The sequence below is a fragment of the Opitutus sp. sgz309028 genome (assembly GCF_059821195.1).
The window spans coordinates 1,075,001-1,131,431 of sequence record NZ_JCAMRR010000001.1 but is presented as its reverse complement, the minus strand read 5'-3'; the positions used below and the strand labels follow the sequence as shown (position 1 = coordinate 1,131,431).

Below are 56,431 nucleotides of genomic sequence, written 5' to 3'. Positions count from 1 at the left end.
GAACGTTGCGCGCCGTTTGCAGCGCGGGGCTCCCACGTCGGGAAGGCAAAACCGCGCGGTTCAAATGTAAGCACAGAGGTCAGGTTGCGGGTGCGCGGGGAGCGAACGACGGTGCCGCTTCCGACGCGCCCCAAGTCCGGGTCGCGTGTTTCCCCACCCCTCCTATGAAGATGAAGCAAACCACCTTCTTTCGTGGCCTCCTTGGGTCGATGGCGATTTTGGCGCTGAGCGTCGGCGTGTCATTGAGCGCGCATCCGTCCGGCGGACCTTACGGGCCGATTCAGCAGCGTTATGAACTGCCGTCGGCGAAACGTATTTATTACGTGGCGCCGGACGGCGTCGCGAACGCGAGCGGCGCGTCACTCGAGCAACCGACGTCGCTGGCGGCGGCGATCGAGCGCGTCGAGACGGGCGACGCCATTGTGCTGCGCGGCGGCACGTATCGCGTCGGCGGCCTGCAGTTGAACCAGGGCATCACGCTGCAGCCTTACGCGGACGAGCGTCCGATCCTGAAAGGCACGGAGGTCGCGAGCAACTGGACGGCGCAGCGCAACGGCCTCTGGCGCACGTCGTGGAAGAAGCTGTTTCCCGCCAAGCCCGCCGAGTGGTGGCGGCGCGAGCGGCACGCGCGCGAGACGCCGCTGCATCTGTTCGACAACGACATGGTGTTCCTCGACGGCGAACCGCTGCAGGCCGTCGGCATGGAACGCGACGTCGACGCGAAGTCCTACTACATCGATTACGAGACCGGCACGGTCTACCTCGGCACGGATCCGACGAATCGCATCGTCGAAATCACCGCGCACGACAGCGCGCTCGTGCGCACGATCGGGGAGGTGCACGGCAAGAAAAACGATCGCCGCGGTCCAGTGATTCGGGGGCTCACGTTCACGCAATACGCGTATCGCGCGCTCGAAGTAGAAGGCACGGAGCCGGAGAAACTGGCCGATCCGGCGACGTTCGGAAAGGAAGTCGTCGGCACCGTGCTCGAGCACGTGACGATCTCGCATTGCTCGCGCGTGGCGGGCTATTTCCGCGGCGACAAACTCGTGATCCGAAACTGCCTGGTTTCCGACACCGGCACGGAAGGCATTTACGTGATCGATTCGGCCGACGTGCTGCTCGAGAAGAACATCGTCACGCGCACCAACAGCGCCGAGCAGATCACCGGCTATTACGCGTCGGCGGTGAAGATCTTCAACCAGTCGTATCGCGTCACCTGCCGTGACAACCTCATCATCAACAATCCCTACGCGAGCGGGATCTGGTATGACGTCGGCAACGTCGACGGCGTGTTCGTCGACAACTGGATCGAGCGCACGAACGACGGCTTCTTCTTCGAAATCTCGAAGGGCGCGACCTGCGTCGGGAATGTTTTCGTGAACTGCAACAAGGGCGTGCGCATCCTCAACAGCTCGGACGTGAAGATCTACAACAACACGTTCTTCAACAGCGTCGCTTCGTTCGAGCGCTCCGAGCGCAGCGCGGTCGGCGATCATTTCGGCTGGCACCCGAGCACTGGACCCGACGTCACGGAGCGCCACGGGCACGTGTTCGTGAACAATCTGCTTGCGGCCGACGAGACGTTCAAAGGTCCGCTGCTGCAGTTCGAACAAACGGAAGCCGTGCGCGACCGGTTGAAGGAGCCGCAGGTGGCGACGCTCGATGCCAACGTCTACGTGCGTCGCGCCGGTCTGGTCCCGCAACCGCTGATTGCGTGGAGCCCGGTCGCGAACGAACGCGGCATGATCGCGGCGAAGTCGCTGGCGGAGTTTCGTCAGACGGCCTCGCAGTTCGAGGCGAAGGGGCAGGAGTTCGCGGATTATCGCGGCCCGCTTTTCCGCGGCGTGGAACTGGGCAACTTCGAGTTGCTGGCGGCGTTTCCTGCGGCGAAATCCGCGGCCGCCGTGCCGGAAGCCGTGCAGAAACTGCTGGGCGGCCAGCCGGCTTATCCGGGCGCGTATGCGCCGTTGAAGTGATCGCGCCGCCGATTCGGCCGTTGACGCGTCGGACGCGTCCGGCCGGGATCGGCGGATGGCGCGCAGCGTTGTTTTGAGGTCGCAGCCCCGCTGCGGGCGCTGCCAGTTGCCGCACCGCTGGTGCGTGTGTGCGGGCGTGCGCGCGATTGCGACGCCGCTGCAGGTGGACATTCTGATGCATCACCGCGAGCAGTGGCGGCCGAGCTCCACGGGCCATTTGGTGCAGCGCACCATCGTCGGCGCGCGCACGCACATCTGGCGGCGCGAGCGGGGCATGACGGCCGACGAGGTGCGCGTCGCCGGCCGGGAGTTGTGGATCTTGCAGCCGAATGGGGCGCCGATGCCGCCGGCGATCGCGCCGGAGACGGTGCAAGTGCTCTTGATCGACGGCGCGTGGAAGGAAGCGTCGACGATGGCGCGAGAGATCCGCGCCTGGGGCCGGCCCGTGCGGCTGGCGATGACCGGAGAGAGCCGCTATTGGCTGCGTTCGCAGCAGGACGGCGGCCGGTTTTCGACGGTGGAATCGCTGATTTTCCTGTTGCGCACGCTTGGGCAGCCCGAGGCGGCGGAGGCGCTGCAGTTGCAGTTGGAGTTGCACGTTTACGCCGGGCTGCGGGCCCGAGGCAGCAAGACGCTCGCGGAGGAATTTCTGGCCACGTCGTCGATCGCCACGGTATTTCCCGAACTGGTTGCGCAGCTGAACGTGTCGCGTCCCCGGGTCGATTGAGCGGCCGCTCCCGACGACGAAAATCGCGCCCCGGCATCCGATTTTGCCATTTGCCAACCCCCGGCCGAAGGCTAGCGTTCTCCCCCTTTCATGTTGTCGTTTCTTCTAAAACGGTTTTCCGGCCGGCACTATCGCAAGTTCCTCGAGTCGTGCCGCCCCTTGGTCGCGCGCATCAACGAACTCGAGAAATCCTACCAGTCCCTCACGGACGAGCAGCTCCGAGCCAAGACCGACGAGTTTCGCGCCCGCATCGCCGCCGCGGCGGACAAGCGCGCGACGCTGAACGAGATCCTTCCGGAGGCGTTCGCCACGGTGAAGAACGCGGCGCGCCGCCTCGTCGGCCGCCAGATCGTCGTGTGCGACCACGAGTTGACGTGGGACATGGTGCATTTCGACGTGCAGCTGATCGGCGGCATCGCGCTGCATCAGGGCAAGATCTCCGAAATGGCGACCGGCGAAGGCAAGACGCTCGTCGCGACGCTTCCGCTTTATCTCAACGCCCTCACGGCTCGGAACACGCAGCTCGTGACGGTCAACGATTACCTCGCCCGCCGCGACTCCGAGTGGATGGGTTATCTTTATAACTTCCTCGGCGTCTCGGTGGGCTGCATCCAGCAGCAGATGCCGCCGGACGTGCGCCGCGAGATGTATGGCCGCGACATCACCTACGGCACCGCGAGCGAGTTCGGCTTCGATTACCTGCGCGACAACGGCATGGCCACGCGCAAGGAGGACCAGGTACAGCGCGACTACTGGTATTGCATCGTGGACGAAATCGACTCGATCCTCGTCGACGAAGCGCGCACGCCGCTGATCATTTCCGGCCCCGCGCCGATCGAGCGCGAGCAGCCCTTCACGCGGTTGTTGCCGTCGGTCAATGCGGTGGTCAACGACCAGATCCGGCTCTGCAACAAGATCGTCACCGAGGCGAAGGAGATGCTCGAGCGCAAGGACCTCTCGCCCGACGACAAGCAGACCGCCGCCCGCAAGATGCTCCAGGTCAAGATGGGGCATCCGAAGAACAAGCAGCTGCTCCGCCTGATGGAGACGCCCGAGTGGCGCAAGCTGCTCGACAAGGTCGAGACGGAGATGAACTCCGACCTGAACAAGGACGAGCTCTACCGCCTGAAGGAGGAACTGTTCTTCGTCATCGACGAGCGCCAGCACCAGGCCGACCTCACCGAGATCGGCCGGACGAAGCTCCGCCCCGACAATCCGGACGCGTTCGTGCTGCCCGATCTCGCCACCGAGTTCAGCGAGCTCGACAAGCACGCCGAGATCACCCCCGAGCAGCGCGAGGCGCAGAAGCTCGCCTCGCAGCAGCACTACGCGGAGGTGTCCGAGGACATCCACGCCATCTCCCAGCTCCTGCGCGCCTACAGCCTTTACGAGCGCGATGTCGAATACGTCGTGCAGGAAGGCAAGGTCATGATCGTCGACGAAAACACCGGTCGCGTCATGCCCGGTCGCCGCTGGTCCGACGGCCTGCACCAGGCGGTCGAGGCGAAGGAGGGCGTCACGATCGAGCGCGAGACCCGCACCTACGCGACGATCACCATCCAGAATTACTTCCGCATGTATGAGAAGCTCGCCGGCATGACGGGCACGGCGGAGACGGAAGCGACCGAGTTCAACGACATCTACAAGCTCGCGGTGCAGGTCATCCCGACCAACAAGCCCTGCATCCGCATCGACAAGAACGATTCCATTTTCAAAACGCGCCGCGACAAATACGCCGCCGTCGTGAAGGAAATCGAGGAGGCCAACAAGCGCGGCCAGCCCGTGCTCGTCGGCACGGTCTCGGTCGAATCGTCCGAGGTGCTTTCGCGCATGCTGAAGCGCGCGGGCATCGTGCACACGGTCCTCAACGCGAAGTTCCACGCGCAGGAAGCCGACATCGTCGCGCGCGCGGGCCAACGCGGCGCGGTCACGATCGCGACCAATATGGCCGGCCGCGGCACCGACATCAAACTGGGCGAAGGCGTGCGCGATCTCGGCGGCCTTTACGTCGTCGGCACGGAGCGCCACGAATCCCGCCGCATCGACCGCCAGCTCCGCGGCCGTTGCTCGCGTCAGGGCGATCCCGGTCGGACGAAGTTTTTCCTTTCGCTCGAGGACGACCTCATGCGCCTCTTCCTCCAGGGCAATCTCGCGTCGCGCCTGATGGAAGGCTCGATGCAGGAAGGCGAGGAGCTCGAACATCCCTGGCTCAACCGCTCGATCGAGAGTGCGCAGAAAAAGGTCGAGCAGCAGAATTATTCGATTCGCAAACGCCTGCTCCAATACGACGACGTCCTCAACCAGCAGCGCGAGGTGATTTACGGGATTCGCAATGCGGCGATCCACGCCGAGCGGCCGAAAGACATCATCTTCGAGCAGATCGAAGAGGAGTTGATTCAACGGCTCGAGAATGCCGGCGCCGGCGACCGCAGCGGAAGCAACCAGACCGCGATCGAAAGCTTCGTCGGCTGGGTTAACGCCCATTTCCCGATCAGCCTGCGGATCGAGGAGATCAAGGACGGCGATGTGGCGGAGCTGGCCAAGACGCTGATCGAGCGCATCAAAAAGGCCTACGCGATCAAGGAGTCGGTCGAGATTCCGGAGGCGCTCGGCGCGCTCGAGCGTTACGTCGTCATCAACGCGATCGACCACCACTGGCAGGAACACCTCACGGAGATGGAAGATCTCCGCAAGAGCATCGGCCTGCGCAGCTACGGCCAGAAGGACCCGCTCGTCGAATACAAGAGCGAAGCCTACAAGTATTTTGAGGAGCTGATGAACAACGTCCGGCTGCAGATTTGCACCGGGCTGTTCCGCAGCGCGTCGAATCTCGAGTCGTTCGAAAACATGCTCGCGCTCCTCAGCCGCAACGCGCGCGCGGTCGGTCCCGCGGATCTGCCCGCTCCGGGCACGCCGGGCGTGGCGCCCGTTTCCGCTCGTCCGGCAGCGGTGGCGGATCGCGATGCCGCGGTGGCCACCGCGCCCGACGAGGAGATCCAGCTGCCCAAGGTGACGATCCGCCGCGAGGTGCCGAAAGTCGGCCGCAATGATCCCTGCCCGTGCGGCAGCGGCAAGAAGTTCAAGCAATGTCACGGGCGGTGAGCGCTCGCGGACGACGCTGCCCGCCAGCCGGCTTCCACGCTTCGTGAGCGACGCTTCCCAGCCCGACTTCGTCGATCCCTACGCGCCGAAACCGTCGCTCTTCGAGCGGTTCGGTCACCGGCTCGTGGCCGTGGTCGTGTTTGTCGCCACGGTCGTGCTGACGATCGTTTCATTTCCGCCGTATCGCACACCGGAGTTCGCGTATGCGATGCTCGTGCCCGGCATCTTCTGGGCGTATCGGCGCCCGTCGCTGAAGCTCTACGCGTGGACGATGCTCGGCGCGCAAGCCGTGGCGTGGACCATCATGCTCGGCTGGTTGCATCACGTCACCTGGGGCGGACTTCTGCTGCTCGGACCGGTCGTCGGCGCGTGGGTGGGCGTGTGGTTTCTCGCGGCGTGGTGGACGATGCCGCGGATGCTGGGGCGGCAGGCGTTCACGCGGCTGGCGGCGATGCTCGCGCTCGCGGGGTTGTGGGTGCTGATCGAGTGGACGCGCACCTGGGTGCTCAGCGGTTTTCCGTGGTTGCCGTTATCCGTCAGCCAGTGGGAGCGCGCGAGCATTCTGCAGATCGCGTCCTACACCGGCGCGTGGGGCATCTCGTTCGTGCTGGTGGCGATGAACATCGGTTTTTCGGCGATGGCGCACAGCCTGTTCATGGAAGGCCAGGGTGGTTTGAATTTCCGCCGGCCGGAGTTTCTCCTCGCGCTGTTCATGCTCCTCGGCTGCGTCAGCGTGCAGATCCAGGAAATGTTCAACCGCCGCCGCTACATCGTGCCGCTCGGCCGCGTGGCGTTCGTGCAGCCCTATATTCCGCAATCGGTGAAATGGGACCCGGCGAAAGGGCCCGGCATTCTGGAGGTGTTGCGGCAGACGACGCTCGCCGCGGCACAGTCACAGCCCGATCTGATTCTCTGGCCGGAGGCGAGCACGCCGTGGGCGGTGAAGGGCGATGACAACGCGCGCGCGTTCGTGACGCAGCTCACGCAGCAAGCCGGCGCGCCGCTCTTGCTCGGTTCGATCGCGGTGGAGAACTTCGGAGAGGAAAACGAGCAGTGGTTCAACGCCGCCTTCGCCGTCGATCCGATCGCCGGCGTGCAGCACAATTATTACGCGAAGCGGCATCTGGTGCCGTTCGGCGAATACGTGCCGCTGCGGCCCATCCTCGGCTGGCTCAAGAAATTCGTGCCGGTCGGCGACGATTTTCAGGCCGGCGCGGACGCGTCGCCGTTGATCCTTTCGTTGCACCAGGGGCCCGTCACCGTCGGGCCGCTGATTTGTTACGAGGATATTTTCCCGAATCTCGCGCGGCAGAGCGTGCGCGACGGCGCGGAGTTTCTCGCCGTGCTCACCAACAACGCGTGGTATGGCGAAGGGGGGGCGGCGAGCCAGCATGCCGCGCATTCCGTGCTGCGTGCTGTCGAGACGCGGCGGCCCGTCCTGCGCGACGGCAACGGCGGCTGGAGCGGCTGGATCGACGAGTTTGGCGGGATTCGCAGCGTCGTCGTGAACAAGGCGGGCAGCGTGTATTTTCGCGGCACCAAGACGGTGGATATTACTCGCGACGCCCGCTGGATCGGGCACCAGACGTTTTATGTCCGCTACGGCGATTGGTTCGTGGCCGCGAGCGCGGCGATGGTGCTGCTCGGCTGGAGCGCACTCGTCGTCGGCGCGCCGCGAAAAGCGCGGAGCCGCGACTAAGACAGAGTGGCGATCGGGAGGATCGTCGCTACCGGCCAGTTTGGCGACACCACGACTGTAAAACCGCGTGCGCGGCGGCGATCTCCGGCGGGATCGGTTCGGCCGCGATCCAGCCGCGCGCGGGATAGGTCGTGATCCGATCCAATTCGCCCAACAGGTGCGGCAGGAAAGCGATACCTTTCCTTTCGTGCAGCGCGTATTCGCGATCGAAATCCACGGCCGGCAGGGAACGAAACGCGGTCACCCCCGGCTGTCGCTGCTGCAATGTGAGCTTCGCCCGGCGCAAGCGCGACGGCGCCGCAACCATCAGCGCCGTCCGAAGACCGGCGCCGAACGCCAACGGCGGATGCTGCGACGCGAGCAGCGCGGCGGTGAATGCGATGTTCTCGGCGGTGTTGGTAGAGCGATTCTCGACGATCACGCGATCGCGCGGAATCGCGGGATGCGCCGCGAACAGCGCGTCGCGCCAGGCGTCGGCTTCCGGACGTCCGAGATCGGCCGTGCCGGCGCCAAAGCCGCCGGTGAAAACGATCCAGCCAACGCGATCCGCGGTGAACAGCGCCCCGCAATACTCTGCCAGCGTCAAATCGAACGTGCCAAAGCCCAGCACCGCATCCACGGGCGTCGCCGGCAGCGGATCGGTCGCGGAGAGATACGCGAACACGGCGCGCGCCGCGGCGAGCGTCTCGGGCGCGGCGTTATTCACCGATGATTTTGACGAGAACCCGTTTCCGCCGCAGGCCGTCGAACTCACCGTAAAAAATCTGCTCCCACGGTCCGAGGTCGAGCCGGCCTTCCGTCACGGCCACGACGACCTCGCGGCCCATGAGGGTGCGCTTCAGGTGCGCGTCGGCATTGTCCTCGCCGGTGCGGTTGTGTTGATAACTTGAATACGGCTGCTCCGGCGCGAGCTTTTCAAGCCAGCGTTCGAAATCGGCGTGCAGCCCGGATTCGTCGTCGTTGATGAAGACGCTGGCGGTGATGTGCATCGCGTTGACGAGGCAGAGCCCCTCGCGGATCCCGCTCTCACGCAGGCAGCTTTCCACCTGGGGCGTGATGTTCGTGAGCGCGCGGCGGCGGGGAAGTTCGAACCAGAGTTCCTGACGATGGGATTTCATGGCGGGCAGCGGGAATCGAAGGCGGGTGTCAGTTCATTTCCCAGACGGCGGCGTTGAGCAGCGTGGCAAAGCTGACCCACAGCACGTAGGGGCTCCAGAGCAGCGCCGCGAGCCGGTCACGATTCCGGAAATAGACGAGCAGCCGGATGAGGATCAGCCAGAGCACGATGCTGTCGATCAAGGCCGCGCCCGGACGCTGCAGTCCGAAAAACAGGATGGACCAGAGCGCATTGAGCGCGAGCTGTGCTCCGTAAAGACGAAAGGTGTGCCGGCTTTCGACCGGCGAGCCGGCCTGCCAGACGCGCCAGACGGCGATCGCCATCAGCGCGTAAAGCGTGGTCCAGACAGGACCGAAGAGCCAGTTCGGTGGCGTCCAGGCCGGTTTCTGCAACGTCGGATACCAAGTGGCGACGCTCGTCGACGTCGCGAACGCGCCGATGGCTGCGGCGAGAAACGTGACCAGCAGAATGAGGGCGAGAGGCAGCCAGCGCGACGATTTCATACCGTCACACGAGAGCCGTCGCGCGACGCGGGCGCAATCGCGTTACGGCGAAACGTGGTTGCTGGACGTGTCCCTCGAAATCCGGGGCGGCCGAAACGGCCGCCCCGAGTGGGGTCGTCTGGCGAAACTACGGATTGAGCCGGCTGTTGCTTGCGAGCGCGCCGCCGCTGGCCGCCTTGGTCATCGACTCGGCGACCGTGACCGCCCGCGCATAAGCTTCGTAGTTGGCGGCGACCTGCGCTTGGGCGGCGGCGGCTTCTTCCGGCGAAGCTTTGCTGGCCGCGACGATGCTGTTGCGCAGCGCCACCTCGCAGATGCGCACCTGTTGAAATGCATCGTCGAAGGGGCGGCGGTCGATCGGCTCCGGCTTCTCTTGTTGCACGATGTAGCGCATGTGCGCGACGGAGCGCGAAGCGATGTCGATGCGCGCTTGGGTTTGCGCGAGGATGGCCTGAAGGCGACTGTAGTCGGCGTTGCGGATCTCGATGGCGACGGGAGTGTGAACCGGGTCGCCCAATTCGATCCGCTGCGCGGACGCGGTCGGCGTCGGATCGAAGGACTGCGTGGAGAGCGTCGGCGCGGCGGCTTCGGATGGCGCTGTAAAAGAGGCAGAGGTTGAAGACACCGACGTCGACGAGCTCCTGGCGGCTGGCGTCGGCAGCAGCGTGAGAGACGCCGAGGCAGGAGTCTCCGCGGGCGCCGGTGGCGGCACGGCTGAAACCGTGGGCGCGGGCGCGGCGGTCGGCATCGGAGCGGAGGTCGCCACGCTCGAAGTTGCGGCCGGGGCCGGGGTGGGGATGGCTTTCAGCTGGCTGCTGACGGGCGCGGCCGGGGGCGGAGCGGGCGTGCCGATAACCGGCGCGGCCGCCAAGGGAACAGGCGCCGGAACCGCGACGGGCGTGGGCGGCGGCGCGACCGGAACCGCGGCCACTTGGCTGGCGACCGTTGCGGCGGCTGCGGCGCGATCCGCGGATTTCGCCGCGACGTTTGCCGTCTCGGTGGCGGCTTGCGCGGACTCGGCGGAAGCCGCCGCGGTCTTCGCGGTCGTGGCGGCAACCTGGTTGGCCGTCTCACTCGCTTGTGCGGCTGAGTTGGCGGTCTGGCTGGAGTTCGCGGCTACCTGATTAGCGATCTGACTCGAGGCCTGCGACGCGATGTCGGCGCGCGTGGACGCCTGTGCGGCGGTCGCGGCAGCTTGCGTGGCGGTGCTGGCGGCGGCATCGGCCACGTCGGCGGCGCGACTGGCGCTCTCGGCCGCAGAGCTCGTTTGCTCGGCGACGGCGGAGGCCGCTTTGGCGGCGTTCGCGGCGGCCGTGCTCGCGGTATCCGCCGTTTTCGCCGCGACCTTGCTGGCGGTGTCGGCTGCTTGCTTGGCGGCCGCTGTGGCGGACTCGGCGGCGTTCCCGGCCGTGTCGGCGACGGTCGAGGCCAGACTCGAAGCGGCCTCGGCCGCCTTGCCTGCCGAGTCGGCGGCCTGCGCGGCGGAACGGGTGGCGGTTTCAGCGGCGTTGGCTGCGTTCGAGGCGGAAGAGGCGGCAGTGTCGACCGTGTTCGAGACAACATTTGACGCTGCATTCGCAACGGTGCTGGCGGTGTTCGAGGCGGCGTTTGACGCTACATTGGCGGCGTTGCTGGCGGCAGTCGACGCCGTCTCGGCTGCCTTTGAAGCGGCCCCCGCAGCATTGTTCGCGGCATTGCTGGCCGTATCGGCGGCATTGGTCGCAGCGTTCGAAGCGGTCTCCGCGGCCTTGGCTGCGGCGCCTGCGGCATTGGTGGCCGCATTGCTGGCAGTCTCGGCAGCTTGGGATGCAGCGCCGGCGGCGTTCGATGCGGCGTTGCTGGCCGTTTCGGCAGCGTTGGAAGCGACGTTCGAAGCCGTGTTGGCCGCGTTACTGGCGGCGTTCGAAGCAGCGTTGGAGGCCGCGTTCGCAGCGTTGCTGGCTGCATTGGAGGCAGCGTTCGACGCGGCGTTGGCGGCATTGCTGGCAGCGTTCGAGGCGGTTTCCGCGGCCTTGGCTGCAGCGCCTGCGGCATTGGTGGCCGCATTGCTGGCAGTCTCGGCAGCTTGGGAGGCAGCGCCGGCGGCGTTCGATGCGGCGTTGCTGGCCGTTTCGGCAGCGTTGGAAGCGACGTTCGAAGCCGTGTTGGCTGCGTTACTGGCCGCGTTCGATGCCGCGTTAGAGGCCGCGTTCGCGGCGTTGCTGGCTGCATTGGAGGCAGCATTCGACGCGGCGTTGGCGGCATTGCTCGCAGCGTTCGAAGCGGTTTCCGCGGCCTTGGCTGCAGCGCCCGCGGCATTGGCGGCCGCATTGCTGGCGGTCTCGGCAGCTTGGGACGCAGCACCAGCGGCATTTGTAGCAGCGTTGCTGGCCGTTTCGGCAGCGTTGGAGGCGACGTTCGAAGCCGTGTTGGCTGCGTTCGAAGCAGCGTTGGAGGCCGCGTTCGCGGCGTTGCTGGCTGCATTGGAGGCTGCATTCGACGCGGCATTGGCGGCATTGCTCGCAGCGTTCGAAGCGGTTTCCGCGGCCTTGGCTGCGGCGCCTGCGGCATTGGTGGCCGCATTGCTGGCGGTCTCGGCAGCTTGGGAGGCAGCGCCGGCGGCGTTCGCCGCGGCATTGCTGGCCGTTTCAGCGGCGTTGGAGGCGACGTTCGACGCCGTGTTGGCTGCGTTGCTGGCGGCGTTCGAAGCAGCGTTGGCGGCATTGCTCGCAGCGTTCGAAGCGGTTTCCGCGGCCTTGGCTGCGGCGCCTGCGGCATTGGTGGCCGCATTGCTGGCGGTCTCGGCAGCTTGGGACGCAGCGCCGGCGGCGTTCGATGCGGCGTTGCTGGCCGTTTCAGCGGCGTTGGAAGCGACGTTCGAAGCCGTGTTGGCTGCGTTACTGGCGGCGTTCGACGCCGCGTTGGAGGCTGCGTTGGCGGCGTTGCTGGCTGCGTTGGAGGCAGCATTCGACGCGGCGTTGGCGGCATTGCTCGCCGCGTTCGAGGCGGTTTCCGCGGCCTTGGCTGCGGCGCCTGCGGCATTGGCGGCCGCATTGCTGGCGGTCTCGGCAGCTTGGGACGCAGCGCCGGCGGCGTTTGCCGCGGCATTGCTGGCCGTTTCCGCTGCGTTGGAAGCGACGTTCGAAGCCGTGTTGGCTGCGTTACTGGCGGCGTTCGAAGCCGCGTTGGAGGCCGCATTCGCGGCGTTGCTGGCTGCATTGGAGGCTGCATTCGACGCGGCGTTGGCGGCATTGCTCGCAGCGTTCGAAGCGGTTTCCGCGGCCTTGGCTGCAGCGCCTGCGGCATTGGTGGCCGCATTGCTGGCAGTCTCGGCAGCTTGGGAGGCAGCGCCGGCGGCGTTCGATGCGGCGTTGCTGGCCGTTTCGGCAGCGCTGGAAGCGACGTTCGAAGCCGTGTTGGCTGCGTTGCTGGCGGCGTTCGAAGCCGCGTTGGAGGCCGCGTTTGCGGCGTTGCTCGCCGCATTGGAGGCAGCATTCGACGCGGCGTTGGCGGCATTGCTCGCAGCGTTGGAGGCGGTTTCCGCGGCCTTCGAAGCAGCGCCGGCCGCATTCGAGGCGGCGTTGGTCGCTGTTTCGGCCGCGCTGGAAGCAGCACCCGCTGCATTCGCCGCGGCGTTGCTGGCCGTTTCAGCGGCGTTGGAAACGACGTTCGAAGCCGTATTGGCCGCGTTGCTGGCAGCGTTCGACGCCGCATTCGCTGCAGTTGAGGCAGCGTCCGCGGCGTTGGTCGCTGCGTTAGCAGCGGTGTCGGCCGCTTTTGCGGCTGCTTTCGCTGCCTGTTCGGCTGCTTTGGCGGCAGACTTGGCTGCCTGTTCGGCCGCTTTTGCCGCCGACTTCGCCGCCTGTTCCGCAGCTTTGGCAGCGTTCTTGGAGGCCTGTTCGGCCGCCTTGCTCGCGTTGTTGGCGGCGTTTTTGGCCTGATCGGCGACGTTTGCCGCAGTGTTGCCAAGACCGCCCGCTTGCGCGGGAGGCAGGCCGGGCGCGAGGAGCGAAGCGAGGGCGACGAGGGAGAGGTGGCGGGAGGTTTGTTTTTTCACGGCGGGCCAGTTGAGGACCGCCGGTAGACCGCGCCGATTTGCCGCTGGCTAACTGGGATTTTCCCTAAGGTTCTGCGCTCAGCGGAACGCCTGCAGGATGCCGTCCAATCCGGCGACGATCGCGCGGGGGCCGTCACTCGCCGGAGCTCCCGAAAAGCCATGAAGATAACGATCTTTCCGCGGCTCCGTCCGGAAGCGCCAAAGGATCCGTCCCGTCCGTTTGTCGAGCGCCGTTAGAGACCCCTCCGGGGCGGGATTCGGGGAATAGTCGGAGGTGCCGGCGGAACTCGCGTAAATCGTCTCGCCCACGATGAGCGGCGCGGCCCAAGCCCAGCCGTTGACGTCGGTTGACCATCGCGTCGCACCCGTGCTCGCGTCGAGCGCACGCACGGTGCGGTTGTCGGACGATCCCACGTAGAGTATCCGATTTTCCACCACAGGCGGCGATTCAACCCAGGAAAACCATTGAAACCGGCGCCACACAGCTTGGCCGTCGTCGGCGCGCAATGCGTGGATGAAAGCGGAGCGCGAGCCGACGATGACGAGATCCTCGGCGAGCACGGGCGCGGAGTTGATCACACCGCCGGTGTCGAACTGCCAGGCGAGCGCGCCATCTGCGCGGTTCAGCGCATAAACGTGTCCATCGTGCGACGCGAACACCACGCGGCCCGGCAGCAGCAGCGCATCGGCGCGGATCTTGCCGCGCGTCGGAAAACGCCAGTGCGAGGCTCCGGTTTTCGCATCGATGGCGTGGCATGCCCCGTCGGCGGAGCCGATGTAGAGCACGCTATCGGCGAGCACGGGCGCGGGCGCGCGATAGTCGAAATCGGCGGAGTTTCCGGCGGGGAGCCCGCGCGGCACTTCGCGGCCGCCGAGGTCGGTTCGCCAGCGTTCCCGGCCATCTTTGATCTCGAGGGCGTGCAAGACGCCGTCGTCGCTCACGAGGTAAATGCCGTCGGGCCCGATCGCGGCGGCCCCGTAGATCGCGGCGCCGAGGTCAACCTTCCACACCGGAGCGCCGGTGTCGGCGCGGACGGCGTGAAGCACGCCGGCTTCGTCACCGGCGTAGGCGATGCCTTCGCGAACCACCGGTGTGGCCCAGAAAGGTTGTCCGCCGACGTAAGTCCATTCTGGCGCCGGGGCGGTCGGTGCCGGCGGCGGAGGCGGTGGAACGGGCAGGGTGTCGGCGCGCTGAAGCTCGAATGAAAGCTGGCTCGGTGCAAAGGTGCCGCTAAGCGTGTCGCCGGCAGCCGTTAGGTCGAAGCCTTGCGCGGTGTAGTGGCCGTCCTTGGACGCGAGCGGGGCGAGGGTTGCACCGACGATGTGGCCGGCGGGCAGGTTGAAACGTGCGATCAGCTCGTTCTTTTCGTTCCGGTTTATCTCGAGGCCGAAGTCGGCGGCATCCGCGCCGTGGCGCAGCACGCCCGTCCATTTTCCTTCGATCGGCTCGGGCGCGGCGGTCAGCAGCGACGCCAGAGCGGCGAAGCCGAAAACGCAGCGGCGGCGAAGGGAGAAGGGGCGCGACATGGCGGCGACAAACGGAAGCATTTGTCGCGCAACACCGCGGCGGACGCAATCCCTTCAAGGCCCGGCCTTTTTTCGGCCGCCGCGAGGCACAATTTTCGATGGTCGCGCTCTCCGGCATGGGTTTGTTTGGCGCCATGAACCTCTCTCGAATGCTTCGGATAGTTCTCTGGCGAATGGGCCTGGGTGCGTTGGTCGCGACCTGCGCCTGGACAGCAACGACCGCGGCGCCGGCGGCATTGCGCTTCGACGCGACACGGCTGGAGCGGCTCGATCGCGTGATCCAGGAGCACGTCGATGAGCGGAAGATTCCCGGGGGCGTGATGTTGATTTTGCGGGAAGGAAAAACCGCGCACCTGAAAACGTTTGGGCAACGCGATCTCGAGGCGGGCAAGCCGATGACGCAGGACACGATCTTCCGCATCGCATCGATGAGCAAGGCAGTGACGACGGTCGCGGTGATGATGCTCTACGAGGAGGGCCGTTTCCTGCTGAAGGATCCGGTCTCCAAATACATCCCGGCTTTTGCGAACTCCGTCGTCGAGATGCCGCCGCCCGCGGACGCGCCGGCGGGCACGAAGTATGTGACCGTCAAAGCCAACCGCCCGATCCAGATCCGCGATCTGCTGACGCACACCGCCGGTCTGACCTACGGCACTGCCAATCTCGCGGCGGAGGAATACAAGCAGGCGAAGCTGCAGGGCTGGTATTTCGCCGATCGCGACGAGACCATCGGCGAAGCGATCAACCGGCTCGCGACGTTGCCGCTCGCCGCGCAGCCAGGCGAGTCATGGCAATATGGATACTCGACTGACGTCCTCGGTTACCTGGTGGAGGTCGTGTCCGGCCAGCCGCTGGACAAGTTTGTCGAGGAGCGCATCTGCCGCCCGCTCGGGATGAAGGACACGAGCTTCTTCCTGCCGCCGGAAAAGCTGGATCGTTTTGCCAATGTTTACGGACTTGAGGGCGGAAAGCTCGTGCTCAACGAAGCGGCGGCGACGAGCGATTACGTGCAGGGCCCGCGGAAATGTTTCTCCGGCGGCGCGGGACTGCTTTCGACCGCGGTGGATTACGGCCGCTTTCTGCAGATGCTGCTGAACGGCGGCGAACTCGACGGCGTGCGTTTGCTGAGCCCGAAGACCGTGGAGCTGATGCACGCGAATCACACGGGCGACAAATATCGCCGCGACACCGCCGGTTTCGGTCTCGGTTTTTGGGTCAACACGGATCCCGGTTTTTACGGGGAGCTCGGCAGCGAGGGCGCGTATGGCTGGGGCAGCGCGTATTATCCGCAGTATCTCGTCGACCCGAAGGAGAAGATGGTGGCGCTGTTCATGACGCAGCTGCGCCCCGCGGGAAATCTCAACCTGAACCAGTTGTTCAAGGTCCTGACATATCAGGCCCTGGTGGAGTGAGCGGGGCGGATTTCACGGTCCGCGCGAGCGTTTGAAACAAAAAGCGGCGGCCGCTCGGGCCGCCGCTTTGCTTTTCGGCGTAAATGAGGCGCCGCTAGAACTTATACGTAGCCAAACCGCCGATACCGAAATTCGGACTCGCGTCATTGAAGCCGGCGATCCCGTAGGCGAGAAGATTCCAGCGGTCGTTGGGGTTCTTGGCGACAAAGCCGATGAGGTTGCTGCCCGGGGATGCCCCATCGACGATCCGGCTCTGCCAGTCGTAAGCCGCGCCGAACACGAGTCCGCTCGGCAGCGCATAGGCGGCCCCGGCGGTGACGAAGACGCCGTCCTTGAGCGGGGATTCCTCGCTGTTGCCCATGAAGCGATAGCCGAGCGTGGTAAACGCCGTGACGCTGCCGAAGGTTTGGCTGAAATCCGCCTGCAGGTAAGTGTCGGTTTTACCGGTGCCGAGGCCGCGGTCTTCGTTGGCGGTGGGCAATTTCACGCGGGCGGTGAAGTCGACGTTCAATTCGCCCGGTGTCCGTTTCGCGTGATAAGTGACGCCGACGGAGGTGTCGCCCAATCCGGATTCGGTGGCCGAGGTCGGACGCGCCGGACCCGGCGCGGGCGTGGTGCCCGTGGCAACATTCGCGGGACCCTTGATGGTCAGATACGAAAAGCCCGCCTTCAGCGTCCACCGGTCGAGATCGTAAGTGAGGTTGAGCGGAATCGACCACAGTTCCGTGTCCTGCGTAAATCCATAGTCGCCGGTGCTGTAGTTGAAGCCTGAGCCGACCTTGAACGTGCCGGCGGGCTGCTCGGCGACGGCGACGTCCTGGGCGGAGGCGAGGCTGAAGGAAGTGGCGAAACAAAGGGCGGCAAGCAGGGTGGAGGACGGGTGTAATCTCATGAGCAGGGGCGGCGGATGTTGGGTCGCAAACCGTTCGACGTCCGGGGACGTCGTCGGGCCGGCGCCAGCGACAGCGAAATCGCCTACGGGTTCACCGGCGGCTCGGAATCGTCCGGCACGGCGGCGGATTCAACGGTGGCCACGGCTTGGGCGTAAGCGGCGTAGCTCAGGGCGAGTTGCGTGCGGGCGTCCTCGGTCACTTTTTCTCCGGACGCACGCACATCCCGCACGCGGGAAAGCAGGTCCTCTTCGCGCACGCGCAACTGATCGTAAGCGGCGGCGAAGCGGGCACGCGCGTCGTCCTTCAGTTCGCGGCCGGCGCGGCGCGCGGCCTCGAGACTGTAGGTGGTCGTCTTGATGTCGGCTTCAATCTGCACCAGCACGGCGGAAAGTTCTTCGATGGTCGCGGCGCGGATTTGCCGGGAGGTTTTTTCGCAATCGAGAGAGTCGGCTACGCGGCTGACCGGCGCGGGCGCGGCGGCGGTTTGCAGACGCGGTGCAGGAGTTTGGCCGTAACCGGAGAACGCAAAGGCGATGGCAACAACAAGCCAGCGGGAATGGGGGAAAAAGCGCATGGTGAGCCCTGGGGCTCCCCCTTTGAAACCCGGGCGCGGGCAGAGTTCGCCAACGCGGTAAATCGCCCGATCGACTGCTTGGGGAGATATTCTACCGTAGTGGCAGGGCCAACACCACGCCATCGACGCCGGCGGCCACGAGACGATCGCCGGCGAGCGCGAGCGAATTGGTGTAGCCCGAGAACTCGGCCCCGTCTGCCACCGGTGCAACGAAGCGCCATTTCCATTCCCCCGTCGCGCGATCGAGCGCTACGATCCCGCCGCGGTGCTGGATCACCGTGCCGGCGAGGTGCTGGCCCGCGGTCGCGGCGAATACCGTGTCGGCGGTCACGATCGGCGTGCCCCAGGAAAGTCCAAGCACATCCGCGGCCCAGCGCGCGGCGCCGGTCTGCGCATCCAACGCACTGATACGCCGGAAATCGGAGCCGCCGATGTAGAGCGTCCCGTCCGCGAGCCGGGGCGTCGATTCGACCCAGGAAAACCAGAACGAGCGGCGCCACGCCGTTTCGCCGCGCGGCGTGAGCGCGTAGAGCATGTAGTCGCGACAACCGAGGACCACGCGATCGCCGGCGACCACCGGCGCCGACACGAGCGTGCCGCCGAGCTTCACGCGGGAACTTTCGCGACGCGTGCGCCGGTTCAGCGTGACGACGCTGCCGTCGAAGCACGCGACGACGAGATCGTTGCCCCGCACGGCGACGGGCGCATAGACGCGGGCTTTGAGATCGTGGCGCCAGAGGATGCGCGCGCGATCGGCGCGCACCGCATACAAGCCGCCGTCCGTAGAGCCGACGTAAAGGATGCCGCGGTCGTCGAGCACCGGCTTGGTGGCGCGGTGATTGAAGGTTTCGTTCGAAGGCGGGGCCGCTCCGGCGAGCGTCGCGTCATGCAACGGCACGCGCCAGCGCAACGTGCCCCGCGCGCGATCGACACAGACGAGATCGCACCGCTCGTCGACCAGGTAAACGGCGTCGGCGGTGACCAGCGGTTCGCCGTAGAGCGGATGCGGACCGGTCCACGACCAGAGCTCGGCGCCATCGCTGGTCTGCAGCGCGTGGAGCGTGCCGTCGATTGCGGCGACGAAAACCGTGTCGCCGGCCACCGCTGGCGTGGCCCACACCGGTGAGCCGAGGGAGCGCGACCAGAGCGGCGCCGGCGCGGACGGTGGCGCCGGCGGCGGTGGCGGCGGTGTGAAGGTCCCGCCGCGATGCAGTTCGACCGGCAGCGCGGCCGGTCCAAACGTGCCGCTCAGCCGGTCGCCTTTTAGCGATACGCTGAGACCCAGCGGCGCGAGCGTGAACGTCTCGTCGCGAATTTCCGCCGGGCCGAAGTTCACGCTGTGCAGAAACATTTCCGGGAAATCGACGCTGACGAGCAGACCGTCCGGCGCGGGGACAAACGCGAGCCCGAGCGCGGTCTCGGATTGCGGACCGGAGATCCGGCCGGTCCACGTGCCTTCGAAACTTCCCGCCGCGCGAAGCAGCAGCGGAGCGGCAACGAGCCAGAGCAGCAGGCGGACGAAACGAAGGCGGCGCATGCGATTCGTTTTCGCGAACGACGCGAGGGAGGCAAACGCTTTGAGGTCCGGCGCCGAAACCTCAGCGCAAGCGCGGCGGCGTGGACGGTGCGGCGAACACCACGACCGCGATGCCGGCGACCACGATCGCGCTGGCTCCATAAAACAACGCCGACGGGCTTTCACCGAACAGCAGGAACGCGATGACGCCGGCGAAGATGAACTGCCCGACATTGCAGAGGCTCACGATCTGGCCGCGCAGATAGCGCAACGAGAGATTCAGCAGCGAGTGCCCGAAAATCGTCGGCACGACCGCGAGCGCGAGGATGAAGAACCATTCGCGTAGCGACCCGGGTAGAAACGCGTCGAGCCACGGCAGCGCGACGAGGAGACAGATGATGCCCGCCTGCAAATAGACCGGCACGACGTAGAGCCAGATGGAAGGGAAATCCCGATTGCGCCGGCCGAGCGCGAGATACCAGGCAAACAGCAGCATCGAACCGAAGCACACGAGATTGCCCCAGGTGTCGCCCGTGTGCGCAAACGCGTCATGTGCGGTAAGCACCGCCACGCCAGCGAGCGCGATGACAGTCCCGAGAATTTCGCTGCGGTTGATGCGCTCGCCGACGACCGCGTGCAGAAAAAACGGGATGACCGCGGGCACGAGGTTGACGATCAGCGAAGCCTGAGCGGCGAAGGTCAGGCGCGCGCCGTAGGTCCACGAGATGAAGTGACCGGCAAGGACGATCGCCGGCAGCGTGGTGCGTCTTAGGTGACTGCGGGTGAACGCCTCGCGATGGCGTCGCGTTTCCCGAAAATACACGGGCGCGAGCAGGGCGACGGCGACCAGCAAGCGCAGCGCCGCCAGCACCACCGGATGCGTGGGCGTGGCCTTGATGAAAATTACCGAGATCGAGCAAGCGAATACCCCGGTGAGCAGCGCGGCGTAGCGTAGCGGCATGAAGCGCTCACGCTGCGCGCGGCGCGTCCGCTGTCGAGCGTCGGGGCTTTCCCGATCCGCGGAACATTTGCCGCGGCGCCGCGACCATGGCGGCTTACCTCGTTTTCCAGCGATGAGGGTGCCCCGCCATGAAAGCGCCCATTCGCTCCATTCTTCTTTTCGGTGTCGTCGCGAGTTTCCTTTTGGCTCCGTTGTCGGCGCAGATCGATTACCACTCCAGCCCGCGAGCGCGACTGATCGCGACGATCAGCAGCAATAACTTCATCGTGAGCGGCGAAGTCGTTCGCCGGACCGAAACGGACTTCACCGTGCTGGACCGCTGGTCGCAGTTGATCACGATTCAGGTGAGTCCGGACACGGAGCTGAAAAAGGCCGGCGCGCTGATCCGCCTTTCCGAAATGGTGATCGGGGAAAAGATCACGGCGACCGTGATGCGCGGCGGCGACGGGCGCTTGCAAGCAGTGACGGTGACGGTCCGGATGGGAACAGAGCGCACCTGAGCGCAACGCCGCTCGCCGCGTAATCGGTCAGGCGGTTTCGGGGCGGAGCGTGTCGCGACGCAATCGCCCGGCGAGCGCGATCGGGTATTTCACGCCGACGTGATAAACGCTGAGCAGCACGAGCATACCGATCACGGCGTAAACCAAACCTTCGGCGGTCGTCGGCACGGCGGGTTTGAATATGCTCCACGTGGCGCTGGCGATGTCGCTGTCGACGTGACGGACGAAGACAAACGGCCGCGTCCAGACCGACGCATCGTGAATCGCGTTTTGCGCGCTCTCGAGCGTGTCGACGCGGGTGACGGCGTCCTGCATCACGATGCTGAGCTTCGCGACGGCGGAGTCGGTGTTCGCTGCGGTCTGCGCGATGAGCCGGTCGAGCGTGAGACCGGATTGTTCGGCGACGTGACGAAACTGCGCGAGTTGGCGACGGGCTTCGTCGAGATGTCCGCCGAGTCGCTGCAGGTATTGCTGCATGAACTCGGGGATTTGCGAAAACGCGACCGTCCCCGCGACGCAGAGCACGCGGTCGAGCAAGCTGTCCCCAAACCCGAGTAACGCCCGGCGCAATCTCATGCGGCGATCGTGCGTCGCGCGCTCGGGCGTGGCAAGCGGCAGGATGCGCGCCAGCAACCTGCCGCGATGCAACGAACGCGCGGCGGCGCGGTTATTTCTTTTCCGGCGCGGCCGGATTCAAACCCCGGCGCTCGAGGAGCGGTTCGACGTAAGGTGCGCGACCGGTGAAATTGCGGAAGAGCTGCAACGCCTCGTCGGAGCCGCCGCGCGAGAGCAGCAGATCGCGGAAGCGATCGCCGTTGGCGCGCGTGAGGCCGCCGTTTTGCTCGAACCACTTGACCGTGTCCGCATCGAGCACCTCGCTCCAGATATAGGAGTAGTAACCGGCGGAGTAGTCGGCGCCGGCGAAGATGTGCGAGAAATACGTGCTGCGGTAGCGCGGCGGCACCGGCGCGAAATCCACGCCGGCGCGGCGCAGGGCCTCGGCTTCGAACGCGAGCGCGCGCTCGGCGTCGGGCACTTCAGCGGGCTTCAATTGATGCCAGGCTTGGTCGAGCAATGACGCGGCGAGATACTCGGTCGTCTGGTAACCCTGGTTGAATTTCTCGGCCTCGATGACCTTGTCGAGCAACTCGGTCGGGAGCGGCGCGCCGGTTTGATAGTGCTTGGCGTAGTTCCTCAGCACCTCGGGCCAGGTCGCCCACATTTCGTTCACCTGCGACGGAAACTCGACGAAGTCGCGCGGGACGTTGGTGCCGCTGAAGCGCGGGTAGTGGACGTTTGAGAACAGGCCGTGGAGCGCGTGACCGAATTCGTGAAACGCGGTCGTGACCTCGTCCCACGTCAGCAACGTCGGCTCGCCCGCGGGCGGTTTCGGAATGTTGAGATGATTCGCGACAACGGGCTTGCGGCCGAAGAGGCCGGACTGGGAAACGTATTCGTTCATCCACGCGCCGCCGCGTTTCGACGGGCGCGCGTAAGGATCGAAGAGGAACAGCGCGAGCGGCGCGCCGTCACGGTCGAACACCTCGAAAACGCGCACGTCCTCCTGATACACGGGCAGATCGCGGCGTTCCTTGAAGGTGATGCCGTAAAGCCGCGTGGCGGCGAAGAACACGCCGTCGAGCAGCACGTGGTTGATTTCCAAATACGGCTTCAGCTGCGATTCGTCGAAGGCGTAGCGCGCCTGCCGGACCTTTTCCGAGTAAAAGGCCCAGTCCCAGGAGGCGATCGGGAAGCCGCCGTTTTCGCGGTCGACGATCTCCTGCATGTCGGCCGCTTCGCGGCGGGCGTTGGCCACGGCGGGTTTGGCGAGATCGGCGAGGAGTTTATTGACCGTGGCGACGTCGCCGGCGGTTTGCTCGGAGAGCTGGTAGGCAGCGTGGTTGGCGAAACCGAGCAGCGCGGCACGCTCGGCGCGGAGGGTGGCGAGGCGGGTGATGACGGCGCGGTTGTCGAATTCGCCGCCGTGGCTGCCGCGGGCGAGCGAGGCCTGCATGATGCGTTCGCGGAGCGCGCGATTTTTCAGCGACGTGAGCGCGGGCTGCCCGGTGGTGTTGAGCAGGCGGATGACGTATTTGCCGGGCTGGCCGTCCTCCTTGGCGGCGTCGGCCGCGGCGGCGATTTCGTTGTCGGACAGGCCGTCGAGTTCGGTGCGGTCGGCCACGACGATGGAGGAGGCGTTCTTTTCCTTCAGGACGTTCTGTGTGAACTTCGTCTCGAGCATCGCGGCTTCGGCGTTGAGGGCCTTGAGCCGGGTTTTGTCGGCATCGGAGAGTTTCGCGCCGGCGCGGACGAAGTCCTTGTAGTAACGTTCGAGCACGCGTTTCGATTCGGGATCGAGGTCGAGCGCGTCGCGCTGGTCGTAGAGCGCCTGGATGCGCGCGAAGAGTTTTCCGTCGAGCAGGATCGCGTCGTTGTGCGCGGCGAGTTTGGGCGCCATGTCGGCTTCGACCTGCTGGATCGTGTCGTTGGTGTGCGCCGATGCCAGGGCGAAGAACACGTTGTTCACGCGCAGCAGCAACTGACCCGAGCGCTCGAGCGGCACGATGGTGTTGGCGAAAGTGGGGCGCTCGGGATTGTTCGCGATCTTCGCGACTTCCTCGAGGTGATCGGCCATGCCGCGCGCGAAGGCGGGCGCGTAGTGCTCGTTCTTGATCTGGTCGAACGGCGGGTAGTGGTAGGGCAGCGTGCTTTCCTGCACGAAGGGATTGGCGGCGTCCTCCGATGGAGCGGCGGAGGCGGTTTGGGCCGCGAGAAGCGGAAGGAGAAGCGGCATGAGCGGAAGGAGAAGCGACGACCGCGAAGGCGTTGACGGGTTGGGCATGCCGCGAGTGTGCGAGCGCGCGACGAGGAGGCAAGAGGCGGAGGGGAATCCGCGTTTCCGCCCATCCGTTGCCACGGCCGTTCATCAAAAAGGGATGTAACTTTGCGCGTGGCGGCGTGTTGTCGGAGCATGCCAGCGCCGGGCCTTTCTCCTCGATCGACGGGTTTCGCCGCGGCGGTTTCCGTCGCGGGCCGCCGTGGTTGTGCCGCACAACGCTTTTGGGTGAACGAGCCAATCGCTTGCTAAAGTGGTGCGGAATCCCAAGCCTCCTCTCTCCTCCCATTATGACTTCGGCTCCTGTGAACTACTCCGGCTCTGCTCCCGCCGCGACGGCCCCGGCCAAGAAGAAGAAATCGAAACTGAAATGGTTCATCCTCGCCGGCGTGGTTTTGATCATCGCCCTCGCCGTGGGAGCCAAAATGAAGGCGCAGCGCAGCCAGCAGGGCATCGCCGTGACCACGGACAAGGCGGTCGTCCGAACGATCACGCAGCTGGTCAACGCCACCGGGAAAATCCAGCCCGAGCTGGAGATCAAGATTTCGCCGGAAGTCTCGGGCGAGATCATCGACCTCCCGCTGCGTGAAGGCGCCGAGGTGAAAAAGGGCGACCTGCTCGTCAGCATCAAACCTGACAATTACCGCTATCAGGTCGAGCAACAGGAGGCCAATCTCACGGCCGCGAAGGCGTCCGCAGTCCTGAGCAAGGCGCAACTCGCGAAGGCCGACGAGGACTTCAAGCGCAGCCAGGGATTGGCCGAACGCGCGCTGATTTCGGATTCGGATTTCACCGCCGCCCGGACCGCCCTCGAAGTCGCGCAGGCCAATTACGACAACGCGCTCGCGCAGATCCGCCGGACCGAGGGGCTGCTCAACCAGTCGATCGAGCTGCTGTCGAAAACCACCATCTACGCGCCGGCGGACGGCACGATCAGCTCGTTGACGAGCGAGATCGGCGAACGCGTCGTCGCCACCGGCAGCTTCGCCGGCACGGAGATCATGCGCATCGCGGACCTGAACAACATGGAAGTGCGCGTGAACGTGAACGAGAACGACGTCGTCAACGTGAAGGTCGGCGACCGCGCGCGCGTGTCCGTCGATGCGTATCCAGGCCGCAAATTCACAGGCACCGTGAAGGAAATCGCCGCCGCGGCGAAAACCCAGGGCCTCAACACGCAGGAGGAAGTGACGAATTTCCAGGTGAAAATCCGCATCGCGGAAAAGGAGGTCAGCGTGCGCCCCGGCATGAGCGCGAACGTCGACATCGAGACGCAAACCGTGGAAAATGTCGTCGCCGTGCCGATCCAAGCCGTCACCGTCCGCAGCCGCGAAGGCAACAAGACCCTCGACGAAATGGGCGCCGACCGGGAGAAGAAGGCCCGCGAGACGCAGGGCGAAGGCGCCGCCGCCGCCGTGAACGAAAAGCAGCAGCGCGAGCGCGAACGCGCCGATCGCGACGCATTGCAGCGCGTGGTGTTTCTCCGCACGGGCGACACCGTGAAGTTGACGCCCGTCGAGACCGGCATCGGCGACACCACTTATATGGAGATCAAGTCGGGCGTGAAAGAAGGCGACGAAGTCGTCAGCGGGCCGTTCAGCGCGATCACCCGCACGCTCAAGGACGACGCCAAGATCCGCGTCGACCAGCCGAAGGCCAAGGAGGCGAAGAAATCCTGAGTGGCGGCGACGTTTGGCCGGCGGCGCGACGCGCCGTCGGAGACGTCGGCCCCCTGTTCGACATGACTCCTTCACCCGCACCCGCTCACGAGAACCGGCTCCTGCGGAGCCCCGGCGCGCTCGTCATCGAGATCGAAGGCGTGACGAAGCTTTACCGGATGGGCTCCGAGACGATCCACGCGTTGCGCGGCGTCTCGCTCCACATCCGGCGCAACGAATACCTCGCGATCATGGGCCCGTCGGGCTCCGGCAAATCGACGCTGATGAACATGCTCGGATGTCTCGATACGCCCACGGCCGGCCGCTACGATTTCAACGGCAAGAACGTCGCGCACATGGACGACGACGAACTGGCCGACATCCGGAATCGCGAGATCGGTTTTGTTTTCCAAACCTTCAATCTGCTCCCGCGGTCGAATGCGTTGCACAACGTCGAGCTGCCGCTGATCTACGCCGGCCTGCGCAAGCACGAGCGGATCGAGCGGGCGCAGCGCGCGCTGGAAAACGTCGGTCTCGCCGAGCGCATGCACCACCGGCCCAACGAACTCTCCGGCGGTCAACGTCAACGCGTGGCGATCGCCCGCGCGCTGGTGACGCGGCCGTCGATCATCCTCGCGGACGAGCCGACCGGAAATCTCGATTCGAAGACGGGCGTCGAAATCATGGCGCTCTTCGAGCAGCTCTACGAACAGGGCAACACGATCATCGTGGTCACGCACGAAGAGGACATCGCGCGGCACGCGCGCCGGATCGTGCGGCTGCGCGACGGATTGATCGAGTCCGACGGACCCGCGCACTGACCGGAACACGTTCGTTCGCCATGCGCCGGTTTTTCTACGAGCTCAACGAGTCGCTGCGGATCGCGTTCGCGCAGATCCGTGCGAACAAGATGCGTTCGGCGCTGACGGCGCTCGGCGTCGTGATCGGCATCGTGGCGGTGACCTTGATGGGCACCGCGATCAACGGCATCGACGCCGGCGTGGAGAAGAGTTTTTCCGGGTTCGGCGACGATGTGCTTTACGTGACCAAGTGGCCGTGGCGCGAGACGGAGGATTGGTGGAACTATCGCAATCGCGCGCCGATTCGCCACACCTACGCCAAACAGGTCAACGACTGGATCGCCGACAATCCCGGCAGCGCGTTGAAGCTCGCCGTGCCGACGGCGAACCGGATGACCAACATCGTTCGCGGCGAGTATCGGGTGAACAACATCTGGACGATGGGCACGTCGGCGGACTACGCGCGGATCACGCGGTCGGAGATGGCGGAAGGCCGTTTCTTCAGCGAATTCGAGGCGCAGGCCGGCGCGAACGTGGTGATTGTCGGTTTCGACGTCGCGGACGCGTTGTTCCCCGGCGAGTCGGCGGTGGGAAAAATCATCCGGATCCGCGATCAGAATTTCCGCGTGCTCGGCGTCGCGGCCCGACAGGGCAGTTTTCTCGGGCTTTTCAGCTGGGACTCGATGGTCGGTATGCCGATCACGACGTATCGTCGTTATTATCGCGTGAGCGACGACGGTGAGATTCGCGTGCAGGTCGACACGACCCGGATGGAAACGGCGCGCGACGAACTGCGCGGGTTGATGCGGCGCATCCGTCAGCTCGGCCCGGAGCAGCGCGACGATTTCGAAATCAACGAGCAGGGCACGATTCGCGCGCAGCTCGATCCGATCAAGAATGGCATCGCGCTCGCGGGCTTGTTCATCACTGGACTCGCGCTGTTCGTCGGCGCGATCGGCATCATGAACATCACCTACGTGAGCGTGAAGGAGCGCACGAAGGAGATCGGCACGCGCAAGGCGCTCGGCGCGCGAGCGAGCACGATTCGGCTGCAATTTCTCATCGAGGCCGTCGCGATCTGTTTCGTCGGCGGCATCGTCGGCTTGGGTGTCGCAGGCGGTCTGTCGATGGTCGTGGGCGCGGTGGCGCCGTCGTTCCCGCTCGTGTTTTCGGTCGGACTCGTGCTCGTCGGCCTGATCATCTCGGTGTTGACGGGGATCTTCAGCGGCCTCGCGCCGGCGTGGGCGGCGAGCAAATTGGATCCGGTGGTGGCCCTGCGTTACGAATGAACCTCGCGGAAACCCTGCGTCTGGCGTTTTCCTCGCTCGCGGCCAACAAGCTGCGCTCCGGCCTGACCATGCTCGGCATCGCGGTCGGCGTGTTTTCGGTGATCGGCGTCATGACCGTGATCACCGGCCTCCGCACGAACATCGAGACGGGCTTGAATGTGCTCGGCGCGAACAGCTTTCAGTTCTCGAAATTTCCCGCGATCAACTTCAGCGATCCGCGGCAGCGCTTCGCAAACCGGCGCGACATCACCTACGACGAGGCGGCGCGGTTCAAGGAGATGTTTCGCGAGACCGCGGATGTGAGCCTGACGCTGTGGCGTGGCGGGCGGCGCGTGACCTACGGCGACCAGCGCACGAATCCGAACGTCGGCTTCGTGGGCACTGATGAGAATTTCATCACCGCGCGTAATTTCGAAATCGGCCTCGGGCGCAATCTCGGACCGGAAGACGTGGAGTTCGGTCGGGCGGTGGCGGTGCTGGGGACGGACATCGTCAAAAAACTTTTCGTCAACGAAAGCCCGCTCGGCCGGCGTGTGCGCATCGACGGCCAGACGTATACCGTCGTCGGGGTGCTGGCGTCGAAGGGCTCGGCGTTTGGCCAGAGCCAGGACAACTTCGCGATGATTCCGATCACGCAGTATCTTGAAACCTACGGGCGCTCGCATCGCTCCGTCGGCATCAATGTGCAGGCGCACAATCAGGCGGAACTGCCGGCGACCCAGGATGCGGCGATCGGCTTGATGCGATTGGTGCGGCAGCTGGATCCAGAGGATCCGAACGACTTCGAGGTGTTTTCCAACGAGTCGCTGATCGAGTCGTTCAACAAGGTGGCGAGCGTCGTGGCGATCGGCGCCTTCGTGATCAGCGCGATCGCGCTGCTCGCGTCGGGCGTCGGCGTGATGAACATCATGCTCGTGAGCGTCACCGAGCGCACGAAGGAGATCGGCATCCGGAAAAGCATCGGCGCGAAGCAATACAACATCCTAGCGCAGTTCCTGATTGAGGCGGTGATGCTCTCGCTGGTCGGCGGCGTGATCGGCATCGCGGTCGGCATCATCGGCGGCAACGTCGCCGCGACGGTGTTGAACGCGGCGATGGTTTTTCCGTGGGGCTGGGCGATCACCGGACTGACGGTGTGTTCGGCGATCGGCGTCGGCTTCGGGTTTTATCCCGCGTGGAAAGCGGCGCGTCTCGATCCGATCGAGGCGCTGCGCTACGAGTGAGACGATTTTCGCATCTCGCTTTTCGAGATTCGACGTCTCCCGGGCCGCACCTTCCGCGACGCGATCAGGTTCGCCGTCAACCGCGGCGGATTTCCGAACCTTGGAAACGAATCTGGATGCGGAAGACTTTTTTGACGCGGCAGGTGATCTGGCCGGTTTGAAGATCGAACTTTTCGGGAATCTCGATGCGGTGCAGATCCACGACCGCGTGATAGCCGCGTTCGGAAAAGATATCGATCAGCATCGCCAGCGCCGTCGGGTCATCGAGCAGCATGTCCTCGGTATTGATGAGCGCGACCCCGGAGATCGAGTGCCGCAGGACGATCGGCATGATCTTTTTGACGACGAAACTGACCACCTGCGCGAAAAGTTCCGGCTGGCCGAATTCGTAGCTGTCGAGGCGCTTCACCAGTTCCTGACGCGAGTGGATGATGATCTCGCTGGCGACCGGAACGCCGCGCAGCCGGTCCACCGTGCGGGGATCGAGCTCGAGCGTGCTTTGATATTCAAGCTCCCGCAGGATGTTCTGCTCGACCTCGGCGACGGGGCCCTGGGCGTTGATGAAGTGGTAGTGAAAGATCTCCTTGAGCGACTGCAGTGCGTCCCACGTTTGCTCCTTGAAGACGCGATAACGGCGTTGGGCGAGGCCCTCGTCGTGGTCGGTGGCGCGATCCTCCCACCGTTCGCCGACGCCGGTGCGTCGGACCTCTTCGTTGTGCGTCAGCGTTTCCTGACCGCGCTTGAGCTGACGGGCGATCGACTCCTTCTCGTCTACGAACAGCACCATGATGTGAATCGTGGGCTGGCGAAAATGGATGCTCAGCGGTGTGTTGAAGAACTCGCGCCGCAGCGCGTGCATCTTGTTGACGAGAAGCTTGAGGCACTCGACCTGCACGTTCGTGCGCGGAAACCCATCGAGGATCACGCCGTCGCGAAAGATGGGCTTCATCAACTCGCGCAGCAGCAGCGTGACCACCTCGCGATCGCCGACCATGTTGCCGGCGTCCTTGAGCCGCTTGGCGTCGGGCGAGTCGAGGAGCGCACTCATCACGATGGGCGGACAGGTGAGCCCGCGAGCCTTGGCGATGAACGCGGTGTTGGTGCCCTTGCCGGCGCCGGGTGCGCCGCCGAGCAGAATGATTTCCTTGGGGAAACGGAGGTTCTCGCGTCCGAATTCGTTCTCGAGGTTCTGCCAGACGGAGCCGAAGATCAGCTGGGCGTCTTTGATCTCCAGATCGGTGAGCTTGCCGGCGACAGGCGCCGGGGACGCTGCAGTGGAACGGGTGTCAGTGGGGGGTGTGGTCGGCATGGGTGCGTCTGGACGAAAAAGGCAGTGTGGGTGTTTCCGAGGAGGATTCGACAAAAGAAATGGCGTCGCGGCCGGTTCGGGGAAAAGCCCGGGACGGTCATCGGGCCGAATTCGGTTCTTTCGTCATCGGAACCGCAGGCGGTTGGCGTCGCGTCGGCCGCGGGGCAGGATTGAGATTCGTTTGTCGCGAAATCCTAGCGAGTTCCGCACGCGGGACGGGGAGTCGGCGGAGCGGTTCCTTGAAGTTCATTTTGGTTTGAACAAAAGTGCGGCTTCGCGCGGTCGCACGGAACCCGCCATCGGGCCTCCTGTCATCTTTGCGACACTGCCTGCGGGCCTTTGGCTCGTGGGACAGTGAGTTGAAGCTGGACCTGGCGGGGCCGCGCGAGCGGCCCCGCCTTGGTTTTTGGCGTTGGCGTTGGCCGCTCGGAGTTTCCAGATTTCCTTCATGCGTGTTCTTATCGTCGACGACGAAGCCGGGATTCGTCGAACCACTCGCATCGCGGTCGAAACCGCCGGGCACACCGGCATTGAAGCACCGAACGCCGCGCGGGCGCTGAAGGCCCTTGAGGAGGAGCCATGCGACGCGTGCTTCCTCGATTTGAAGCTGGGCAGCGAGGACGGTCTCGACGTGCTCGCACGCCTGCTCAAGGCGCAGCCGGCTCTCGCGGTTGTGATGTTCACCGCCTACGCCAACGTCGCGACGGCGGTCGAAGCGATGCGCCGGGGAGCGTTCGATTTCATTCCGAAGCCTTTCACGCCGGATCAAATCCGCGGCGTCCTGGGCAAGATCGAGAAAAACCGTGCGCTCGAATCGCGCGTCCGCTCGCTCGAAACGCAGCTCGCGGATGCGTCGCCGCCGATCGATCTCGAGTCCGGCGAGCCGTCGGTGCGACGCGCATTCGAAATTGCTTTCAAGGCCGCGGAGACGCCGGCGACGATCCTGATCCTGGGGCCCAGCGGCACGGGCAAGAGCGTGCTGGCGCGCGAGATTCACAAACGCAGCGCGCAACGCGACGCGGCGTTCGTCACCGTCAACTGTCCGAGCCTTTCGCGCGAGCTGCTCGAGAGCGAGTTGTTCGGCCACGTCAAGGGGTCGTTCACCGGCGCGATTGCGGACACGATGGGCAAGGTCGCAGCGGCCGATGGTGGCACGTTGTTTCTGGACGAGATCGGCGAACTGCCGCTCGAGATTCAGCCGAAACTGCTGCGGCTCCTGCAGGAGCGCGAATACGAACGGGTCGGAGAGGCGCGCGTGCGTCGCGCCAACGTGCGCCTCATCGCCGCCACGAATCGCAACCTGGCGGATGAGGTGAAGGCGGGGCGTTTTCGCGAGGACCTTTTTTACCGGCTGAACGTGATCAGCCTCGTGCTGCCGGGTTTGCACGATCGTCCGACCGACCTGCTGCGATTTGCGGAGAACTACCGGAGTTTTTTCGCGAGCCGCATGGGCAAGAAGATGCGCGGGTTCGCGCCGGCCGTGACGGCGGCGTTCACTGCCTACAAGTGGCCCGGCAATCTCCGCGAGCTGCGCAATGTCGTGGAGCGCGCCGTGATTCTTTCGCAAGGCGAGGTGATCGAGCTCGCCGACTTGCCGGAGGAGTTCAGCGGCGCGGCGCATCCGGGCGTCGCCGTTGGCGCGCGGATCTCGCTGGAGATGCTGGAGTCCGAACACATCCGCCGCGTCCTGGCGATTTCCCGCAATCTCGACGAGGCGGCGCGCACCCTCGGCATCGATCCCGCCACGCTCTATCGCAAACGTCAGAAACTCGGATTGGCGTGAAGCCGAACGGAAAATCACCGAAGGCGCCCATCGCGGATCACGTTTGCCGCGACTGACGTTCCCGCGGACCGCCCGCCATGCTGCGCACGCGATTATATCTGGGTTTGCTGCCCCTGCTGCTGCTCGTGATCGCCATGGGCTTGTATGCGATCCAGGTGTCGCGCGAACTGGTGGGATCGCTGCAACGCGACCTCGTGCGGAACTACCGCGACATTCTCGCGTGCGAACAGCTCCGCACCGCGGCGCGGTCGATGACGGCGGTGTTCACGCTGCGGCCGCGCGGCGACCCGCTCGAGATGCGCCGCGAGTTCGAGGAGCACCGGTCGGTGTTCACCCGCGAGCTGATGACGCAGTCGGCCGGCTCCGCCGGTTCGCCGCGAGCCGGGCTGGTGCAACGGCTCGATGACGCATTCGCGGAACTCGTTTCGCAGGGCGAGGTGTTATTGAGCGGGGCGGGATCGGGCTCGCTCGACGCGCTGCAACGAAACGAGACCGCGCTTTATCGCGTGCTGGCGGCGATCGAGGATTTGAATCGGCGCGACTTTGCGGCGGCGCAGGAGACGGCGCGCCGCGCGGACCACGTGGTGGAAACCACCGGACGAGTGCTTTACACGGCGATGATCGTGGCGTTTTTGTTGTCGCTGCTGGTGGCCTGGAGGCTGGCCGCCTCGCTGCTGAAACCGATCAAGGCGCTGACGTTGTCCGCGGTGGCGGTGGGCGAGGGCGATCTGGATCGCACAGTGCCGGTGCTGTCGCGGGACGAACTGGGCCGGCTCGCGCAGGCGTTCAACCAGATGGCGGCGAAGTTGCGGGCTTATCGCGAAGCGACGCAGGCGCGCGTGCTGCGGACCCAGCGCACGATGGAGGCGACGCTCACGTCGGCACCGGATCCGGTGTTCGTGCTGGCCGCCGACCGCACTCACGAGGTGCGGAATCCGGCGGCGGAGGAATTGATGCGGACGCCGGCGTTTGCGGACGGTCTGCCGGACGCGCTGGCGGCGCCGCTTGCGCGCGTGCTCGAGACCGGCGAGCACTACCTGCCGACGGATTATGCGCGCGTGCTCACGGTCCGGGTCGGACGCGAGGATCGTCATTATCTGCCGCGCATTCTCGCGATCGGCGATGCGTTGACCGAGTTTCACGGCGCCGCAGTGGTGTTGCAGGACGTCACGAAGTTCCGGCTGCTTGACGACGCGAAAACAAATCTGGTCGGCACCGTGAGTCACGAGCTGAAGACGCCGCTCACGAGTTTGCGCATGGCGGTGTATCTGCTGCTCGAGCAGCAGGTCGGAACGCTCTCGGCCCAGCAGCAGGAGCTTTTGGAAGGCGCGCGGGACGATGCGGATCGTCTGCTCCGCATTCTCGACAGCCTGCTCGACCTCGCGCGACTCGAGGCCGGCGCGACACTGCTGGAGCGAGGACCGGTGAAACTGGGGGCGTTGGTGGACGAGATGGCGGGCGAGGCGCGGAGCTTTTTTGGCGCTGCGGGGCAGACGTTGACGGTGCAGGTCGAGCCGGCATTGCGCGAACTCGTGCTGGAGGTGGACGCGAACCGGCTGCGGCACGTCTTCATGAACCTGTTGACCAATGCTTCCAAATACTCGCCGCCGGGCGGTGAGGTGTGGCTGCGCGCGGAGATGGCGGAAAGCGGATTTGTGCGAATCTCCGTGCGCGACAGCGGTCCGGGGATTCCGGCGGACGTTTTGCCGCACGTGTTCGACCGTTTTTTTCGCGCGCCCGGGCAGACGAAGAAAGGCGCGGGGCTCGGTCTCGCGATCGCGCGCGAAATCGTGGTGGCTCACGGCGGAACCATCAGCTGCAGCAGCGAGCCTGGCCGCGGGGCGGAGTTTCAGTTTTTACTGCCGAGAGCGGCGCCGGCGCCGGCGTGAGCGAATCGTGCAGGATGCGCAATCGCGGGCGGGAGAGTGGCAGCTTGCATGACTCTCGGGCGGGCAGGGCGGGTCGTCGGCGCGTGTAGCCGGTTATTTGAAAGCGCTTAGTAGAAGGACGCGTCCGCTGGCACGACGTATGATGGGAAAGTCGACATGAAAAGGCTGCTCGGGCTCGTATTCCTGATCGTGGGAGTCGTTCTACTCTACTATGGCTGGCAGTCTCATGTGGTCGCGGCGGTGCCGATGGATTTCACCGCTCTTTCGGTGCGCGAGCCCGCCAGCCGGCCGATCTGGCTGCTGGGATTGGGAACCGTGACCGCCGTTTGGGGACTCTATTCGCTCCTGCGGCGCAATGCCTTCTAGGCGCGGTTCACTCAAGTCTCGTCATCATGCAAAACAAACCCGAATCGATGGCAGAAAGTCCTGACGAAATCATGGCGCACATGCGCCGGTTGATGGCGGAAGCGGAGGCGCTGATCGCCGGCCCGGTCACGGATCACAGCGGGCGCCGCTTTCAGGAATTGCGCGAACGCTTTGCCGCGCTGCAGGAGCGCATGGGCGAGACCTACTCGCAGGCAAGGCGGAAGGTGGTCGCCGGCGCCCGGGCGACGGACGAAACGATCCGATCTTATCCATATGCGTCGCTCGCGGTGGCGCTCGGGGTGGGCGTTCTCGTCGGCGCGGCCCTCAGCCGCGGTCGGGAATGACCGGTCTCGCGGCGGCGCTCAGCGCTTCCGCTGAATGACCTGCGGCGCGGTTTCCATCTGGCCGCGCGTGACACCGAGCTGGTTGAGCAGCTTGAGCTCGCGCCAGAGTTCGGTGCCGCTGATCTCGCCCTGCAACAACTGGCGGTAACGGCCCAGCGTGCGTGCGACCTCGTCGGGCGATTCGTTCACGAACTCGACCCGGAAGCTGCGGGCGCTGAGCTGGGCGAGACGTTCGACATACTCCGCGCCGGTTTGCGCGCGGTTGTTGAAGACGGTGTTGCGGCACCCCGCGTCCGCGCGCAACGGCAATTCCGCGCCGACGCGATCGCGCAGCGCCACGCGGTGCTTGTCGCACGGCCGCCCGCAGTCGCGATAATCCTTTCCGGTGGAGAGAAACGCGCAGAACACGCAATGCTCCATGTGAAACATCGGCATGTGCTGGTGGATCGTGATGTCGAACCACGACGGCGGGGCAGACTGCAGCAGCGCCTCGAGCTGCGCGATGTTGAGATCGTAGCTGGCGGTCACGCGTTCGAGTCCGTGGCGTTCCAAAAAGTGCGCCGCGGTGAGCGGATTCGCGACGTTGAGCGAAAAGTCGCCGCGCTTGCGATCGGCCGCGAAGAACCGGAGGTGATCGTAGTTGCGGATCAAATACCCGTCGGCGTCGCAGGAGCGGACCTGTTGCAGGATCCACTCCTCGCCCGGCTTGAAGATGCGCGGCGCGGCCACCCAGATGGACGCGCGGGCCGCATCGTCCGCCGCCAGGGGCGCCCGCAGCTCACGGAAACGCGCGACCGTATCGCGGTAGTGTTTCGGATTCTCGAATTCGCAGTAGACCGTCCGCGCGCCCGCGGCCCACGCGGCGGGGAGCTGCTCCGGCAGGCGGATGACCGCGATCAGCTCGAGGCCGGCGGCGCCAGCCGTATCCGGAATCTGGATTTCCGGTCGGCCGGGGAGAAGCGGCGCCACTTGCTCGCGCGAACGCAGCGTCCAGCGGGTCGGTGCGGCCCGGAGCGTCTCCAGGGCGACGGTGAGCTCGCGACGCACGCGGTTGAGTTCGCTGACCGGCAGGATCACGTCGCCTTCGAGCTGCGAGACGAGCGTGCCGAGCCGGAACGGTGTGCCGCCGAGCCGGCCGAACTGTTCGCGCAGGCGTTCCGGCGTGAAGGGCTGTTTCTCCGCGCGGGCGAGCGGGATCGAGGAATCGGCCCGGGCAACGTGGCCCTCTTCATCGCGCGCGATTGCGGTCAGCGGCGCGCCGGCGTGGCCGTGCAGCTCGATCGCGATCGGACGTTGAAAGCGGATCTTCTCGCCTTCGAACGTCGCGCGGAGCTGACGGTCGAGCGCGGGATCGTTGGTTTTCCACATGCGCTGGCCAGGACGCACACGGCGCCAGTCGATGTCTCCCTGCCCGAAACGCAGCGTGGCTTCCGCGCCCGCGCCGGATTCCACCTGATAAACGCGTCCGCCTTCCTCGCGCTCCTCCGGCCGCCCGGCATCGAACACGACGCCGTCGCCCGGCTTGAGGGGCGCGGCGAGACGCAGCGTCACCGATTCGGTGCCGACGCGCGCGACCTCGCCGAGAAACACGCCGCGCTTGGTGCCGAAACGGGCGTGTGCGAGTTCCTGATTGTTGATGCCGCGGAACCAGCCGGTGTAGAGCCCGCGGGAGAAGGCCATCTGCAGCTCATACCGGCCGGCGGAATCCGGGGCTGAGCCTCGCGCTTCGCACAGCCCGTCGAGGGCCTGGCGGTAAACGCGCGTGATGCTCGCGACGTATTCCGGAGATTTCAGCCGTCCTTCGATTTTCAGCGAGGCGACGCCGGCGTTCACGAGTTGTGGCAGCACATCGATGCCGGCGAGATCCTGCGGGCTGAGCAGGTAGCGGCGATCGCCGAGAGGAACCTGGTGACCGTCGGCAATCAGATCGTAGGGCAGCCGGCAGGCCTGCGCGCATTCGCCGCGATTGGCGGAGCGCCCACCGAGCGATTCGCTCGTGAGGCACTGGCCGGAATACGCGACGCACAAGGCGCCGTGAACGAAGACTTCCAGAGGGAGTGGAGTTGAAGGGCGGGGGCGCTCGAGCCCGCCGTGGGCAGCGTCGGGATTGCGATCGACGGCGGGGGCGGGAGACTCCGCGCGACAGAGATCAAGCTGGGCGGCGCGGATTTTTTCGATTTCCGCGAGGGAGTTTTCGCGGGCGAGGACGACGAGTTGTGTGCCGAGATCGCGGGCGAATTCGACGCCGGCTGAACTCGTGATCGTCATCTGCGTGGAGCAGTGGATCGGAAAATCGGAGGAGAGCGCGCGGATGAGCCGGCAGATGCCGACATCCTGGACGATCGCGGCGTCGACGCCCGCGGCGATGATCGCGCGCAGGTAGTCTTCGGCGGCGTCGAGCTCGTTGGCGAAGACGAGCGTGTTAAAGGTCACGTAGCCGCGCACCCCGCGGCGGTGCAGAAATTCCATCAACGCCGGCAGGTCGGCTTGCGTGAAATTGTGCGCCCGCATGCGGGCGTTGAAACGTTCCAGGCCGAAATAGATCGCGTCGGCACCGTTTTCGACCGCGGCGCGCGCGCACTCCCAGTCGCCGGCGGGCGCAAGCAACTCCGGACGGCGCGGGCGCGACGGCAGCGCGAGCTCGGACGGCGCGGAGGAAAGGGCGGCAGTGGCGGGTGCGGACATGAACCGGAAGAGCGTTGGAGCTTTGGCGGAAAGCGCAACCGCGCCGGTGTGCGTCAGCCGTCGGAGGGACTGGTTTGTCCGGAAAAGGGATGCTGCGTGTGGTTGGCGGAAACGTATTCGCGCAGCACCGCGAGGAACTGTTCGGCGCCGCGACTTTGGTAACGCTGCAGATGACGCACGACGGCAATCTCGCGCGTCGGCTCGCTGCCGCTGATGCGCAGGTAAATCAGGGAATCGCGGTCGTCGGGCTGATGGGCGATTTGCGGCAGGATCGAGATGCCGAAGCCCATGGCGACGAAGCGCTTCAACGTGGCGACTTGGGCGCAGCGATAGCCAATGCGGGGCTCGAATTGATGATCGCCGAAAAACACCCGCGTTTGGGCTGCGAGGGAGCTCATGTCGCCGAGCGAGATGAACGTCTCTTCGCTCAGGTCCTCGAGGCTGATCGCAGGCCGCGTGGCGAACGGGTGCTCTTTGCCAACGACGAGCAACAAGGGCTCCGTGAGTAGCGGCTCAATGGAGACGCGATGGTCTTTGACGGGCATGGGGACGACGGCCAGATCGACATCGCCTTCTACCACCGCCTCGATCAGGTCGCGTCTAAAATCCTCCCGGGCATTAACTTGAACATTGGTCAACCGGGTGCGGCAAAGGTCGATCACAGGAGCGACGAGGTAGGGCATGACGGTCTGGACTGCGCCCACATGGATGCGCCGTCCGAGCCCCGGATGATCGCTGAGCTCGCGGGTGGCGTTTTCGACCTCAAACAGGATCCGGCGGGCGCGTTCCAGAAATACGGTTCCGGCCTCCGTCAGCACGGCCTTGCGACCCAGTCGGTGAAACAACTTGTGCCCCACCTCGCGCTCCAGGTTTAGAATTTGCTGGCTGAGCGAAGGTTGGGTTACGTTCGAGCGTTGCGCCGCGCGAGTGAAATTGCCGGTTTCGGCGACAGCAACGAAGTAGCGGAGTTGATGTAGCTCCATAGGCGTTAACGATAGAAGGGATAGGATAACGCGATTTCAACTATTGAAGCACTTCGTGTAGTATCACGGCGTCGACACCAGTCGGTGTTGGCAGAAAGACACACATGAAGAACAACAAACTAGTCCTTGCGGCCATCCCTAGCGTCATCGCTGTCGCCGCCCTCTTGCTTTCCCTCCGTTCCCACCTCGATGCGGATTCCCTGATTGGCTACGCCAGCGTTCTCGCGCTGGTCGGCTTTATCGGACTCGAATATCGCATCGACTGGAAACGGGTCTTCGGCCGCGAATAAGGTCAAAGACGTATTCCTACAACAAGGGGTTCGGAGTGATCCGGGCCCCTTTTTATTTCCCGGCAACGAGCGACACCGATCGCGGGCCGAGACGGAAAACGCGAGGGGCTCCTCGCGTTTTTCCTTTTCCGACGGAAGACGCTCAAGCCACTACCGGCGGCGGCAGCGAGGCTCGGCGCCGGATGAAGGCGGCGAGGACCAGCGAGATGATGGTCCCGAAAATCACACCGACGATGACAGTGAACGCCGCCTGGGCGACGGGATGGAGCATCTTGCGCATGATGCCTTCGGCGGCATCGATCTGAGCCTGGGACATGCCGGCGGACTCCCATTTGTTGATCTCCGTCTGGACGAGGAGGTCGTTGAAGCCGGGGTTGATGAAGTGCATGTAGACGAAGGTCAGGATGGCGCCCGCGATGGCGGAAACGAGCGACGTCATAATCCCTGCGCCCAGCGCACGGCCGTATCCAAAATCCTCATTCACGGGAACCTCGCTGCGCCGCGCGCGGATGGCCAACCCCAGCCCGGCGATGGCGATCAGAAGACCGACGACACTGGCGATCGTCTGGGCCGAACCGACTTTCTCGAGCTCGGTGTGATGGCCGGTGAAGAACAGGATGAGGTTGAGCAAGAACCCGGCGCCCGCGATCCCCAGGCCGTAGGTGAGGTAGGTTTTCATCCGCGGCAGATTAGCAAACGGCCGGCGGAAAACAATCCCGCCCGCGACGGGCGGCGCGGGAGCGGGTTGAGCGGTCGCCTGCGGCGTGCCCGCGAACGCCTATTGGTTGTCGCCGTCCAGCATGCGTCCCAAGCCGCCGAGGACGGAGCCCTCCTCGCGTCCGCCGCGTCCGGTTTGCGGCGCCGCGGCGACGATGCGGCCGGCGAGGCGGGAAAACGGCAGCGATTGCAACCAGATTTTTCCGGGCCCGCGCAGGGTGGCGAAGAAGAGGCCTTCGCCGCCGAAGAGGGCGGATTTGATTCCGCCGACCAGCTGTATGTCGTAGTCGATCGAAGACTGGAAGGCGACGATGCAGCCGGTGTCGACCCGGAGCAGCTCGCCGGGCGCGAGCTGGCGTTCGTAGATCGTGCCGCCCGCGTGCACGAAGGCCCAGCCGTCGCCGGTGAGACGCTGCATGATGAAGCCCTCGCCGCCAAACAAGCCGGCGCCGAGTCGTTTTTGAAAGGCGATGCCGATGCTCACGCCCTTGGCTGCGCAGAGAAACGAATCCTTTTGGGCAATCAGTTCGCCGCCGAGGTCGGCCAGGTGCATCGGGACGATTTTGCCTGGGTAAGGCGCGCCAAACGCGAGCCGCTTTTTTCCGCTGCCGCGGTTTTGAAACACCGTCATGAACAGCGACTCGCCGGTGAGCAGGCGTTTGCCGGCGCCGAGCAGCGCGCCCATGAGCCCGGAGTTCTGCCGGGAGCCGTCGCCGAACACGGTCTCCATCGCGATGCCGTCGTCCATATACATCATCCCGCCGGCTTCGGCGACGACCGCTTCCTGCGGGTCGAGCTCGACTTCGACGAACTGCATGTCGTCGCCGTGGATTTTGTAATCAATGACGTGCATCGAATTCATTGGCGTGAGCATGGGCGGGCAAAAAACGAAATGACAATATTGTCGCGCGGGTGACGTGTGCCGTCAGACGGCAAGCGCCAGCGACTGTTCGCGATGCGCACGCAGGCGGGCGCGAACGGCCGCGGGTTCCCAACGGCGGGCCGGCGGAGCGTAATCGGCCGCCGCGATCAGGAGGAGAAACGCGCTCGCGGCGACGCAGTAAAACGCGAGGGGATGGGCGTTGAACGCCAGCGCCAAGGCGGACACGGCGGCGGAGAAGGCGTTGAAGCGGAGGAGGAGGGAAACGATATTCATGGCGGAGGGATTTGAGTTTGCGATGCTGCAAGAACACAGCCCTCCGCGGAAAGTTGCAGCGCGGTCTCGTCCTGCGCGCTGTCCGGCAAACCGCCGGGAAAATTTTTCAGCGCTTCAACATCGCGCGCACGAGGCGCGCATCGCCGTCGTTGGGCGCGGGCCGGAGTCCGGCGGCGGCGCACAGGAGATTGTAGATATGGACGTTCTCCACCGGATCGACGACCGCGCCGTCGCGACGAAAGGCCGGACCATGCGCAATCAGAATGCCGCGCATCGAGCGTAGCGCGGGATCGTAGCCGTGCTGGCCTTTGGAGAAGCGGTCGCGGAAGCGTTCGAATGTCGCGCGTCGCAGGATATTCCAGCCTGGTTGCGGCAGGATCCAGATCGGAGGATTGCGCGGGTCATGCGGGTCGATGTGGAAACGGCGCGGCAATTCGGTCGCGCGATAAGCGCGTGCGGTTGGCGGGAGTTTTCTCAGCTGCGCCATCACGGCGTCGATACTTGTGCCCGGGAGCGGGCGCAGGCCGGCCACCGATTCGTCGAAATCGATCTGCACGCTTTCGAGATCGAGATAGTCGTCGAAGAGAATCACGCGATCCGGTCCGCAACCGGTCATGCCGTGGTCGGACACGATGACGAGATTGGCGTCGAGACCGAGCGATGCGAGGCGGGCGGCGATTCGCCCCACGCGTTCGTCGAGGAGGCGAATCGCCTCTGCCATCTCAGGAGCGTCGGGACCGAAGCGGTGGCCGTAGGAATTGGTTTCCTCGAGATAGAATGTGACGATGCGCGGGCGTTCGTCGGGTGGCAGGCTGAGCCAGGTCGTGACGTCGTCGAGCCGCCGTTCGAACGGTATCGAGTAGTCGTAACGTTTCCAATACGTCGGTCGCGCGCCGGCGATCTCGGACTCCGAGCCGGGCCAGAAAGCGCACGCACTGAGCAGACCTTGTTTTACGGCGGTGACCCAGATGGGTTCGCCCCGCCACCAGACGTCGTCGCGCGCGACCGGTTGATTATAATGAAAGAACCGTCCGGTCGACGCGTCGAACATGTCGTTGTCGACGATGCCATGGTGCGACGGATACAAGCCCGTCACGATGGAGTAATGGTTGGGAAACGTGTTCGACGGAAACACCGGGATGAGACTGCGGGCGGACACGCCTTCGCGCATCAAGCGGCGGAGATTCGGCGTTTCCCTCGGAAACAAGGTGCAGTAATCCCAACGAAATCCGTCGAGCGAAATCAGGATGAGAGGTGAAGCCGCTCCCGCGGACGAGGAAGCGGCGATGGCGGCCGCCGGGAGGAGCACGGCCAGCCACATCAATCCCAGCACGGCGAGGAAACGACGCTTCATGGTTTCAAAGTAACGAGCGTGGCGCCCCACGCGCCGGAGTGTTCGTCGCCAAGCCGGAACGAATGGACCAACGGATTTCGTCGGAGCAGCGCATGAACGGTGGTGCGCAGCGTCCCGGTGCCTTTTCCGTGAACGATGCGCACCTCGCGAAGGCCCCGTGCGGCGCATTCGGCAAGATACGCCGGAATCAGTTCGCCGAGATCCGCGGGGCGAAACGTGTGCAGGTCGAGCTCGCCCGTGATGGGCAGCGGAACGGGGGCGTCCGATTCGGCCGAGCAGCTCACGCGACCGGCGGTGCCGGAGGAACGGGCGGAGGGGCCGACGGCGCCGGCGAGGACGGATTCGGAGCCGTCGCCGGATCCGAATCGGCGGAAACGTCCGGTGAAACCGGCGTCGGTTCGGTGGACGCCGGAACCGCGGGCGCCGGCGGTTTGGCGGGGGGCGCGAGCGGTTTTGGCCTGTCCGCCACGGCTTCACGCAATGTCGTGCGGAGATCCGGGGTGTCGGGAACCTCGTCGATGGCGCGCTTGATCTCGCGTTCGACTTCGTTGGCCGCCCTTTTGAATTCGCGTAGCGACTTGCCGATGCTCTTCGCGAGTTGCGGCATCTTGTCGCCGCCGAAAAGCAGCAGGACGACCAGCAGCACGAGCATCATTTCCCCGCCGCCGATATCGCCTAGCAGGCCGACAGGAACCGAATAAGAAAACATGGGAAAATCAGAGCCGTAATCGGTGAAAAGGTAAGGGCAAAAGCGTTTTTCGCCGGGACTGCTACTCGATGGAAACAGTGACCGTGAACGTGCCGGTCTCCAGCGGCGGCACCCGCTGCAGGCCGCGTTGATGTCCCGGTGCGTTCGGCGGTCCCATCCACGGCTCCACGCAAAAATACGGCGCCTTTTCGTCGCTCGTCCACGTCACGAAGGTCGCGTCGGCCGGCGGCGTTTTGGCGGTGCCGAGCCGAACCGCGATGCGGCCGCCGCGGCCGCGTTCGGTGACGACGGCTTCGTTGCCCCGCAATTTCGTGTGGAGGGTGTCGATCAGCCCCGGCTCGGCGAGATTCGACTCGAGCGGGACTTTCGGACCGGCGACGAGCTGGCCGGCGCCGTCCTGGCGAAGGTGTTCGCCGGCGGGGATGCGGACGGCGTAGTCGCTGCGCTGCAATCCTTCGCTCCACGGCAAGGTGAAGTAGAAATGGTGTCCGGCCGACCAGGGCAGCGGCACGTTGCCGAGATTCTTCAGATTGAACTCGCAGGTGAAGCCGAGCGGTTCGAAGCGGTAGGTGACAGTGAACTCGTAATCGAACGGATAGGCGGCGCGCGCTTCCTCGTCGGGAATAAATTGGGCCGCAAAACCGCGCGCGTCGCTCCACACCGTCTTGAAAACGCCCTGCCGGGCGAGCCCGTGCATGGGCATCGGCCGGCGGACGCCGTCGTCGGCACGCCAGAAGAAAATTTCACCCTGGTCGAAGACGCGGCCGTTGAAAGGAAACAGGATCGGATTGCCGCCGCGGACCTTGGCGATGTCGGCGAAATCGGCCTGCTCGGGCCAGTAGAGCACGTCCCGCACGGAGCCGTCGCCGTGGGTGACGTGCCAGTTCATCAGGCGCGCGCCACGTTCCGGCAGCGCGAGGAAAGTCGAAGATCCGACGCGCCAGCGCGTCAAAGTCTGGCCCTGGTAGGCGACAGTGTCCATGCGGCTAGCTTTTCCGCGCGAGCGCGCGCGCCAAGTGTTTAATATGGAAACTGCCTGTTCCTTTCGAGCATTCGCCGGCTTGCTCTTGCTGCGTGCGAAGATTCTACTCCGCGGCATGATGCGTGCGTGGCTGCTTTCGCTCCTGTGCCTCGCGTCGGTTGCGGTCGCGGCGGAAGCCGTGGCGCCGTCGCCGACGTCGGCGGAGCCGGCGGCGCAGTCCGCGGTGCCAGCTGAGGGTGCGCGGGTTTTTGTGATTCCGGTGCGCGAGCAGATCGGCTCCGCGGTGCTTTATGTGGTGCGGCGCGGCATCAAGGAGGCGATCGATCTGAAGGCCGACGCGATCGTGCTCGATATGAAGACGCCCGGCGGCGCGCTGGACAAAACCTTCTCGATCATGGAAGCGATCGCCCGGTTTCCCGGAAAGACGATCACCTTTGTGAATACGGAGGCGATCTCCGCGGGGGCGTTCATCTCCGGGATGACCGACGAAATTTGGTTTGCGCCCGACGGCATCATCGGCGCCGCGGCGCCGGTTTCCGTCGGCGGTCAGGAGATCGATGCGACGATGCGGTTAAAGATCGTGAGTTATTTGAAAGCCCGCGTGCGGGCGATGAGTGAAGGCAAGGGCAGCTATCGCGGCGCGGTGATTTCGGCGATGATCGATTCGGCGCAGGAATTGAAGATTGGCGAAACGGTCATCAAGGAGAAGGGCGAGCTGCTTTCGCTCACGGCGAGCGAAGCGGCGAAGACCTATGGCGATCCGCCGCAGGCGCTGCTCTCGGCCGGCACGGCGGCGAACCTGGACGATTTGATCGCGAAGCGTTTCGGCGCGAGTGGAATCGTCGTGTCGCACATGGAGCTGACTTGGTCAGAGGAGCTGGCGGTCTGGCTCACCGCGCTGTCGCCGGTGTTGCTGGGGTTGGGCATGCTCGCGCTGTTTATCGAATTCAAGACGCCGGGCTTCGGTATTTTTGGCATCGTGGGAATCGCGTGCCTCGCGACGGTTTTTCTGGGCAACTACGTTGCCGGGCTGTCGGGGCACGAACCGATGCTGGTGTTTGGCCTCGGGTTGCTGCTGGTGGCGATCGAAGTGTTTTTCATGCCGGGCGTGGCGGTGCTCGCGATCGCGGGCCTCGTGTTGATGTTCGGTTCGGTGGTCTGGTCGATGGCGGACTTGTGGCCGAAGGACGCGGTGCCGGTGGTAGGCGACGCGAATGTATTTGTCCGGCCGTTGCTCAACGTGGCGCTCGGGGTTGCGATCGCGGTGGCCTTGGGAGTGGGCCTGGCGCGTTACCTTCCGCACGGCTGGATCTGGGATCGGCTGGTGCTGGGAACGGCGATCGCAGCGGATGCGAGCGGCGGTGGCTCGGCGATGCGAGAAAGCGATCCGCTGATCGGCGCGCGCGGCGTCGCGGTGAGTGCGCTGCGGCCGGGCGGCCGCGTCGAGATTGACGGCAAGCATTATGAGGCGAGCGTCGCGCTCGGCGACGTCGCGGCGGGCACGCCGATCGTGGTGCGGGGCCGGAGCGATTTCGGTTTGATCGTCGAGAAGGACCACGCATGAGCACGCTGGTTTTTCTTTTCGCGCTCGGGATCGTGTTGATCCTGCTGGAAGTGATCGTGCCCGGCGGCGTGCTGGGCGTGCTCGGCGGCCTGGCGCTTTTGGCGGGCATCGGTTTGGCGTTTTATCAACACGGCGCCAAGGCGGGCGGGCTGGCGACCTTGGTGGCAATCGCCTGTCTCGGACTTTCGCTCTACATCGAGTTCGCGTTGCTGCCGAAAACAGCGATCGGAAAAAAGTTTTTCCTCCGACAATCCATCGACGCCGCCAGCCAACCGCTGCCGGGCGACGCGAGTGTGATCGGCAAGATCGGCGAGGCGGCGACCACGATGGCACCGAGCGGTTATGTGCTGGTGGAGGGCCGGCGCTACGAGGCGAGTTCGCAATCGGGTCTGATCGCCCGGGGCGCGAAAGTGCGCGTGGTCGGCGTGGACAATTTTCATCTGATCGTATCCCAAACTTAATCCCATGAATCTGACTCTGATCTTAATGGTCGTGCTCGGCATTGCCGCGCTCATCATCGTTGGCCTGATCATCTCGTTTTTCAGCGTGTGGTTGCGCGCGCTGCTGGCGGGTGCCCCGGTAAGCATCTTCAATCTCGTCGCCATGCGGCTGCGGCAGGTGCCCTACGGCGTGATCGTCGATGCGCGCATCCGCGCGACGAAAGCCGGCATCAATCTGTCGGTCGACGAAATCGAGGCGCAGTATCTCGCAGGCGGCAATGTGATCGCGTGCGTGCAGGCGCTGATCGCCGCGCAGAAGGCGCGGATCGCGCTTGATTGGTCGCGCGCGTGCGCGATCGACCTCGCGACGAAAGGCTCGGGCAAATCCGTCGAGGAAGCGGTGCGCACGTCGGTGGATCCGAAGGTGATCGATTGCCCGAATCCGGAAGGCGGGCGCGTGACGATCGATGGCGTCGCGAAGGACGGAATCCAGGTGAAAGTGAAAGCACGCGTGACCGTGCGCACGAATCTGGACCGTTTCGTCGGCGGCGCGAAAGAGGACACGATCATCGCGCGCGTGGGCGAGGGCATCGTTTCCACGATCGGTTCGGCCGAAAGCTACAAGTCCGTGCTCGAAAGTCCGGACGCGATTTCGAAGACGGTGTTGCATCGCGGCCTGGATGTCGGAACGGCATTTGAGATTTTGTCGATCGACATCGCGGACGTGGACGTTGGCGAGAACATCGGTGCCAAGCTGCAGGAAGCGCAGGCCGAGGCGAACAAGAGCATCGCTCAGGCGCAGGCGGAAATCCGCCGGGCGGCCGCCGTCGCGGTCGAGCAGGAAATGAAGGCGCGCGTGCAGGAAATGCAGGCCGAGGTCGTGCGGGCGCAGGCGCAGGTGCCGCTCGCGATGGCGGAGGCGTTTCGCTCCGGCCGGCTCGGCGTGATGGATTATTACCGGATGGAGAACGTGCAGGCCGACACGGCCATGCGCGGTTCGATCGCGAAGCCGGAAAAGTAAGCCCCGGTCGCTGTCACAATGAAGTGGATACTGGAGAACTTCGGGCTGGTGGTCGTGCTCGCGCTGGCGGCCTTCTCGCTGCTGCGGACCGTGTTTCGCACGTTACGTGGAGGCGAGGAGGCGGCGCCGAAGCCGGCGCCGACGTTCGATCAGGATCCGGAGGAGGCGGAGCGCACGCGGCGGATCCAGGAGGAGATCCGCCGCAAGATCGCGGAGCGGCAGGGCCGCGTCTTTGAAGAGCGGGAGACGAACACCGTTCCCGTCGGTCGCGAAAATACGCCGCCGTTGATGCCCGTCCCGCAGCCCCCGCCGCTCGATCCGCTCAACGGCCCGATGCGGAGGCTCGTGCGAAAGCTGGAAGAGGCGTCGGAGCGTTCGTTCCCCCAAGCCGACCCGGCGGCGGAGGCGGCCGCGCTGGAACGGCAGCGGAAGCTTGAGCAGGAAATGCGCGCCTTGGAGGCCGCACGCGCCGCCGAACTGCGGCGCGCGGAAGAGGTCGCGCGGCGTCGCGAGCAACGCACTCAATCAGCGACGGGACCGATCGTGGTGGGTCGCCGCGATCTGCGGCAGCAGCTGCGCGATCCCGCGGAGCTGAAGCGGGTGATCCTGTTGCGCGAAGTCCTCGGCCCGCCGGTGGGCTTGAGGTGAAATTGTGGACTAAAGGCTAGAGGCGGAGGCTAGAGGCTAGAGGCGGGGGACGGAGCTGCGGACTGAAGGTTGAGCGCGGGGAGCTTCGCACCAGGGCGCGATCGCTCTCCTTTCAACTTTCAGCCTCAATGCGCTCGCGGGCGCGCTCGCTCACTCGATCTGGAGTTTTTGCGAGCCGGTGAAGCCGGTCGGGTAGCGCTTGCCGTTGACCTCGATCTCGAGCTTTTCCGCGGGATTCACGGCGATGTAGATGGGGCCGGGACGCGCCACGACCTGGGTTTGTCCTGCCGTGAGCGTGCCCTGGAAAAGGATTTCGCCATCGGATTTGTCGGCGTTCTTGCGCCGGACGGTGACGCTCAGACGGTCGAGGGCCACGAGTTTGATCGTGGACTGATTCGCAGAAATCGCGGGAGCAGGGCCCTCGGTATTTTTGGGACGATCGCCCAGCGCGGCGCTGATGAGCGCGATAATGCCCCAGAGAATCAGCGCGGCGACGACGACGATGCCGGCGATCTTGAGGATTTTGAAAACGAGCGCGGGATCGAGATTGCTGACCGCGGCGGCGCGGCGGGGCGCGGCGGGATTGCGGCGTGCAATCGCGGGAGGCGTTTCCTCGCTCGCAGCGACGCTCTCTGTACGTTCGTCCGGCGAGGAGATCGAAACGTCCATGCGGCCGTAGACTTCGCGGCTCGGCTGGCGCGGACGCGACTCGCCGCGACCGAGCGCGGCGTAGTCGTTGAGAATGCGGTCCGCGGGCAGGCGGAGGAATTGCGCGTAGGTGCGCAGAAAACCGCGGACGTAGAGTTCGGTCAGATTGATATCGAACTGGTTGTTTTCGAACCGGCTCAAGTAATCGCCGCGGATCTTGGTGGCCTCAGCCGCTTCGCGAATGGAAATGCCCTTCTTCTTGCGTGCTTCCTCGAGGCGTTCGCCGATCGTCTGCATGGGATTTGGAGTTAGAAGTGGACCACCAGCAAGTCACCACGAAAGACACAAAATAGACGAAAGAAAAATCACCGCGACGGGAGGGGTTTCACGTTTCGGCGGATTTCGTGGCTCACATCAGAGTGAATCGAGATCGACGAGGATTTCGCGCGGGCTGGAGCCGTTTTCCGGACCGACGATGCCTTTTTCTTCCATGATCTCCATGATGCGCGCGGCCCGATTGTAGCCGATGCGGAGTCGACGCTGCAACATGGACGTCGAAGCGCGCTTGGAGGAGCGCAGGACATCGAGCGCCTGGTTGTAGAGATCCTCGTCGTCGCCCAAATCGGAGTCTTCGCCGTCGCCGTCTTCGCCCTCGGAGGCAGCGCGATCGATTTGTTGCTGGACGGACTGGGCGTATTGCGGCGGACCGTTGCGTTTGAGGAATTCGACGAGCTCGATGACTTCCTCGTCGGAGACGAACGCGCCCTGCGCGCGCACGAGCCGCGAGGAACCGGGGGGCGAGAACAACATGTCGCCGCGACCGATCAGCGTATCCGCGCCCTTCGTGTCGAGGATGGTGCGCGAGTCGACTTGGGAGGCGACCTGGAAGGCGATGCGCGAAGGAAGGTTGGCCTTGATGACGCCGGTGATGACGTTCACCGACGGCCGCTGCGTGGCGATGATCAGGTGAATGCCGGCGGCGCGGGCGAGCTGCGCGAGGCGAGCGATGGACGTCTCGATCTCGGCGGGCGCGACCATCATGAGATCGGCGAGCTCGTCGATGATGGCGACGATGTAAGGCAGCCGCTCCGGCACTTCGATGTCGTCCGTGGGCGGATTGATGCCCTCGAGCGACGGCTGCGTTTCGGGTGGCGGGAACTCTTCGGACTTGGCGTTCTTCTTGCGCGAGTTGAAGCCGACGATATTGCGGACATTGCACTTCGCGAAGATCTGGTAGCGCTGTTCCATTTCGGCGAGGAGCCACTTGAGCGCGGCGGGGACCTTCTTCGGCTCCGTGACCACGGGAATCAGCATGTGCGGGAGCGAGTTGAAGACCTTCAACTCGACGACCTTCGGGTCGACCATCAGCAGCCGGACGTTTTTCGGCGACGCGCTGTAGAGAATCGAGGCGACGATGGAGTTAATGCAGACGGATTTGCCGGAGCCGGTCGCGCCGGCGATCAGCAAGTGCGGCATCTTCGTGAGATCGGAAATGAGCGGCTTTCCGGAAACGTCCTTGCCAAGCGCGATCGGGAGCTCGGCGCGGGCGCCGCTCCAGTCGTCGCTCTCGAGGATCTCGCGCATGCCGACGGGCGTGGGATGCTGATTGGGCACCTCGACGCCCACCGCGGCCTTGCCGGGAATCGGCGCGAGGATGCGCACGGACTGCGCGCGCATGCCGAGGGCGATGTTTTTGTCGAGGCCGGCGATCTTCTCGACGCGCACGCCCGGCGCGGGGACGACTTCGTAGCGCGTGATGACGGGACCGACGTGGATCTCGCCGAGCGAAACTTCTACGCCGAATTCGCTGAGGATGCGCAGCAGATTTTCGGCGTTGCGGCGGTGTTCCTCCTCGCTGTTGGCGGCGACGGGCTTCACCTGCTCTTTGAGAATCGTGAGCGGAGGAAACTCGTAATTCTGATCGTCGCCATGTGCGGGCGCAACGGCGGCCTTCGACTTTCGGGTTTCCTCGGGTTTGACGATGTTGAGCTCGAGTTTTCCGGCGGCGACCGCGAGTGGCTTGGTATCCGTGGCGGTGGCGGCCTCGCTGGTTTTCGAGGAAAGCTTGAGCGCGGGGACCTTCGGCTCGGGTTTCGCGGGCGGCGCTTCGATAGCTGTGGCCGCAACGGCCGCGGGTTTCGCGAGGGGCTCGTCGGCCGATTTCGGCAACGTGATTTTCTTGGCGGCGGGGCCGATCGGCGCGGCGGTGGCGGAAGTGGGAGCGGCGGAGGCAGCGGCCTTTTGTTTCGCCTGTTCGGCGCGGGCTTTTTGACGGAGCTCGGCGAGTTCCGCCTTGCGCTTGGCGCGGGCGTCACGCCACGCGTGAAACGCGGAGAGGTAACGCTCCAGCTCGCCGCCGATGTCCTTGGTGAAGATGAAAACAAGGCTGCAGAGATAAATCGTGGAGAGCAGCATCCCCGAGCCGAACGGACCGATGGCGTTTTCCAGCGCGCGTTCGTAAAGCACCGAACCGATGAGTCCGCCGGGGCCTTGCGGGAAATAGGCGCTGGGCGAAAAGCTCGTGAACATCGCGGCGAGCCCGGAGAGCGAGATGAGCGCGATCAGCATCGCCACCAGCCGCGAGGCGGAGAGGCGGCGGGGATTGCGGATCGAAACGTAGAGCATCCAGAACAGGAAAACCGGGATGAGCCACGTGCTGAAACCGAGCGTGTAGAGCGAGCACCAGACGGAATTCGCGCCGAAGACGCCCACGATGTTCGTGGCGGTGGCGTGCGTGCTGTTGAGCGTGACCTGATTCGGGGTGTAATCGACGAGCGCCACCGTGAGGGACGGTCCCAGCACGAAGCAGATGACAGCGGCCAGCCAGTTGGGGCGGTAGCGCGGGGCCTGAAAGGAGGGGCCGCTGTTTGAGTTTGAAGTCTCGGACTTGGGCATTTGTGTGAACCGACCGGAAATAGTTCGGAGTCCACGCTAACCTCCTGACCCGTCAAATGTAAATCTCCCCGCAGGAGCCCGGTCCAAACTTATCCAAATTTTTATGCGAGAGATCCTACGTTTCGAACCGCTGTACCAAGATCGGGTTTGGGGTGGTCGCGTGCTCGAGAGCACGTTTGAGCGCGAGCTTCCGCCGGAGCGTCCGATTGGCGAAAGCTGGGAGATCGTCGACCGCGCCGAGGCGCAGTCCGTGGTGCGCGCGGGCGCCTTGAAAGGAACGTCCCTGCGCGAGCTGATTCGCACGCGGGCCGCGGAGGTGATGGGGCCGAAATGGCCGGCCGAAAAACCGTTTCCGATTCTGGTGAAGTGGCTCGATTGTCGCGAGCGGCTCAGCCTCCAGGTGCACCCGCCGGCATCGGTGGCGCCCGAACTCAAGGGCGAACCGAAAACCGAAAATTGGTACATCGCGCACTCCACGGCGGACGCACACCTGATGGTCGGATTGAAACGCGGCGTGACACGCGAGCAGTTCGAGCGTGCGATCGCGGACAACACGCTGGAGAAATGCATTCACCAGTTTCGGGTCGCCGCGGGCGATTCGATCCTGGTGCACAGCGGACAGGTGCACGCGATCGACGCGGGCAATCTCATCCTCGAAATCCAGCAGAACTCGGACACGACCTATCGCGTTTACGATTGGGGCCGGGTCGGACTCGACGGCAAGCCGCGCCAGCTGCACATCGAGCAGTCGCTGCGTTCGATTCAGTGGGACGATTTCGAACCCGTGCCGGTGCGCGGCGCGCCGACCTCGGGCGTGATCGCGGAGTGCGCGGAATTCACGATTCGCCGCGTGGTGCTCGGCGCGGGCGAGCGGCTGTCGATCGCGGCCGGCGAACAGCCGCGAATCCTGAGTGTAGTGAGCGGATCAGTACGCAGCAGTGCGGACAACGGCTCGGCCAGCCGGGCGCCCTTCGGTCCGACGGTGGCCGCGGGCGAGAACGTCCTGCTGCCGTTTGCCGGTGCGTTCACGTTTTCGGCGGTCAGCACGTCGATCCTGCTCGTCACGGAAAACTTCGTTTGATGCCGCGGACGAGCGCGCCTTGGTCGAAATCCGACGCTCGTGCACGTGCGGGTGGCGTGCTGATGAAGCTCGTGGTGCTGATGGTCGTGCTGTTCGCGGCGTTGGCGCTGGCGTGGATGTTGTTTCTGCCGGTGGTTTTCACCTCGCGGCTCGAGGAGCGAACCGGCTTCCCCGCGACGGTGGGCATGCTCGTTGCGGATCCGTTTCGCGGGGTCGTGGAGGTGCGGGATTTCGTGCTGCGCAATCCTGATTCGTTTTCGACCCGCGAATTCCTGCGGCTGCGGGAGTTTCGCGTCGAGACGGGCTTCGGTGCGTTGTTTTCCGCGCAGCCGACGCTCGATTCCCTCGTGATCGACATGGAGCGCGTGACGCTGGTGCAAGGCGACGCCGGATCGAACTTCGAGCGTTTCGAAAAGGCGGCGCAACGCGGACCCGCGTCGTCGCGCGCGAACGCGGTCACCGCGGCGCCGGCGGGTCGGATCGGCGTCAGGCACCTGCGCGTCAAGCTCGGCGAACTCGTCGCCATCGACGAAAGCGGCCGCGGTGCGCGCCGGGAAACGACGACGATCGGCCTGGACGCGAGCTACACGGACGTGCGCGATCTGGCGGCGCTGCTCGCCACGCCGGAATTGCGGCCGTTGCAGCCGGCGCTGGCCGCGATGGGCGTGTTGTTGCCTGGTGAATTGGGATCGAGTTTGAGCGAAACGGCGGCGGCGGGTGCGGAGATGTTGAAAAATGCGGGTCGTCGCACCGGAGAAGCGGTGAAGGGTTTTTTTGAGACACTTGAAGAAAGCAAAAAGCCGTAGTTTAATCACCGTTTCCTATGCCTGCTGAATCCTCCGAGACCTTTAACCCGCTCCCCACGAATCCGAACGAAACGCCCAACACCGCGGCGAACGCCGCTGCGTCCGAGGCGGCGGTCGCTGGCGAGTTGGCGGCCGCGAAAAAAGAGGCAGCCGACAATTACGACCGCTACCTCCGCGCGGTGGCCGATCTGGAAAATTTCCGGCGTCGCACGGCCCGCGAGAAGGACGATCTCCGGCAGTTTGCCGCGTCCGGCGTGCTCGAGGACTTGTTGCCCATCATGGACAACCTCGGATTGGCGATCAACGCGGCGAAGCAGCCGGGCGCGAATCTGGAGAATCTCACCGGCGGCGTGGAGATGATCCTGACGCAGCTGAAGAATGCGCTCTCGAGCCACGGCTTGAAGGAAATCAATCCGGCCGGCGAGGCTTTCGATGCCAATTTGCACGAGGCGCTCTCGATGAGCCCCAGCTCCGAGATCGCCGATGGGCATGTCGTGACGGTCGTCCGCACGGGCTACTCACTGAACGGACGTTTGCTGCGACCGGCCGCGGTGGTCGTCTCGAGCGGCGCAGCCCAGGAGGCAAACGCCTGATCGGGCGCACCGCATCGTGACCTGTTTGCCGCTCCGACAGCCGGAGCGGCCACCCTCCAGCCATGGCGAAAGAAGACTACTACGAGTTGCTCGGCGTGCAGAAAGGCGCGTCGGAAGAGGAACTGAAGAAAGCTTACCGCAAAAAAGCGGTGCAGTATCATCCGGACAAGAATCCCGGTAACAAGGAGGCGGAGGAGATGTTCAAGAAGATCTCTCACGCCTACGAGGTGCTGAAGGATCCTGAAAAACGCGCGGCTTACGATCGCTATGGTCACGCGGCGTTTGAGGGCGCCGGTGCGGGCATGCCGCGCGGCCCCGGAGGGATGGGCGGCGGCGGTTTTCACGATCCGTTCGACATTTTCCGCGAGGTGTTCGGCCAGCAGGGCGGAATGGGTGGCGGGATTTTCGACGAAATGTTCGGCGGCGGTGGCCGGCGCGGCGGCGGACAGGATGGGGCGGATTTGCGCTACGATCTGGAGATCACGCTTGAAGAAGCCGCACGCGGCGCGGAGCGGGAGATTTCGTTTCGCAAGCACGTCACCTGCGAGCGCTGCGACGGCTCCGGCGCGGAGCCGGGTTCGAAACGGGTAACCTGTCCGACCTGCCGCGGGGCGGGGCAGGTGCGTCGCTCGGGGGGAATCATCACGTTCACGCAAACCTGCCCGACGTGTGGCGGCAGCGGTTCACGGGTTGAAAAACCCTGCACGGCCTGCCGCGGCGAAGGTCGCGTTCTGAAGACGACGAAGCTGAATGTTCGCATTCCCGCCGGCGTCGACAACGGCTCGCGTTTACGCTCCACCGGCAATGGCGAGGCGGGCGTGGCCGGCGGCCAGACCGGCGATCTCTACATCGTGATCTCCGTGAAGGAGCACGAGCTGTTCGAGCGCCAAGGTGACGATCTGTTTTGCGAAATCCCGATCAAGTTCACGTTGGCGAGCCTCGGCGGCACGATTGAGGTGCCGACCTTGTTCGGAAAGGCGTCGTTGAAAATCCCGGTGGGAACGCAGAGCGGGACGACTTTCCGGCTGAGAGATAAAGGCATGCCTTCGCTTCGAGGCGGCGGCCAAGGCGACCAGCTGGTGCGCGTGCACGTCGAAGTGCCGCAGTCGCTGAGCTCGGAGCAGCGGAAGATTCTCGAGGAATTCGCGCGGGTGAGCGGCGACGCCAACGAGCCGACGTCCAAGAGCTTTTTCGAAAAGGCGAAGAAGTTCTTCTAGAATCAACGCAGGTATTGAGACCTCTGCGCAGCGGCGCAGGGGTCGTGCGCCGGTGCACGAATGTCATCGCCAGCCGCGGCTCGCCGCTGATTGTTGGCGGGCTGTATGCGTGTTGTCATTCTTGGTTCCGGACGCGGTTCGAACGCGCAGGCGATATTGGAGGCCCAGCAGAGCGGGCGGCTCGGTCGGGCGAAAGTCGTGCAGATTTTTGCCGACAAAGCCGACGCGGGGATCCTTGCGCTGGGGGAGAAATATGGCGTGCCGGCTTCCTTTCTCGATGCGGCGCCGTTCAAAACCAAGCTCGAAGGCGAGGGCGAGGCGCGCTACATCGCGGCGATCAACGCCTGCGCGCCGGACTTGGTGGTGCTCGCGGGCTTCATGCGGGTGTTGAAGCCGGGATTTCTGAACGCGTTTTCCGGACGGATCATCAACTTGCATCCGAGTTTGTTGCCGAGCTTTCCCGGGCTCGATGGGATCGGTCAGGCGTGGCGCCGCGGCGTGAAGGTGACGGGCTGCACGGTCCATTTCGTCACGCAGGAGGTCGACGGCGGACCGATCCTCGATCAGACGGCGGTTCGTGTGGAGTCTGGCGATTCGCTGGAGACGCTGACCGCGAAAGTGCATGCCGCGGAGCACGAGTTGCTGCCGCGCGTGATCGCGCAACTTAGCGAGCCGCGCGAAGGAGGCCGTTCATGAGCTTGATCGAGGCGAAAGTGGAGGTGTCGCCGGCGCTGGCCGATGCCATCAACGACATCCTGCTCGAGGAGTCCTTCGAGCTCTGGAGCATCGTGGAGGACATCCTGGCGAAACGCGCGTGGTTGGTCGGAATTTTCGAAACAGAAGCGCAGGCGCAGGAGAGTTGGGCGGGCCTACAACCGCTAATCCTGGAGTTGCCAGCGAAGGCGACGTTGGAGCTGAAAACCCTGGCCGAGGCGGAGTGGCGGGATAGCTACAAGGCTCACTTTCACGCCTGGCAATTCGGGCGGTTGCACTGGGTTCCGATCTGGGAACAAGAGACTTTTCAACTTCCCGCGGGCGACGCCGTGCTGTGGCTCGATCCCGGACTGGCCTTTGGGACCGGAAACCACGAGACAACAAGGCTCTGCGTGGAGCGATTGGTGGAAATCGCGACGCGGACGGGCGCAAAGGGGCGCGTGGTCGATGCGGGGTGTGGCTCGGGGATTCTGGCACTTTCGGCGGCGAAACTGGGATTTTCCAATGTGCGCGGCTTCGACAACGATCCGGAAGCGGTGCGCGTGAGCGAAGAAAATGCCGCGCTCAACGGCTTGGAGAAGAGCGTGCGATTCTCCGTGGACGACCTCGTGAGCGGCCTCGCGGGCGTCGAGGCGAATGTCTTGATGGCCAACATCCTCGCGAATGTGCTGATCGAGTTTCGGCGGGTGTTGGTGGCGTCGGTCGCGCCTCAGGGAACACTGATCTTGAGCGGAATTCTCAGCGCGGAACGGGAGCAGGTCATCACGGCCTTTCGAGAAGTCGCGCCGGATTGGAAGTTTACGTCGCAAACGCTGGGGGAGTGGAGCGACGTGGTGCTGACGCGCCCTTGAGGCGCGCTGGAAACGGACGGACATAAAAAAAGGCCGCGTGGTCGCGGCCTTTTTTGTTAAGTCTTGATCAGGAAAACAGATCCGGAGGGGTCCGGTTCATGAAGTCTTCCATGTAGGCGGTGGTGGCCTTGCCTTCGATGAAGACGGGGTCAGCCATAATTGCCTTGTGCAGCGGGATGGTGGTTTTGATGCCGCGGATCAGATATTCGCTGAGCGCGCGGTAGGCCCGCTCCAACGCGGTTTTCCGGGTCGAGCCGAAGCAGATCAGCTTGCCGATCATCGAATCGTAATACGGGGGGATCGTGTAGCCGCTGTAGACATGGGAGTCGACGCGGACGCCGTGGCCGCCGGGCGCGTAATAAAGCCCGATTGTGCCCGGCGAAGGCGCGAAGTTACGTGCGGGGTCCTCGGCGTTGATGCGGCACTCGATCGCGTGCTTGTCGACTTTGATGTCGCCCTGGTCGAAATCGAGCTTCTCGCCGTTCGCGATACGGATTTGCTGCTTGATGATATCAATACCAGTAACTTCCTCGGTCACAGGGTGTTCCACCTGAACGCGAGTATTCATCTCGATGAAGTAAAAGTTGCCCTTGGCATCGACGAGAAATTCGATCGTGCCGGCGTTTTCGTATTCGGCGGCCTCGGCCGCGCGAACGGCGGCCTTACCCATCTTCTTGCGCAGATCGGCCGTAAGAAAGGGTGAGGGAGACTCTTCGATTAGCTTCTGATGGCGGCGCTGCACGGAGCAGTCGCGCTCGCCGAGGTGAACGGTCTTGCCGTGGCCGTCGGCCAGCACCTGAAACTCGATGTGACGGGGCCGCTCGATGTAGCGCTCGATATAGACGGCGCCGTTGCCGAACGCCTTTTCCGCTTCGTTGCGAGCGACGTGGTATTCTTTGGCAAAGGAAACGTCATTGTGAGCGATCCGCATGCCGCGGCCGCCGCCGCCGGCGACCGCCTTGATGATCACTGGGTAGCCGATCTTTCGCGCAACCTTCACGGCGTCGGCCTCGGATTCGACGGGTCCGTCGGAA

General features: G+C 64.8%; 50 protein-coding genes (1 of these 50 only partly in view). 26 read left to right on the top strand and 24 right to left on the bottom strand.

The window, feature by feature from the left end:
• Positions 1-164 precede the first annotated feature (164 nt).
• From AC6RV7_RS04285 to lnt, 4 genes are all read left to right on the top strand, one after another.
• The gene (locus AC6RV7_RS04285; RefSeq protein WP_500092667.1) at positions 165-1,979 is read left to right on the top strand and encodes a right-handed parallel beta-helix repeat-containing protein; all 1,815 of its coding nucleotides are present in this window, start codon (positions 165-167) and stop codon (positions 1,977-1,979) included.
• Between the two features lie 55 nt (positions 1,980-2,034).
• Complete coding sequence (locus AC6RV7_RS04280; RefSeq protein ID WP_500092666.1) at positions 2,035-2,706, top strand: tRNA-uridine aminocarboxypropyltransferase; 672 nt, start codon at positions 2,035-2,037, stop codon at positions 2,704-2,706.
• A gap of 90 nt (positions 2,707-2,796) precedes the next feature.
• A complete protein-coding gene (secA, locus tag AC6RV7_RS04275) occupies positions 2,797-5,808 on the top strand; it encodes a preprotein translocase subunit SecA (RefSeq protein ID WP_500092665.1) in 3,012 nt (1,003 codons plus the stop codon).
• A gap of 43 nt (positions 5,809-5,851) precedes the next feature.
• A complete protein-coding gene (gene lnt / locus AC6RV7_RS04270) occupies positions 5,852-7,507 on the top strand; it encodes an apolipoprotein N-acyltransferase (RefSeq protein ID WP_500092664.1) in 1,656 nt (551 codons plus the stop codon).
• Positions 7,508-7,535: 28 nt separating this feature from the next.
• Here lnt and AC6RV7_RS04265 read toward each other — a convergent pair whose 3' ends face one another.
• The 4 genes from AC6RV7_RS04265 to AC6RV7_RS04250 form a co-directional block, all read right to left on the bottom strand.
• Entirely contained in the window at positions 7,536-8,213 is a 678-nt protein-coding gene (locus AC6RV7_RS04265) for a YdcF family protein (RefSeq protein ID WP_500092663.1), read from the bottom strand.
• Positions 8,206-8,625: a secondary thiamine-phosphate synthase enzyme YjbQ gene (locus tag AC6RV7_RS04260; protein WP_500092662.1), complete on the bottom strand. Its 420-nt coding sequence runs from the start codon at positions 8,623-8,625 to the stop codon at positions 8,206-8,208. Before AC6RV7_RS04260 ends, AC6RV7_RS04265 begins: the two co-directional genes overlap by 8 nt.
• Positions 8,626-8,653: 28 nt before the next feature.
• Positions 8,654-9,127, bottom strand: a complete 474-nt coding sequence (locus AC6RV7_RS04255) for a TspO/MBR family protein (protein WP_500092661.1) — start codon at positions 9,125-9,127, stop codon at positions 8,654-8,656.
• Positions 9,128-9,254: 127 nt separating this feature from the next.
• Positions 9,255-10,355 carry a hypothetical protein gene (locus tag AC6RV7_RS04250; RefSeq protein WP_500092660.1) on the bottom strand — a complete coding sequence of 367 codons (1,101 nt, stop codon included), beginning with the start codon at positions 10,353-10,355 and terminating at the stop codon, positions 9,255-9,257.
• Between AC6RV7_RS04250 and AC6RV7_RS04245 the strand changes: the two genes are divergently transcribed.
• Entirely contained in the window at positions 10,327-13,047 is a 2,721-nt protein-coding gene (locus tag AC6RV7_RS04245) for a hypothetical protein (RefSeq protein ID WP_500092659.1), read from the top strand. The genes AC6RV7_RS04250 and AC6RV7_RS04245 overlap by 29 nt on opposite strands.
• A 194-nt stretch (positions 13,048-13,241) precedes the next feature.
• On the opposite strand, the gene AC6RV7_RS04240 is transcribed toward AC6RV7_RS04245, so the two are convergent.
• Positions 13,242-14,690, bottom strand: coding sequence for an outer membrane protein assembly factor BamB family protein (locus AC6RV7_RS04240; RefSeq protein ID WP_500092658.1), 1,449 nt, complete (start codon positions 14,688-14,690; stop codon positions 13,242-13,244).
• Positions 14,691-14,839: 149 nt separating this feature from the next.
• Between AC6RV7_RS04240 and AC6RV7_RS04235 the strand changes: the two genes are divergently transcribed.
• Entirely contained in the window at positions 14,840-16,102 is a 1,263-nt protein-coding gene (locus AC6RV7_RS04235) for a serine hydrolase domain-containing protein (protein ID WP_500092657.1), read from the top strand.
• A 94-nt stretch (positions 16,103-16,196) separates the two neighbouring features.
• On the opposite strand, the gene AC6RV7_RS04230 is transcribed toward AC6RV7_RS04235, so the two are convergent.
• The 4 genes from AC6RV7_RS04230 to AC6RV7_RS04215 form a co-directional block, all read right to left on the bottom strand.
• Positions 16,197-16,994, bottom strand: a complete 798-nt coding sequence (locus tag AC6RV7_RS04230; protein ID WP_500092656.1) for a hypothetical protein — start codon at positions 16,992-16,994, stop codon at positions 16,197-16,199.
• An 83-nt stretch (positions 16,995-17,077) separates the two neighbouring features.
• Positions 17,078-17,569 (bottom strand): hypothetical protein, encoded by a 492-nt coding sequence (locus AC6RV7_RS04225; protein ID WP_500092655.1) that lies wholly within the window; start codon positions 17,567-17,569, stop codon positions 17,078-17,080.
• 91 nt (positions 17,570-17,660) lie between these two features.
• On the bottom strand, positions 17,661-19,106 hold the full coding sequence (locus tag AC6RV7_RS04220; protein ID WP_500092654.1) for an outer membrane protein assembly factor BamB family protein: 1,446 nt from the start codon (positions 19,104-19,106) through the stop codon (positions 17,661-17,663).
• Positions 19,107-19,167: 61 nt separating this feature from the next.
• On the bottom strand, positions 19,168-20,046 hold the full coding sequence (locus AC6RV7_RS04215; protein WP_500092653.1) for a DMT family transporter: 879 nt from the start codon (positions 20,044-20,046) through the stop codon (positions 19,168-19,170).
• Positions 20,047-20,174: 128 nt separating this feature from the next.
• Between AC6RV7_RS04215 and AC6RV7_RS04210 the strand changes: the two genes are divergently transcribed.
• Positions 20,175-20,546, top strand: a complete 372-nt coding sequence (locus AC6RV7_RS04210; RefSeq protein WP_500092652.1) for a hypothetical protein — start codon at positions 20,175-20,177, stop codon at positions 20,544-20,546.
• Positions 20,547-20,573: 27 nt separating this feature from the next.
• Here AC6RV7_RS04210 and AC6RV7_RS04205 read toward each other — a convergent pair whose 3' ends face one another.
• Together AC6RV7_RS04205 and AC6RV7_RS04200 are read right to left on the bottom strand one after the other, a co-directional pair.
• Entirely contained in the window at positions 20,574-21,122 is a 549-nt protein-coding gene (locus AC6RV7_RS04205) for a DUF2937 family protein (protein WP_500092651.1), read from the bottom strand.
• A 91-nt stretch (positions 21,123-21,213) separates the two neighbouring features.
• Complete coding sequence (locus AC6RV7_RS04200; protein ID WP_500092650.1) at positions 21,214-23,340, bottom strand: M3 family metallopeptidase; 2,127 nt, start codon at positions 23,338-23,340, stop codon at positions 21,214-21,216.
• Positions 23,341-23,672: 332 nt separating this feature from the next.
• Here AC6RV7_RS04200 and AC6RV7_RS04195 point away from each other — a divergent pair, with 332 nt between their 5' ends.
• The 4 genes from AC6RV7_RS04195 (at position 23,673) to AC6RV7_RS04180 (ending at position 28,352) form a co-directional block, all read left to right on the top strand.
• Entirely contained in the window at positions 23,673-25,061 is a 1,389-nt protein-coding gene (locus AC6RV7_RS04195) for an efflux RND transporter periplasmic adaptor subunit (protein WP_500092649.1), read from the top strand.
• A gap of 62 nt (positions 25,062-25,123) precedes the next feature.
• Entirely contained in the window at positions 25,124-25,861 is a 738-nt protein-coding gene (locus AC6RV7_RS04190; protein ID WP_500092648.1) for an ABC transporter ATP-binding protein, read from the top strand.
• 20 nt (positions 25,862-25,881) lie between these two features.
• Positions 25,882-27,129: an ABC transporter permease gene (locus AC6RV7_RS04185; RefSeq protein ID WP_500092647.1), complete on the top strand. Its 1,248-nt coding sequence runs from the start codon at positions 25,882-25,884 to the stop codon at positions 27,127-27,129.
• On the top strand, positions 27,126-28,352 hold the full coding sequence (locus AC6RV7_RS04180; RefSeq protein ID WP_500092646.1) for an ABC transporter permease: 1,227 nt from the start codon (positions 27,126-27,128) through the stop codon (positions 28,350-28,352). The genes AC6RV7_RS04185 and AC6RV7_RS04180 overlap by 4 nt, the downstream gene beginning before the upstream one ends.
• Before the next feature lie 76 nt (positions 28,353-28,428).
• On the opposite strand, the gene AC6RV7_RS04175 is transcribed toward AC6RV7_RS04180, so the two are convergent.
• On the bottom strand, positions 28,429-29,661 hold the full coding sequence (locus AC6RV7_RS04175) for a nucleoside monophosphate kinase (RefSeq protein WP_500092645.1): 1,233 nt from the start codon (positions 29,659-29,661) through the stop codon (positions 28,429-28,431).
• Between the two features lie 448 nt (positions 29,662-30,109).
• Here AC6RV7_RS04175 and AC6RV7_RS04170 point away from each other — a divergent pair, with 448 nt between their 5' ends.
• The 4 genes from AC6RV7_RS04170 to AC6RV7_RS04155 all read left to right on the top strand — a co-directional run bounded on the left by AC6RV7_RS04170 (position 30,110) and on the right by AC6RV7_RS04155 (position 34,043).
• The gene (locus tag AC6RV7_RS04170) at positions 30,110-31,444 is read left to right on the top strand and encodes a sigma-54-dependent transcriptional regulator (RefSeq protein WP_500092644.1); all 1,335 of its coding nucleotides are present in this window, start codon (positions 30,110-30,112) and stop codon (positions 31,442-31,444) included.
• A 77-nt stretch (positions 31,445-31,521) separates the two neighbouring features.
• On the top strand, positions 31,522-33,333 hold the full coding sequence (locus AC6RV7_RS04165) for a sensor histidine kinase (RefSeq protein ID WP_500092643.1): 1,812 nt from the start codon (positions 31,522-31,524) through the stop codon (positions 33,331-33,333).
• A 156-nt stretch (positions 33,334-33,489) separates the two neighbouring features.
• Positions 33,490-33,699 carry a DUF3185 family protein gene (locus AC6RV7_RS04160; RefSeq protein ID WP_500092642.1) on the top strand — a complete coding sequence of 70 codons (210 nt, stop codon included), beginning with the start codon at positions 33,490-33,492 and terminating at the stop codon, positions 33,697-33,699.
• A gap of 26 nt (positions 33,700-33,725) precedes the next feature.
• Positions 33,726-34,043: an ElaB/YgaM/YqjD family protein gene (locus tag AC6RV7_RS04155; protein ID WP_500092641.1), complete on the top strand. Its 318-nt coding sequence runs from the start codon at positions 33,726-33,728 to the stop codon at positions 34,041-34,043.
• A gap of 18 nt (positions 34,044-34,061) precedes the next feature.
• On the opposite strand, the gene AC6RV7_RS04150 is transcribed toward AC6RV7_RS04155, so the two are convergent.
• Positions 34,062-36,728, bottom strand: a complete 2,667-nt coding sequence (locus AC6RV7_RS04150) for a U32 family peptidase (RefSeq protein ID WP_500092640.1) — start codon at positions 36,726-36,728, stop codon at positions 34,062-34,064.
• 53 nt (positions 36,729-36,781) lie between these two features.
• Entirely contained in the window at positions 36,782-37,711 is a 930-nt protein-coding gene (locus AC6RV7_RS04145; RefSeq protein WP_500092639.1) for a LysR family transcriptional regulator, read from the bottom strand.
• A gap of 104 nt (positions 37,712-37,815) precedes the next feature.
• On the opposite strand from AC6RV7_RS04145, the gene AC6RV7_RS04140 reads away from it, so the two are divergent.
• Positions 37,816-38,001, top strand: coding sequence for a hypothetical protein (locus AC6RV7_RS04140; RefSeq protein WP_500092638.1), 186 nt, complete (start codon positions 37,816-37,818; stop codon positions 37,999-38,001).
• Positions 38,002-38,143: 142 nt separating this feature from the next.
• Here AC6RV7_RS04140 and AC6RV7_RS04135 read toward each other — a convergent pair whose 3' ends face one another.
• The 7 genes from AC6RV7_RS04135 to AC6RV7_RS04105 form a co-directional block, all read right to left on the bottom strand.
• Positions 38,144-38,680, bottom strand: a complete 537-nt coding sequence (locus tag AC6RV7_RS04135; RefSeq protein ID WP_500092637.1) for a DUF4199 domain-containing protein — start codon at positions 38,678-38,680, stop codon at positions 38,144-38,146.
• Between the two features lie 99 nt (positions 38,681-38,779).
• Positions 38,780-39,580 (bottom strand): TIGR00266 family protein, encoded by an 801-nt coding sequence (locus AC6RV7_RS04130; protein WP_500092636.1) that lies wholly within the window; start codon positions 39,578-39,580, stop codon positions 38,780-38,782.
• Positions 39,581-39,643: 63 nt separating this feature from the next.
• Positions 39,644-39,874, bottom strand: a complete 231-nt coding sequence (locus AC6RV7_RS04125) for a hypothetical protein (RefSeq protein WP_500092635.1) — start codon at positions 39,872-39,874, stop codon at positions 39,644-39,646.
• 106 nt (positions 39,875-39,980) lie between these two features.
• Positions 39,981-41,228, bottom strand: a complete 1,248-nt coding sequence (locus tag AC6RV7_RS04120; RefSeq protein ID WP_500092634.1) for an alkaline phosphatase family protein — start codon at positions 41,226-41,228, stop codon at positions 39,981-39,983.
• A complete protein-coding gene (locus tag AC6RV7_RS04115; RefSeq protein ID WP_500092633.1) occupies positions 41,225-41,512 on the bottom strand; it encodes a Smr/MutS family protein in 288 nt (95 codons plus the stop codon). The genes AC6RV7_RS04120 and AC6RV7_RS04115 overlap by 4 nt, the downstream gene beginning before the upstream one ends.
• Entirely contained in the window at positions 41,509-41,937 is a 429-nt protein-coding gene (gene tatA / locus AC6RV7_RS04110) for a twin-arginine translocase TatA/TatE family subunit (protein WP_500092632.1), read from the bottom strand. Before tatA ends, AC6RV7_RS04115 begins: the two co-directional genes overlap by 4 nt.
• Before the next feature lie 61 nt (positions 41,938-41,998).
• Positions 41,999-42,919, bottom strand: a complete 921-nt coding sequence (locus tag AC6RV7_RS04105) for an aldose epimerase family protein (protein WP_500092631.1) — start codon at positions 42,917-42,919, stop codon at positions 41,999-42,001.
• Between the two features lie 79 nt (positions 42,920-42,998).
• Here AC6RV7_RS04105 and AC6RV7_RS04100 point away from each other — a divergent pair, with 79 nt between their 5' ends.
• Genes AC6RV7_RS04100 through AC6RV7_RS04085 form a run of 4 tightly spaced genes read left to right on the top strand, consistent with a single transcriptional unit; the run spans position 42,999 to position 46,592 of the window.
• Positions 42,999-44,483, top strand: coding sequence for an NfeD family protein (locus AC6RV7_RS04100; RefSeq protein ID WP_500092630.1), 1,485 nt, complete (start codon positions 42,999-43,001; stop codon positions 44,481-44,483).
• On the top strand, positions 44,480-44,944 hold the full coding sequence (locus tag AC6RV7_RS04095) for an NfeD family protein (RefSeq protein ID WP_500092629.1): 465 nt from the start codon (positions 44,480-44,482) through the stop codon (positions 44,942-44,944). The genes AC6RV7_RS04100 and AC6RV7_RS04095 overlap by 4 nt, the downstream gene beginning before the upstream one ends.
• Positions 44,945-44,948: 4 nt before the next feature.
• Positions 44,949-45,944 (top strand): flotillin-like protein FloA, encoded by a 996-nt coding sequence (floA, locus tag AC6RV7_RS04090; RefSeq protein WP_500092628.1) that lies wholly within the window; start codon positions 44,949-44,951, stop codon positions 45,942-45,944.
• 18 nt (positions 45,945-45,962) lie between these two features.
• Positions 45,963-46,592 (top strand): hypothetical protein, encoded by a 630-nt coding sequence (locus AC6RV7_RS04085; RefSeq protein WP_500092627.1) that lies wholly within the window; start codon positions 45,963-45,965, stop codon positions 46,590-46,592.
• A 150-nt stretch (positions 46,593-46,742) separates the two neighbouring features.
• On the opposite strand, the gene AC6RV7_RS04080 is transcribed toward AC6RV7_RS04085, so the two are convergent.
• Together AC6RV7_RS04080 and AC6RV7_RS04075 are read right to left on the bottom strand one after the other, a co-directional pair.
• Positions 46,743-47,537, bottom strand: coding sequence for a helix-turn-helix domain-containing protein (locus AC6RV7_RS04080; RefSeq protein ID WP_500092626.1), 795 nt, complete (start codon positions 47,535-47,537; stop codon positions 46,743-46,745).
• A gap of 117 nt (positions 47,538-47,654) precedes the next feature.
• A complete protein-coding gene (locus AC6RV7_RS04075; RefSeq protein ID WP_500092625.1) occupies positions 47,655-50,135 on the bottom strand; it encodes a DNA translocase FtsK in 2,481 nt (826 codons plus the stop codon).
• 103 nt (positions 50,136-50,238) lie between these two features.
• Here AC6RV7_RS04075 and AC6RV7_RS04070 point away from each other — a divergent pair, with 103 nt between their 5' ends.
• From AC6RV7_RS04070 to AC6RV7_RS04045, 6 genes are all read left to right on the top strand, one after another.
• Positions 50,239-51,216: a type I phosphomannose isomerase catalytic subunit gene (locus AC6RV7_RS04070; RefSeq protein WP_500092624.1), complete on the top strand. Its 978-nt coding sequence runs from the start codon at positions 50,239-50,241 to the stop codon at positions 51,214-51,216.
• Positions 51,216-52,022 (top strand): hypothetical protein, encoded by an 807-nt coding sequence (locus AC6RV7_RS04065; RefSeq protein ID WP_500092623.1) that lies wholly within the window; start codon positions 51,216-51,218, stop codon positions 52,020-52,022. Before AC6RV7_RS04070 ends, AC6RV7_RS04065 begins: the two co-directional genes overlap by 1 nt.
• A gap of 17 nt (positions 52,023-52,039) precedes the next feature.
• Entirely contained in the window at positions 52,040-52,615 is a 576-nt protein-coding gene (locus tag AC6RV7_RS04060) for a nucleotide exchange factor GrpE (protein ID WP_500092622.1), read from the top strand.
• A 62-nt stretch (positions 52,616-52,677) separates the two neighbouring features.
• Positions 52,678-53,832 (top strand): molecular chaperone DnaJ, encoded by a 1,155-nt coding sequence (gene dnaJ, locus AC6RV7_RS04055; RefSeq protein WP_500092621.1) that lies wholly within the window; start codon positions 52,678-52,680, stop codon positions 53,830-53,832.
• A 105-nt stretch (positions 53,833-53,937) separates the two neighbouring features.
• Positions 53,938-54,528 carry a phosphoribosylglycinamide formyltransferase gene (gene purN / locus AC6RV7_RS04050; protein ID WP_500092620.1) on the top strand — a complete coding sequence of 197 codons (591 nt, stop codon included), beginning with the start codon at positions 53,938-53,940 and terminating at the stop codon, positions 54,526-54,528.
• Complete coding sequence (locus AC6RV7_RS04045) at positions 54,525-55,397, top strand: 50S ribosomal protein L11 methyltransferase (RefSeq protein ID WP_500092619.1); 873 nt, start codon at positions 54,525-54,527, stop codon at positions 55,395-55,397. Before purN ends, AC6RV7_RS04045 begins: the two co-directional genes overlap by 4 nt.
• Positions 55,398-55,464: 67 nt before the next feature.
• On the opposite strand, the gene accC is transcribed toward AC6RV7_RS04045, so the two are convergent.
• A protein-coding gene (gene accC / locus AC6RV7_RS04040; protein ID WP_500092618.1) for an acetyl-CoA carboxylase biotin carboxylase subunit crosses the window boundary here: on the bottom strand, positions 55,465-56,431 show its 3' portion. It continues 398 nt past the right edge of the window; 967 of the gene's 1,365 nt are visible here — the last part of the coding sequence; the start codon falls outside the window, past its right edge — the gene reads right to left on this strand; it ends in the stop codon at positions 55,465-55,467.

Excerpts from the sequence above, each read along its gene's own strand:
- AC6RV7_RS04285 (WP_500092667.1), top strand. The coding sequence starts at position 165 with ATGAAGATGAAGCAAACCACCTTCTTTCGTGGCCTCCTTGGGTCGATG.
- AC6RV7_RS04280 (WP_500092666.1), top strand. The coding sequence starts at position 2,035 with ATGGCGCGCAGCGTTGTTTTGAGGTCGCAGCCCCGCTGCGGGCGCTGC.
- secA (WP_500092665.1), top strand. The coding sequence starts at position 2,797 with ATGTTGTCGTTTCTTCTAAAACGGTTTTCCGGCCGGCACTATCGCAAG.
- AC6RV7_RS04260 (WP_500092662.1), bottom strand. The coding sequence starts at position 8,625 with ATGAAATCCCATCGTCAGGAACTCTGGTTCGAACTTCCCCGCCGCCGC.
- AC6RV7_RS04255 (WP_500092661.1), bottom strand. The coding sequence starts at position 9,127 with ATGAAATCGTCGCGCTGGCTGCCTCTCGCCCTCATTCTGCTGGTCACG.
- AC6RV7_RS04240 (WP_500092658.1), bottom strand. The coding sequence starts at position 14,690 with ATGTCGCGCCCCTTCTCCCTTCGCCGCCGCTGCGTTTTCGGCTTCGCC.
- AC6RV7_RS04235 (WP_500092657.1), top strand. The coding sequence starts at position 14,840 with ATGCTTCGGATAGTTCTCTGGCGAATGGGCCTGGGTGCGTTGGTCGCG.
- AC6RV7_RS04230 (WP_500092656.1), bottom strand. The coding sequence starts at position 16,994 with ATGAGATTACACCCGTCCTCCACCCTGCTTGCCGCCCTTTGTTTCGCC.
- AC6RV7_RS04225 (WP_500092655.1), bottom strand. The coding sequence starts at position 17,569 with ATGCGCTTTTTCCCCCATTCCCGCTGGCTTGTTGTTGCCATCGCCTTT.
- AC6RV7_RS04220 (WP_500092654.1), bottom strand. The coding sequence starts at position 19,106 with ATGCGCCGCCTTCGTTTCGTCCGCCTGCTGCTCTGGCTCGTTGCCGCT.
- AC6RV7_RS04215 (WP_500092653.1), bottom strand. The coding sequence starts at position 20,046 with ATGCCGCTACGCTACGCCGCGCTGCTCACCGGGGTATTCGCTTGCTCG.
- AC6RV7_RS04210 (WP_500092652.1), top strand. The coding sequence starts at position 20,175 with ATGAAAGCGCCCATTCGCTCCATTCTTCTTTTCGGTGTCGTCGCGAGT.
- AC6RV7_RS04205 (WP_500092651.1), bottom strand. The coding sequence starts at position 21,122 with ATGAGATTGCGCCGGGCGTTACTCGGGTTTGGGGACAGCTTGCTCGAC.
- AC6RV7_RS04200 (WP_500092650.1), bottom strand. The coding sequence starts at position 23,340 with ATGCCGCTTCTCCTTCCGCTTCTCGCGGCCCAAACCGCCTCCGCCGCT.
- AC6RV7_RS04195 (WP_500092649.1), top strand. The coding sequence starts at position 23,673 with ATGACTTCGGCTCCTGTGAACTACTCCGGCTCTGCTCCCGCCGCGACG.
- AC6RV7_RS04190 (WP_500092648.1), top strand. The coding sequence starts at position 25,124 with ATGACTCCTTCACCCGCACCCGCTCACGAGAACCGGCTCCTGCGGAGC.
- AC6RV7_RS04185 (WP_500092647.1), top strand. The coding sequence starts at position 25,882 with ATGCGCCGGTTTTTCTACGAGCTCAACGAGTCGCTGCGGATCGCGTTC.
- AC6RV7_RS04180 (WP_500092646.1), top strand. The coding sequence starts at position 27,126 with ATGAACCTCGCGGAAACCCTGCGTCTGGCGTTTTCCTCGCTCGCGGCC.
- AC6RV7_RS04175 (WP_500092645.1), bottom strand. The coding sequence starts at position 29,661 with ATGCCGACCACACCCCCCACTGACACCCGTTCCACTGCAGCGTCCCCG.
- AC6RV7_RS04170 (WP_500092644.1), top strand. The coding sequence starts at position 30,110 with ATGCGTGTTCTTATCGTCGACGACGAAGCCGGGATTCGTCGAACCACT.
- AC6RV7_RS04165 (WP_500092643.1), top strand. The coding sequence starts at position 31,522 with ATGCTGCGCACGCGATTATATCTGGGTTTGCTGCCCCTGCTGCTGCTC.
- AC6RV7_RS04160 (WP_500092642.1), top strand. The coding sequence starts at position 33,490 with ATGAAAAGGCTGCTCGGGCTCGTATTCCTGATCGTGGGAGTCGTTCTA.
- AC6RV7_RS04155 (WP_500092641.1), top strand. The coding sequence starts at position 33,726 with ATGCAAAACAAACCCGAATCGATGGCAGAAAGTCCTGACGAAATCATG.
- AC6RV7_RS04150 (WP_500092640.1), bottom strand. The coding sequence starts at position 36,728 with ATGTCCGCACCCGCCACTGCCGCCCTTTCCTCCGCGCCGTCCGAGCTC.
- AC6RV7_RS04145 (WP_500092639.1), bottom strand. The coding sequence starts at position 37,711 with ATGGAGCTACATCAACTCCGCTACTTCGTTGCTGTCGCCGAAACCGGC.
- AC6RV7_RS04140 (WP_500092638.1), top strand. The coding sequence starts at position 37,816 with ATGAAGAACAACAAACTAGTCCTTGCGGCCATCCCTAGCGTCATCGCT.
- AC6RV7_RS04135 (WP_500092637.1), bottom strand. The coding sequence starts at position 38,680 with ATGAAAACCTACCTCACCTACGGCCTGGGGATCGCGGGCGCCGGGTTC.
- AC6RV7_RS04130 (WP_500092636.1), bottom strand. The coding sequence starts at position 39,580 with ATGAATTCGATGCACGTCATTGATTACAAAATCCACGGCGACGACATG.
- AC6RV7_RS04125 (WP_500092635.1), bottom strand. The coding sequence starts at position 39,874 with ATGAATATCGTTTCCCTCCTCCTCCGCTTCAACGCCTTCTCCGCCGCC.
- AC6RV7_RS04120 (WP_500092634.1), bottom strand. The coding sequence starts at position 41,228 with ATGAAGCGTCGTTTCCTCGCCGTGCTGGGATTGATGTGGCTGGCCGTG.
- tatA (WP_500092632.1), bottom strand. The coding sequence starts at position 41,937 with ATGTTTTCTTATTCGGTTCCTGTCGGCCTGCTAGGCGATATCGGCGGC.
- AC6RV7_RS04105 (WP_500092631.1), bottom strand. The coding sequence starts at position 42,919 with ATGGACACTGTCGCCTACCAGGGCCAGACTTTGACGCGCTGGCGCGTC.
- AC6RV7_RS04095 (WP_500092629.1), top strand. The coding sequence starts at position 44,480 with ATGAGCACGCTGGTTTTTCTTTTCGCGCTCGGGATCGTGTTGATCCTG.
- floA (WP_500092628.1), top strand. The coding sequence starts at position 44,949 with ATGAATCTGACTCTGATCTTAATGGTCGTGCTCGGCATTGCCGCGCTC.
- AC6RV7_RS04085 (WP_500092627.1), top strand. The coding sequence starts at position 45,963 with ATGAAGTGGATACTGGAGAACTTCGGGCTGGTGGTCGTGCTCGCGCTG.
- AC6RV7_RS04080 (WP_500092626.1), bottom strand. The coding sequence starts at position 47,537 with ATGCAGACGATCGGCGAACGCCTCGAGGAAGCACGCAAGAAGAAGGGC.
- AC6RV7_RS04075 (WP_500092625.1), bottom strand. The coding sequence starts at position 50,135 with ATGCCCAAGTCCGAGACTTCAAACTCAAACAGCGGCCCCTCCTTTCAG.
- AC6RV7_RS04070 (WP_500092624.1), top strand. The coding sequence starts at position 50,239 with ATGCGAGAGATCCTACGTTTCGAACCGCTGTACCAAGATCGGGTTTGG.
- AC6RV7_RS04065 (WP_500092623.1), top strand. The coding sequence starts at position 51,216 with ATGCCGCGGACGAGCGCGCCTTGGTCGAAATCCGACGCTCGTGCACGT.
- AC6RV7_RS04060 (WP_500092622.1), top strand. The coding sequence starts at position 52,040 with ATGCCTGCTGAATCCTCCGAGACCTTTAACCCGCTCCCCACGAATCCG.
- dnaJ (WP_500092621.1), top strand. The coding sequence starts at position 52,678 with ATGGCGAAAGAAGACTACTACGAGTTGCTCGGCGTGCAGAAAGGCGCG.
- purN (WP_500092620.1), top strand. The coding sequence starts at position 53,938 with ATGCGTGTTGTCATTCTTGGTTCCGGACGCGGTTCGAACGCGCAGGCG.
- AC6RV7_RS04045 (WP_500092619.1), top strand. The coding sequence starts at position 54,525 with ATGAGCTTGATCGAGGCGAAAGTGGAGGTGTCGCCGGCGCTGGCCGAT.